The organism is Nitrospirota bacterium (assembly GCA_030645475.1).
Lineage (GTDB): Bacteria > Nitrospirota > Nitrospiria > Nitrospirales > Nitrospiraceae > Palsa-1315.
Genome location: JAUSMA010000021.1, coordinates 57,672 through 115,342, shown reverse-complemented (window position 1 = coordinate 115,342; position 57,671 = coordinate 57,672). Strand labels below are relative to the sequence as shown.

Sequence of the window (57,671 nt, the reverse complement as noted above, 5' to 3'; positions counted from 1 at the left end):
ATGGAAGACCCATCTCCTCCATCTGCATGATTGGCAATCGGCGTTGTGTGCGGTCTACCTCAAGACCATCGACCAAGACCGGCCGGAGGTTCAGGGTGTGCGCACTGTACTGACGCTCCACAATGTAGGGTATCAAGGGGTGTTCCCTGGAGTGAAATTCGAGAAAACCGGGCTACCGCAGTCGCTGTTTACGCCTGCGGGGCTTGAGTACTACGGTTCTATGAATTTGCTCAAGGGGGGAATCGTCTTTGCCGATTATGTGACGACGGTCAGCCCGACCTATGCGCGAGAAATTCTCACGCCCGAATGTGGCTTTGGGCTAGAGGGTGTATTGCGCAACCGTGCGGACCAACTTCTGGGCATTTTGAACGGGATCGACATCGATCGATGGAACCCGGAAACTGATCCCTATCTTCCAGCAAATTACGCAGTGACCGATCGCTCGGGGAAACTGCTCTGTAAGAAGGCGCTCCAACAAGAGTTCCATTTTCCTAAAACATCGATTCCGCTGCTTGGCGTGATTGCACGGCTGACGTCGCAGAAGGGGCTAGATCTTGTGGCGGCCATAATTCCACAATTAATGGCTATGGATTTGCAATTGGTGATCTTGGGAACCGGTGAGCCAGAGCTCGAAGCTACATTTCAGGCGCTTCAGGCGCGCTATCCACATCGCATGGGACTTCGTCTTGGCTTTGACGAAGGTCTTGCGCATCGCATCGAAGGTGGGGCAGATGTATTTGTGATGCCTTCACGCTATGAGCCTTGCGGATTGAGTCAGCTCTATAGCCTTCGTTACGGAACTGTTCCCGTTGTGAGAAAGACGGGTGGGTTGGCAGATACGGTTGTGCCATTGACTCTCCGGGCTCAGCAGGCTGGGCATGCAACAGGGTTCCACGTTGAAGAGGATACGGCAAGCGCTCTTCTGTCAGTATTGAGTCGAGCTGTGGCGATATATCAGGACCGATCGATGTGGGAGCAATTAGTTGAGGTAGGGATGAGTACGGATGTGTCCTGGGCTCGCTCGGCGAATGCCTACGATCGCCTGTTTGTGTCGTTGGTCAGATAGGGCTGACGCACGGGGGCGTAGGGGGAAATAGTTGGGGCAGCGAATGAGCCGATTAGGGAAGGTTGAGTGTAACCTCAACGAGGTTCGTCTCAAGCTCAGAAAGCAGGATCTTCGCCTGTAGGGTGTAGTAGGCGTACTCGGCTTGTGGCTGGTAGTTCAGGACGTTCCTGAGAAGGTCTTTGGCGACATCAAGTTTTCCTGCTTCCACGGCGGCAGAGCCAGCCCGTAAAGAACAGGCTGCAGCCATTGCTTTTACATCTACCGCAAATCTGGCCGCAGGAGCAGAGACGAACTTCTCAAGCTTCCCCGGCAGGGGAAGAACGAAAGACTCTTGAGCCAGCGAGTGGTTCGCCGCGCTTGTTAACGCGAGCGCATCCTCCCTCAATTGGTCGATGCCGGTACTGTTTTGGCAGCGGGAGTAGGTGCCCCAGAGGCTCATGAAGCTTCCGTTATCGATGACGGAAGCTTTTACCGGTTGGCCAGTCTGACAGCCGGCTATTACGATTAAGAGGCTTGCGAGTATTAGCTGAATCGTTTTCATGCTACCCCTGGTGGTTGTCCTAATCTATTCCGCTGCTTTCAACGTTTCACGCTATAGGAACAATGCAATCGATAGGCCAAGGACGTTCACTGCAAGTTATTGATTTTATTTATAAAAATGTGATTCGTGAAACGTTAGTATGTGTTGAAGATAGCGCACTGTGTGATTTTAGTTGCAGGTCACTGTGGCAGATTACGAATTGAAGATATGAACGAGGATGCCTGTCCTAGTCGTGGAGTTCGTTTTTCTCATGATGTGTTTGATGTGTTCTTTCACTGTCTGCTCAGTAATCTGAAGCGCGTTCGCGATTTCTTTATTGGTCCAGCCCTTTGCCAGGTGCTCAATGACAGATTGCTCGCGATTGGTCAATTGAAACTTTTCCTTGGCCTGATCGGTATTGAGCTGTTGCCGCCTTGCTAGCTCCTCTAAGGTGACCACGAGTCTCGCATATTGGACCCCACCTCGATCCGGGAGGCCAAATCCCCGCAACAGAATTGGTTGCTCAGGATTACCTGCAACACGTTTGATCTCGAATTGTTCCCAGTCCTTTGCCTCGGTACGAACATGGAGGGCCTTGATAATTTCCCCGCAGAGTTCTGTCAGTGCCGTAGGCAAGACTCCATGGGCAGACTTCAGGCTCCCTCCACCATGTTCAGCTGCATTGATCTGTTTTGACAATTCCGAGGCTTGCCGATTCATATGGAGGAGTTGCATAGACGCAGAGAGGACAACAATCCCTGCGCCTGCCCGTTGATCGGCAAGAGTGTCTGTCGGGTCTACGGGCAGTGAGGAATCACTCATGGAGGAGGGATGCTTTCGCGGTTATTTCAAGAACAATGCTAGACAATCCAATGCTTTCTGTTAAGGTAGCACACAGACATCAAGAACGTAAGTTTAGAATGGAAATAGTACCTAACCCTTTAGGGGGAGTCAACACCCACCTTTTGAGAGGCGAGTCCTACATCGTCGGTATTGTCCCTCACTCGATGCCTTCCTATACTCTCCCTACAGAGTTAAGGCGTTCGGATAAACCGTGAGGGTATCTGGCGTTGTTCAGTAGAAAGAGCAAGATGAGCAAGGCTCTTTTTTCGAGGAATCTGATTGAGTGTTGGTGTGAGATTTTTTGAATCAATTAATCTCGTAGGGGGGATACTGTGGGACAGAACGAGTGGGAATGGCCAATCGCGACAGATTTTCAGAAACATCACGAACGAGCGGCGCTCTTGCGTCCCATCCCCTACGAGATGACTGCTCCGGTGAACGATCCATTGGCGGTTGCTCACAGGGGGAAAGCGCTGTCGGTCAATATTAGCAGCGGAGGCATGCTGATTTTGATGGATCAAGCCCCAGCGATCGAACAGGTGATGAAGGTCTATGTGCCGACACCGATCACTGCGGCAGAGACTCCGACCCTCGCGGAGGTGCGGTGGACGAGGAAATTACCGTTTGGCCAAAATAGTGGCGTGGGTCCCTATTTCGTCGGTCTCAAGTTCATGTTCTAAGTCCGAGTTTCCGATGTGTGTTTGTTAGGGGAGTTTCTTGCACCTTATGCGCGAAAAGGTATGATTGAGTCGGTTCATCACATGAGGGTTGCCATGAGCATGATGATACGTATTTTTGCGATCACGGGCATTATAGTAGCGATGACTGCGCCAATGGCATGGGCACAATCGAAACCGTCCACAGTGAGCCCGCTCCACGAGTCGGCACAGGAGAAATCGTCTCTTATCGTGACGACAGACTATATTCTTGGACCGGAAGACGTATTGGAAATTACGGTATGGCGAAATGTCGATCTTTCAAAAACCGTGACTGTACGTCCTGACGGAAGAATTTCTCTTCCGCTTATCGGCGATGTATCCGCAGTTGGGAAAACGACAGTCCAATTAGCTGATGAAATTTCTGGGAAGTTGAAGGAATACAAGGAGAACCCGCAAGTAACCATCCTTGTGAAAGAAGTAAATAGCTATGCGATTTATGTTCTCGGAGAAGTGGCACACCCGGGTAAGTTTCCTCTGAAGAGCAAGACCACCTTGCTGCAGGCAGTCACAGTTGCCGGAGGTTTTACGTCTACAGCAGCGAGAAATAAGATCGTCGTATTTCGCTTTGCAAAGGATGGTGCGGGCCAAATTAAGATAAAGGCAAGTTATGATGACATTGTCTTACGAGAAGGTTCTAATCAAAACATTGAGCTGAAACCGGGTGACCAAATCGTCGTGCCCTCGGAAACGATGGTGCTCGTACCATGAATGCGTAGGGGAGAAACGGAATGTTGTCTGTTGGGTGCTTTGATTTTGCGAGAAAGACTTTCTGCATGTATGTGATGGCGGGGATTGCGCTTATGCTTGTGGCTGCATGCGCGGAGGTCCCGCGGGAAGCGTTGGAGGAAATTGGTCGACCTCTTCCAAAGGATTTTCTTCTTGGGCCTGAGGATGTCGTGGAGGTGACGGTCTGGAGAAATCAGGATTTGTCTCGGACGGTAGTGGTACGGCCAGATGGAATGATTTCTCTCCCGCTGATTGGAGATGTGCAGGCAAGTGGTCTGACAGCATCAGGAGTAAGCGAGAAAATATCCAAGCGACTCTCTGAGTACAAAGAAAATCCGTCCGTGTCCGTCAGCGTGAAGGAAATTAACAGCTATTCTATTTTTGTTGTTGGAGAGTTTGTCCGTCCAGGAAAGTATTCGCTGAAGTCCTATACCACCGTCCTCCAGGCCGTATCACTGGCCGGAGGGTTTAATCAATATGCCTCGAAAAATAGGATGGCAGTGATGAGGACCATCCGCCATGGGGCGGCGGACGAGCGCCAAGTGCGTATTCCCGTTCGTTATGACGACCTGGTAATGGGGAAAGGTGAAGTGGGCAATTTCAGGCTGTTGTCAGGGGATACCATTGTCGTGCCCTAGAGTTTTTGTGCATATGGTTGCCCTGTCGCGTTGGTTGGTCGTGGTCTTGGCCATGCTCTTTGTTGTGGTATTGGCGAATACCCTACAGGCACAAACACGAAGTGACGGAAGCGGACAGGCGTCAGGGACGTTACAAGATGCTTTGAGGCCGGCGACCACACCCATAGGTGCACTTTCGAGTGCACCTCCGGGGGGAGTTCCGCAGGGGGTTGTTCCATACGTGTCCGTCGCTGAACGATACGATGATAATATCTTGTTCACCCCGACCAATAAGCAGCAAGATTTTGTGACGAATATTGCTGCCGGTGCTCGCATGAGCTATCGAAATGATATGGTCGATACAACGTTACGCGGAGGTCTTACCTCCGAAGTATATGCGCGTAATCCTGGGCTGAACTATGTCGGGACCAATGCATCTCTCAATGCGGTATTGGATAAAGCTGTAGGGAGAGTAGTCCGAGGCTTGGGACTCAGCATAAGTGATACGGTGATTTATACTCCTAAGCCACAGGCATGGCTTACGCCGGAGGTGACGGAAAGTAGCTTTATCAGTGGAATTCAGGCTTATCGAAACAATACGCTTACAAATGTGACTAATCTACTGAGCACGTATGCGCTCACTCCGTCGGATCTGATTAAGGCTTCCTACTCGTATCAGATGCTCAGGTTTTACAATACCCAAGGCGCAGTTACCGGCGCTGTCGGCGGGCTGTTCAATACGGACGTTCACACTTTCCTGGCAGGGCTGGACCATCAGATCAACCCTTCGAACACGCTAGGGGGTTCCTATCAGCATCAACAGATGTCATTCCAGCTTAATACTGGTGGCCCGTCTTCCGGTGTGGTTGTCGACGGAGCCATGGCAACATGGAAATCATGGATAACTCGTGAGTGGACTGCGACGGTTTCTCCCGGCATTTCTCTTTTGTCCAGCGTTCCAGGAGCGCCTCAATGGACGATGCTGGCAAGCTTGGAATGGCGGACTCCGATGATAACCACTGTAACGTCCTATGCCAGATCCATTCTCCCTGCGTTCTTTCAGACTGGATCAGCCATGATATCCGATAGTGTGGCCCTGTCCATTTTTCATAGTCTTACCAGCCAGTGGAGCGTAGGCGCTCAGGGAAACTATGCGCGTAGTAGCACTCTTGGGGCAGAGAGTGGGAACCTCCAGTTCGATTCTTATGGTGGAAGGAGCTTCGTGAATTACGTTTTCTATCCGGGTTTGATCGCGAGCGGGACCCTTACGTGGGATCGCTTTACCTTCGGCGCAGCAAATTCTGTCAATCAGGTGGTGAGTCGGCAGACAGCCGTGCTGTCTCTTACAGCAGAATGGAATTAACGATGAACTCGTCGACCGAACTTGGCTTTCAAGACTACCTCGGGATAGTCCGTCGCAGGAAATGGCTGATTGCTTCGATTGCAACAGTTTCAATGGTCATTGCCGTAGTCCTCTGTTTTGTCCTTCCCAAGAGTTTCCGCTCGACGACGATGGTTCTCGTTGAGAGCCAGAAAATACCTGAGAGTTATGTGAAGTCTGGGGTCGAGGGTACTCTTGAAGGACGCATGAATTCCATTCAGCAAGTTGTTCTGAGTCGATCGTTATTAAGTCAGATTGCGCAAGAGTTTAACTTGTTCCAGCCCGATGCGTCTCCCGAGCAACGGGAGTCCGTAGTAAGCGGTATGCGAAAAAGTACAAGAGTGATTACGGCTGAGACCGGACACCTGAAGGGGAAAAACACCATAGAGGCGTTTTCTATATCGTTTGCTCACGAAGATCCGAATATTGCGATGAGAGTAACGGAGAGGCTTGCCTCGCAATTCATTGAGCAAAACGTAAAGATTCGCGAGCAAATGCTTGAGGGGGCTTCGGGTTTTCTTGAGCAGGAGTTGCATCTAGCGGAAGCTAAACTTGAAGATCAGGAGCGGCTGATCAGTGATTTTAAGAGCAAGTATATGGGTGAATTGCCTCAACAAATGGAGGCGAATCTCAGAAGCTTAGACCGGCTCCAAATGGACGTGAACTCGACGCGTGAAAATATTCAAACTGCTATCAATCGGATCACGATTCTCGAAAAGCAAGTCAACGAGTCAGCTAGTAGTGCGAGAACTCAGGGGGCGACGGAGGCGGCATCTTCAACTCAGGGGCGAGGTGGCGATCCGCTCATCGCACGACTCGCGGAGTTGGAACGTGCTCTCACTTCGCTTTCGGCCGAGTATCGTGAGACCTATCCGGATATCGTGCAGACCCGTCAAGAAATTGAGGCGGTAAAGGACCAATTGGCCACTAAGTATGGAGTCTCGAAGGACGAAGTTAAGGCTGGGTCGGCCAAGTTGATAGATCCGATGCTTCGAGACCAGATGCGGCAGCGAGATGAAGCGAAAAATGAACTGGAGGTTCTGAAGGAACGGCTCCGCCGTTTAGTCGAGCAGGTCAAGCAGTATGAAGGCCGGGTGGAACGGGTGCCTGCTCGAGAGCAAGAGCTCATGATCTTGATTCGTGACTATGACAATATGCAAAAGAATTATCAATCGTTGCTCGACAAGAGATTGAACGCTCGGCTTGCAGAGAACTTGGAAAAACGCCAAAAGGGAGAACAGTTTCGTATCCTTGATCCCGCCAATCTCCCTGCCACTCCTGAATCACCCAATCCCCTGCTTATCCTTCTCGGCGGGTTGGTTGTTGGGTTTGGGGTTGGTTTTGGATCTGCGTTTGGAGTTGAGGTGCTGCGACCATCATTTAGACGACCGGAGGAAGCGGAAAGTCTATTGGGCCTCCCCATACTCGCGGGGATTCCATCCTTTAGCACATTGCCAGGTGCCAAGTGGAGCATGCCGGTTTCTCCCACACTTTCTGGGCCGATCTCCCAATCTGAGAGAAATAAAAAAACTCCCCTGCTTTCCTATGGGAAGGAAGTTCGAAATGGATCTTCCTCGACCGCATTAACAAAAGGTGTTCCCGCTCAGGAAGAGGCCTCATGGAATCTCATTTCCAAGTGGTGGCCAAACTCTATGATCGCGGAACAATATCGGGTCGCGGCAACACGGTTGGCACTGATGTCAACGGGGCAGAAACAGTCAGTCGCCTTAATTACCAGTTCTGTAATGGGAGAAGGCAAGAGCTCCACAGCCATAAATCTTGGGCATATTTTTGCGCAGGGCTTGGATAAGCGGACGCTTATCATTGACTGTGACCTTAAACGACCTGCGGTGAGCAAGTATTTAGCAATGCCTTCTGGGCCGGGTTTAGCTGACTATTGGGCTGGTACCCACACTATTGACGAATGTCTTCATAAGATGGGAGACATTCCGCTCTGGGTGTTGCCCGCAGGGACTCGGAGTGAAAAAGTCATCGAGTTATCGAAGGTTCGTCAGCTCGAGCAATTGCTCGATGAGATACGCCCTCGGTTTGATCAAATTATTCTTGATGCTCCGCCCGTGTTCCCATTGGCAGATCTCAACTTCCTTTCACGCATGGCTGATGTGATGGTGTTTGTGATTCTAGCGGGTAAAACGAGTCGTGATGTGGTGGAGAAGGCGCTGAAAGCTCTGCGTCCTCAATGCCAGGTTGGGATTATACTTGCCGGGATTGAATCGATGAGCATCCCATCCTACCAATGCCATTACGATGATCAAGTTGGCAGTCGGTATGTCGAGGGAAAGTAGAGATGGAGAAAGTTGCTGCTGTGATCATTCCTAGTTTGAGGGAGATGCCTGGTCCTAAGCGAAGGCCATACAGCCTTAAGCGACGCGTGGTTATCCTTGGTTGTGGCCAGCTCGCATCCGAAGTGTATCATATCCTTGTGACAAAGCGCCGCATGACTATGGAAGTGGTCGGATTCATTGATCGAGAGCCGTCGCAAACAAGTTCTCACTTAGGGAGTCCTCAGATCATTGGTACGTATGAGAACCTCTGTGAGGTAGTTGAGAAATTTCAGGTTCATACTATTGCGGTGTGCGTAGAAGATCGACGGTCGGTTCTTCCTGTTCAAGCCCTGCTCGATTGCAAAACCATCGGTATCAAGGTGATTGACGGGCATCAAATGTATGAGGAGGAGTCAGGGCGTCTATCAATCGACCAGCTTCGACCGAGTGCGCTCATCTTCTCAACAGGATTTCAGCGGCGAGTCTTAACAATGGGGTTGAAGAGGGCTGTAGAGGTGATGCTCTCGGCCATTGGCATGGTGCTACTGCTGCCACTGTGTGTTTTGATTGGCCTTCTTATCAAAATGGATTCGCCTGGCCCTGTTTTTTATAGGCAGATGCGTGTCGGGCTGCGCGGTCAGCCATATATGATTTGGAAATTTCGCTCGATGTATAGCGACGCAGAAAAGAGTGGACCTCGATGGGCGGAAAAACAGGACCCTCGAATATCTCGTGTTGGACGTATACTCAGGAAGCTGAGGATCGATGAGCTGCCACAGCTCTATAACGTGTTAAGGGGAGAGATGAGCTTGGTTGGCCCACGTCCTGAGCGGCCGGTGTTTGTCGATGAACTCAGGAAGAAAATCCCCTACTACGATATTCGGCACACGGTTCGACCTGGGGTGACGGGATGGGCACAGACACAATTTCGCTATGGATCGACTGCTGAGGATGCACATACCAAGCTTCAATACGATTTGTACTATGTGAAGAACATGACCCTAGCCTTGGATTTTCGAATACTGACTGAAACGGCCAGAGTTGTTCTGCTTGGGGAAGGGGCCCGTTAGGAACAATGAAGCCGCAAGCAAGTCGGGTACATGCGCTCTCATTTGATGTAGAAGAGCATTTCCAAGTCGCTGCCTTTTGGTCGACGATGAGGAGACGTCAGTGGGACAGCTATGAGAGCCGGGTGGAGCGGAATGTCGAGAAAATTCTCTCAATCCTCTCGGCTCAGGGGATTCATGCAACATTTTTTGTGCTTGGATGGGTTGCCCAAAAACATCCTGAGCTTGTGAGGACCATCGCGAGTTATGGCCATGAGATAGCCTCACATGGTTTCGGACATGAGTTGATTACCTCCCAGACGCCGGGGCTATTTCGGGAAGATGTCCGAAACAGCAAAGACATTCTCGAGAATATTATTGGTGGGCCGGTCCACGGCTACCGGGCCCCGTCTTTTACCATTACACCGGAAACGAAGTGGGCGTTGCCTATACTGGTTGAGGAAGGGTATGTCTATGACTCAAGTATCTTTCCCATCCAACATGACCGCTATGGGATGCCTGGAGCCAACCCCTGGTGCCATCTCTTAGAGACCCCTGCTGGTGCTCTATGGGAAGTTCCTCCTTCGACATTGCGAATGGGACCAATTCGTCTTCCGATCGCAGGCGGAGGGTATTTTCGGTTGTATCCGTATCAGATTTTGCATAATTTGCTCACGCGTGCTGCAACGGATGGGCAGCCACTCGTCATGTATTTCCACCCGTGGGAGCTTGATCCAGATCAGCCGAGGATGGAAGGGTCTTTGGTGTCGAAGTTTCGGCATTACTTGAATCTTCGAAAAACGGAAGCTCGATTGCAACAATTGGTGAAGGACTTTAGATTCGCGTCGATACGAGAAGCCGTTGACACAGTTGGTGTGGCCTGCGCTGACAGGGAACGAGTTCTTGGGTTCGCGGCAGCTGGTAGCGCCCCTTGCCTTGCGGAGAAGACCCTCAATGGTTGAGCCTGTGCAGGCGCATGGCATATGGTGCGTATGTAACCGCATCAAGAATATGCAGTGGAGTTCAAATCTCTCATAGGCCGAAGTAGAGGCTCTTTGTCCACGGATCAGAGAAAAGAAGCATGTTAGACGAAAGATGCGGTGGTTGTAACGCTGTTATTCCCCGGTTATCTCTTCGTCAGGTTCTGTCTCTCGCGGTCACGCCTCGTCATGTATGCCACAGGTGTGCGGAATCTTGTTGCATTCTGGCATACGCCGGCCACTGTTTAGCGCAATATTATTGACGGCATCCGTGAACAACTGCAGGATGGGGTTGCCGATCTCACGGCTTCCAGCGGCACTGTGGAGAGGTGTGTCGTATTCAAGAAGATCCACTCTCTGGGCTAGAAGCAGTGTTCGAACAGGAGATGAATGGACAGCAACGAGCCATGCTTTTATTGACAATCCTGACTTGCCAAATGTGAATTGTTCTAGATCTGAATTCAGTTATCAATCTGTAATTTTCAGGTAAGATTAACCGGGATGGGCGTTCACCTGGTTCTCCTGGATGGAAGTGTGTATTACCGGAATTCACCGGAGTTCCAGAGCCCATTCCTTTCTAAATCTTCAGGCTTTAAGCCCACGGGCTTGTGGCCAAGAGCCAAGGGGGAAAGGCATAAGTTTTTGAAGAATCGTTCCTGGTCTATGTGCCGGGAATGTGGCAGCTCATCCAGCTTCTCTCATTCCTGCGGTATTGCTGGTTCCAAGAAGAATGCAGGCAAGACTGTAGGGTTCTCGTGGTGAATTTGTCCTTCCGATAAACCTGAGATCTCTCTATGTGTGGCATTGCAGGAATTGTAAAGTACCCCAACGCTGCCGTTGAGAAGCCGTTGCTCCAACGGATGATCGGCTTGGTGAATCATCGGGGGCCGGATGCGGCAGGATTCCACCTGTCTGGACCCGTGGGGCTCGCTCACGCGAGGCTCAGCATTATTGACGTCGGCGGTGGGCATCAGCCGATGCATAACGAGGATAAGACCGTATGGATCACCTTCAACGGTGAAATTTTCAATTATGTCGAATTGCGCGAAGATCTCATCAAAAAGGGGCATCGGTTCCAAACGCAGTCGGATACAGAAGTCATTGTGCATCTGTATGAAGAGAAGGGCGAAGAGTGCGTTCATGATCTGAATGGGCAGTGGGCCTTTGCCATTTGGGACTCCAGACGCGAGCGGTTATTTCTCTCGCGCGATCGGTTGGGGGTTCGTCCGCTCTTCTATGCACAGACTCCTGAAGGGTTTGTGTTTGGATCTGAAATCAAGTCCTTGCTGGTCGTTCCCTCCGTGTCTCGAGCAATTGATCGGCAGGCCTTGGATGAATTGTTCACTTTTTGGGTAACCCTCCCGCCTCGAACAATTTTCGAAGGGGTGTCAGAGCTTCCTCCCGGACATTCAATAATTCTTGAGCATGGCGATCTTCAGATCAAACCGTATTGGACCCTCGACTACAATCCTTCGAAAGAGTTGATGCAGGAAGAAGAAGCGAGAGAGGGTCTGTTTGAGCTGCTTCTCGACGCTGTTCGGATTCGTTTACGGGCGGATGTGCCTGTCGGCGCCTATCTGAGCGGTGGGCTTGATTCAACGGTGATCGCCGCACTGGTGAAGAAGCTTGGGACGACGCATCTAAAAACATTCTCCATCGCATTTGAAGATAAAGAGTTTGACGAAAGTAGTTTTCAAAACGAGGCGAGCCAGTTTCTCGGGACAGATCACCAAGGCGTTCTCTGTTCATCCCAGGATATCGGTCGAGTATTTCCAGAAGTGATTTGGCATACCGAGAAACCTGTCCTGCGGACGGCTCCCGCCCCTCTATTTCTGTTATCTAAGCTGGTGCGAGAGCAGGGGTATAAAGTTGTGCTCACAGGAGAGGGCTCAGATGAAATCCTGGGAGGGTACGACATTTTCAAGGAAGCGAAGATCCGGCGATTCTGGGCGAAATACCCGGACTCAAAGTTTCGGCCGATGCTTCTGAGGCGCCTCTATCCCTATATGAAAAATATCCAGTCCCAGTCCGACGCCTATCTGCGCGCATTCTTCCATGTGAGAAAAGAAGACGTCGAGAGCCCGTTTTTTTCTCACTTGCCTCGTTGGGACATGACCTCGAAGCTCAAAGTTTTCTATTCCAAGGCAACAGCGGACAGCCTCAAGAGCTGTAATGCGATGCATACGATTGAAGGTTTGTTGCCAAGCCGATATGGGCAGTGGGATCATTTTTCGCAATCGCAATATCTGGAAGCGGCCCATCTCCTTCCGGGGTATATTCTCTCTTCTCAAGGAGATCGGATGGCGATGGCCCATTCCATTGAAGGCCGGTTCCCCTTCCTTGACTACCGGGTCGTGGAATTTGCGTCGAGACTTTCTCCGCAGCTCAAGATGAAAGTTTTGAACGAGAAATATCTGTTGAAGGCAGCCATCGGAGACATGATTCCACGTTCGATCAGAAACAGACATAAGCAGCCGTACCGTGCGCCTGATAGCCAGAGTTTTCTTGCCGACGGGAAGGAGGGCAAGCTCTTTGAGTATGTCGAAGAGCTGCTTGCTCCTCGCGCCATTCAGGAGGGAGGTGTGTTTGATGCAGGGGCGGTTGGAAAGCTATTGGAGAAGGCAAGGCAGGGTCAGATTGTAAGCATGAAGGATAATATGGCGTTGGTTGGAGTCCTCTCGACTCAGGTGGTCATAGACCGGTTTATTAAGAACTTTCCAAGGAGTGTGTGACATGTCATCGATTGAGACAGAGCTGCGAAAGTATATTCTTGACAAATTGCTGTTTGGACGGACAGAGGTGGCGCTGAGCGGCGATGCCTCATTCCTAGAGTCCGGTATTATCGATTCGACGGGGGTCTTGGAGTTGGTCTCCTTCTTGGAAGAGCAATTTCAAGTCAAGGTTGAAGACGAAGACCTCATTCCGGCGAATCTAGATTCAATCAATGCCATTACTCGCTACGTAGAGAAGAAGCGGAAATAATCGTCATGCGAGTCGAGGGCTTTCTTCGCATTGGCTCTGGCCGACTTCCTGCACATCGAGCGCTGATTGCAGGCTTGAAGAGTCTCGAAGATGGTGGGGATCGTACCCCAATTGATGCCTATAGCATAAATGCGCGTCGAAGCGTCGTCGCTCGCTCCCAATAGGCCACGCAAGAGCGGAAGATGGTATCGCTGGTTCATTTTGGCCTCTGCAACTTAGTCTGTTGAATAGCATGGGGAGGGTATGCGCGTAGAGACTGTTATTGCTCAAACGATGGATTCCTGGCCTCACAAGGTCGCCGTTGTTTATAAGGGCCGACAATGGACCTATGGCGGATTGCGAGATCTTGTCGCGACGGTGAAGAGCCGGTTGAGCGACGGCGGATTTATAGAAGGAGATCGGGCGATCCTCTGGATGGAGAATTCGCCTGACTATATCGCCGCATATCTTGCTGTGCTTCAGGCCGGTGGTGTTGTGGTAGCGATCCATCCCCAGGTTCCGGTCGCAGAGGTCGCTCGTATTATTCGCCATGTTGGTGCAACAGGGCTGATCGCCTCTTCGGCAGTCAAGCATTGGACCATTGACGATGTGAATTCGGTCGGCCTGCGATTTATTGTGAAGGACGACCAGGTCATTGCCTGTCGTCACGGAGAGTCGACCATCAAGAGTCCGGCGGACCTCGCACAAATTATTTATACATCCGGGTCGACAGGCCAGCCGAAGGGCGTGATGCTAACGCACCGGAATTTGATGGCCAATACGAAGTCGATTCTTGAGTATCTGCAACTTACGTCGGACGACTCGGCGATGGCCGTTCTTCCATTCATGTATGCCTATGGCAATTCAGTCATGCTCACGCACCTCTTTGTCGGTGGAACGCTCGTGATCGAAAACAGCTTTCTCTATCCTCACGTCATTCTGGAAAGTATGATGCGGGAGAAAGTCACCGGGTTTTCCGGTGTGGGCACCACCTATGCCATCATGCTCAACCACTCGAGTCTGAAATCATATTCGTTCCCTGCACTTCGGTATTTGACGCACGCGGGCGGTCCAATGCCGTCAGAACTGTTGATTCGCGTACGATCGGTGTTTTCGGGGGCGCGTTTGTTTATCATGTATGGCCAAACTGAAGCATCTGCACGGTTGACCTATCTCCCTCCCGACCTGTTGGATGTGAAAAAGGGATCAGCCGGCCGCGCAATTCCCGGTGTGACTCTAAAGATCGTCAAAGAGGGAGGCGCGGAGGCACGTGTCGGAGAAGTCGGTGAAGTGTATGCTTCGGGGGATAACATCATGCAAGGGTATTGGCAAGATCCTCATACCACGGCTGATGCGCTCCGAGATGGATGGCTTCGCACAGGTGATCTGGGACGATTAGACGAGGATGGCTATCTGACGATCGAAGGCCGCAATAGCGAGATGATCAAGTCCGGTGCCTATCGGATCAGTCCTGTGGAGATTGAAGAAGTGCTCTTGCAGCATCCTCAAGTTCACGAGGCCGGAGTGGTCGGCGTCGACGATCCGATTTTAGGGCAGAAAATTTGCGCGGTCGTGACACTGAAACCCGCAGGCTGTGCGACCGACCAAGAGCTTCTCGCGCATTGTGCTCAGGGGTTAGTGCAATACAAACGGCCCAAATCGATTATTGTGGTCGATGCGCTGCCCAAGTCTCCTTCCGGTAAGGTGTTGCGGCAGAATCTTCGCGAAATCAGCTTGCGCGCGGTTCAATCATCGGCGCCTGTTACGTCCTAGCTCGTGTCCGTTGCACGAGCCGCGAGCATTTCATGGGACTCTGTGCCGAAAGAGATTTGAGAGGGATTAGAAATGGCATGACGCGGTTACCTGCTGAAGTGGGTAAGTGTCTGCACTGGATGACAACGGAATGTTGGGGGAGGGTTACGATGAAGAAAGAGTCAGGGATATTCTCGGCGGATCAGTTGAAGCTTGATGTCAGCAAAGAGGCGGACCGAATCGGTGTGTTCATGCGGGAGGGCGTGTTCAAACAGCTCAAGCGAAAAGGAGTGGTGGTCGGACTCTCCGGAGGCATCGACAGCAGCGCTGTCGCCGCCCTTTCGGTTCATGCCTTGGGGGCCGATCGAGTTGTGGGAATATTCATGCCGGAATCGGACTCTTCAGACGATAGCCTGCGCTTAGGGCAGCTACTGGCCAAAAAGCTTGGGATTCGAACGTTCAAGGAAGATATCTCCGGCATTCTACAGGGGGCTGAATGTTATCGGCGACGTGACGAGGCAATCAAGGCTGTCGTCCCGCAATACCATGCAGGGTATAAATCCAAGCTGGTGCTCTCCTCTCTCGATAGTTCGGAGTTCAGGATCTCGTACGTGGTGGTCCAGGACCCTGAGGGCAAGCAGACGAAGGTGCGGCTGACGGCCGATGCATTTTTGGCGCTTGTTGCGGCTACGAATTTCAAGCAGCGGACAAGAAAGATGATGGAGTACTACTACGCCGACCGGTTCCTCTATGCGGTTGGAGGAACGCCTAATCGGCTTGAATACGATCAGGGATTTTTCGTGAAAAATGGCGATGGCTCCGCAGATATCAAACCCATCGCGCATTTATATAAGTCGCAGGTGTATCAGATCGCTCGATTCCTTGGGGTCCCAGAAGAAATTCTCAACCGCCCCCCGACAACCGACACCTATTCATTGGCACAGTCCCAAGAGGAATTCTATTTCTCGCTGCCCTACGACAAGATGGATCTCTGTCTCTACGCAAAGGACCGGCAGATTCCGGCAGAGACCGTGGCCGTGGCGGCAGGGTTGACGGCTGCGCAGGTTGATCGGGTCTATCGCGACATCGATGCGAAGCGTGCCGTTGCGCGATATCTACACATGGAGCCGTTATTGATTGAAGCGGTCGGCGACGTTGGAACGCCCTCCTAGGTTTTTTGTGGGACATGGCCTGATCACTGAGGCCGGTGCTTCTCAGGTTTGGGGCCGTTGAAAATTCTGTTTCAGAGTGCACCGCAGCCGCACTCTTGGGGGCAGATGTCACGAGCGTTCGCTCTCGCCTCGATGGCCGGTTAGGGGAAGGGCTGGCTTTGGCGATGATCACAGTGTTTGCGCCAAAGCCCGCGCCCTTGAGGATATCTTTCTGATTCGGCCGACCGAATTGCACAATTTGGAATAGCAGGTGATACCGGAGATGGGGCTGAAGTCCGACCGATCCCTAGCGCCCTCTTGGGATGGGCTCGCACGGATGAGAATTTGTTTCGGCCATCAATCGGTTGGCGCGGACATCATGAAGGCGCTTTCGACGCTGACTGGCAACCATCTTGAGGTGATTGAAGCCAACGATGCAGAGTCGCTACGACGACCCGTGTTTGCCCATTTTCGAGTAGGGCAGAACCGCGACCCGTTCTCAAAACTTCAGGCCTTTGCGCAGGTGATTGAATCAGGGGTGGGGGAGCGTGTGGACGTCGCCTTGTTTAAGCTCTGTTACGTGGATATTACCGCCAATACCGATATCGATACCTTGTTTTTGAATTATCAGAGTACGATGGATTTGCTCGGGGATAAATATCCCAAGATTGTCTTTTTCCATGTCACGGTGCCACTCATATGTATCGGGGGCGGGATCATGGACTGGTTGCGAGAGAAAGCTGGATGCGTCAATCGCCAGCGGGGGGACCAAGCCAGGCGCCATGCATATAATCAGATGCTCCGGGGTGCCTACGGGAGTTCCGGACGCCTGTTCGATCTTGCCGAAATGGAAGCGACGTTTCCTGACGGGACACCGTCATGGTTTCTCCATCACGGCGATCCCGTTCCGATGCTGGTGCCGGAGTATACAAACGATGGGGGCCACTTGACCCACGCAGCTGCTGAACGTACGGCCCGTCGATTGCTGTCATGTCTGACTGCTGTAGAGCGTTGCCAGTCGACCTAACGTAGGGCCTAGAGCGACCGAGAGGGATATTCGTGATGCAAATTATTCAGTGTGATGAGAGTTACGAAAAGGCTTGGGACGAGTTTGTGTGCAGTCAGGAGCATGCGTCGTTCTATCATTTATTCGGCTGGAAAGCGGTGAATGAGTCTTGTTTTGGACATCAGACATTTTATTTGGCAGCGGTCGATGCGGGACGGATTCGTGGCGTGTTTCCCCTCGTCTATTTGAAAGGCCGAGTATTCGGGAAAATTCTCTGTTCGCTTCCGTTTCTGAATTATGGCGGGCCCTGCTCCGACGACCCAGGGGTCGAACTGCGGCTCCTCGATGAAGCAAGAAAGATCGTCGATCAGCACCGAGTCGACTACCTCGAGATCCGTAGTACGAGAAAGCTTGACGGAGACCTTCAGACATCCGAACACAAGGTCAGTATCACGGTGACGCTTGATAACAATCCTGACGTAATCTGGGATGCCTTCAAGACCGGCCATCGCAAGCATATCCGGCAGGCCTACAAGCAAGGTCTGACTGTCCGGTGCGGTGGACCTGAGTTGCTCGATACGTTCTACGATATTCTGAGCGAGAGCTGGAAGAATCTCGGCACTCCCCTCTATCAGAAGCGTTTCTTCGAGTGCGTGATGAAGATCTTTCCCGAACGAGCGAGGATTTTCGTTGTGGACTATGAGGGCGTCCCCGTGTCTGCCGCCTTCAACGGGTATTTTGGCCATACGGTCGAAGGAATGTGGTTGGGGACGCGGCCGGAGTATCGCCAGCTCGAATCGAGCTATGTCCTCTATTGGGAGATGATTAAGGATTCGTGCGAGCGAGGGTATCAACTATTCCACCTTGGACGGTCGACGGTCGATTCGGGAGGGGAGACGTTCAAGAAAAAGTGGAATACGTATCCCACGCAGCTGTACTGGCAGTACATTGTCCGGGACGGTCGTCCGATGCCTCAGCTGAATGTGGGTAATCCAAAGTTTCAATTGGCTATGCGCGTGTGGCGAATGCTCCCCATGCCGATCACCAGCATGCTCGGACCGTTGGTGGCGAGAGAGATTCCGTGAGTGCGGCATTGAATATTTGACGGGGTGTGCGGCGGTTCTTTCCTGGGAAATGGGGTTGAAAGATGCCGGTGTTTCGATTCGTACCGCCAGCGGGAACGCCGATGGGCATTGCCGACATCGCGTGGTGGGCTCGGCATGTGCTGACGGATGACGATACACTCGTACGATTCGAGAAAGAGATTCGCGCGCGCTTCGGGGTCCGGTACTGCGTGTTTGTTTCAACCGGACGAGCCGCGTTGACGCTCGCGCTTCTCGCACTGAAAACGCTGGATGGCGGGCGACGGGATGAAGTGGTTATCCCGTCGTACACCTGTTTCTCGGTCGCATCTTCCGTGGTCAAGGCCGGGTTGAAGGTACGCCTTGCCGATGTCGATCCGGCCACGCTGGATTTTGCTCCTGGTGCACTCGAGACGATCGACGGATCACGGGTGCTGGCGGTCGTCGCCACCAACCTCTATGGCTTGCCAAGCGATCTCCCGGCGATCACACGGTGGGCGAAGGGGCGCGGCGTGTTTGTGGTGGACGATGCGGCTCAGTGTCTCGGGGGATCGATCGACGGTCAAGCATCTGGGACTTGGGGCGACGTGGGCCTTTACAGCCTCGATAAAGGTAAGAATATTACCTCGATCGACGGCGGGATCCTCGTGACGAACTCGGAGAGAATCGCGGCGGCGATTGACGATCAAGTGCGCACCTTGCCGAAGTGTGCGCCGGGTGAATCGCTAATCCATATTGCGAAGCTCCTAGTGTATGCGGCGTTGCTGCACCCTCGGCGATATTGGCTGCCCAATATGCTTCCGTTTCTGGGCCTGGGGACCACTGCCTGTCGCATCGATTATCCTCTAGCGCAGTACGATGGATGGATGGCACCGATGGGCCGCCGTTTCTTCGCTCGCCTGGATGCGATCAACGCCCGGCGCATCGAGAATGCCGGTCGATTGATGAGTGATCTCCCCTGGGGGCCGTACCTCGATCCGATTGTGCCCAACCCACGGGCCGTTCCTGCCTGTCTCCGTTTTCCAATGCTGATTCATCCTCGATATCGAGATGCGGTGGTGGCAGCTCTTTGCGCAAATGGAATCGGCGCGACGGCTTCGTATCCGACTGCGATCAGCGATGTGCTGGAATTACGAGACCATATTCGAGATGGTGAACGGGAAGTCGTGGGAGGACGAGAGGTTGCCCGTCGTATCGTGACCCTCCCGACACATGGATATGTGACGTTGCAGGACCACGAACGGATGGTGCGAAGCGTGACCGCTGTGCTGGGGCCTGGCCGGGGTAAGCACAAGGCACCGTCACCGGAGTTGGAGGCTCGTCTCCTGCCAGGGATTGATTCTGCCGGGCTTGATGAAAAACAGTGGAATGCCCTGATTGCTGGGAGTGAAACGAACACAATATTTCAGACGCATCAATGGACAAAGAGCTGGCTTAAGGCGTTTGGGGACCAGTATGAGCAGATGCTCGTGGCGGTGTCTAATACCGCAGGAGTGGTGGGAGTAGCCCCCTTAGTGGTTCAACGAGGGCTAATCGGGGAACGGCTGGTTCGGTTTATGGGAGATGGCAAGGCGGACTATTGTGACTTTCTTGCGGTGAGTGACAAACCAAGGGTTTTAGAAAAAATTTTCGACGGGATCTTTGCGATGCGTGAACGCTGGGATGTGATCGAGCTGAATAACATCCCAAGCGAATCGTCAACCATCGAGCTGGTTCGGGCCATTTGTCAGCGCACGGGCCAGCGCATCTTGGTGCAAGACCATTTTCAATGCCATAGGTTGCTGATTAGAGGGCACGAGGATGAAGCGCTTAAGATATTCAACAAGGCGGGGTTGCGTAGGCGGCAACACTATTTTGAGCGTAATGGGTCCCTTGCGTTCAAGGACCTGACTGGAACGGCAGTCATTCCGTATCTAGCTGGGTTCTTTGAGCAGCACGTCGCTCGATGGGCAGGCAGCAAGAGTCCTAGTTTATTCCTCAAGGAGCGTAACCGAATATTTTACCGGGATCTCGCCGTTGCCATGGCTGACAAGGAGTGGCTTCTGCTTTCAGTTGTCGAGTTTAATGAGAAGCCCATGGCTATCCATTATGGATTTAATTACAACGGCACGTTGTTGTGGTACAAGCCCTCGTTTGATGTAACGTATGCGAAACATTCGCCCGGCCTTGTCCTGCTTCGGCATTTGCTCGGATATGCGATCGAGCAGCAACGACGGGAATTTGATTTCACGATCGGAGACGAGCCGTTCAAGAGCCGCTTTACCAACAGCACGCGAAAGACGGTGAGCCTGAAGATTTTTCGAGGTTCAGGCCGGTTCCTCCTGGAATCGTTGAAGCAAAAACTGCTATCCGTGGTGAGGGGAATGCCGTGAGTATCAACCGGTCTGCCGAGACCACACCACAAGTGGATGTGAGTGTGATCATCCCGACATACAACCGTGGCCCGCTCCTCATTGAGGCCATTGAAAGTGTGCTTGCCCAGACCTGCCAGAGCGTCGAAGTGATCGTCGTCGATGATGGATCAAGTGATGACACGCTTGAACGTCTTGAGCCGTATCGGCCGAAAATCTCGATTGTCACAACAAATCACGGTGGGGCGCCGCATGCAAGAAATGCGGGGATGAAAGTCGCCAAGGGGAGATATGTGGCGTTCCTGGATTCCGACGATCGGTATCTTCCTCACAAGCTTGCGTTGCAGGTGCAGGTTCTGGATCAGTTCCCCGATGTCGGCTTGGTGTATTCGGAGTTCTCGGGATTCGGTGACGGCATCGCGGAGGAGTATCATCTGAAAACGTATCACGCTCCTGCATTTCGAAACGGCGAAACCTACGACCGGTACTTCGATACATCGTTGTCATTGAAGGAGGCCGGGATCGACTGTCTTTCGTGGTCGGACCGGAGGATCCATTTCGGACATATCTTCAATCAATACCTCAGAGTTCTGTTCGTGTTCACCAATTCGGTACTGGTGCGTCGAAGCGTGCTTGATTCGGTCGGATATCACGATGAAGGCCTGTCCCTATTTGACGGGTACGATTTGGTGCTTCGAATTGCCAAACACAATCGAATCGCATTCGTCGATGTCCCGACCTATCAGCTTCGATATCATGATGGACAAATCTCCACGACAAAGCGGGCAGATGGGCCTGTCGTCTTCATCAGCAAACAGCGGCAATTGCTCCAGATCGTGGAGCGGCATGCGGTTCAGGACGCTGCCTATTATCGAGAGAATAAGATCATGGTTGATGCCACAATGGGAAAGCTTCATCGCGCGCTTGGCGTCGCGCTCATGTGTTATCCCGGACATGAAACGGAAGCGCGAAAAATTTTCGTCGAGGGCCGGCGATATGGTCTGTCAGTGCCGGGGTTCTGGTTCCTGACGTTTTTGCCGAGTTTTTTTCGTCGAGTGGCCATGAAGCTGCAGGAGGTCATCTTGCGAATCGGGAAGAGGGCCTGAATGGTCCTGGCAGAAATTCATCGCGGCCGAGCCATGCTCCGCCAGTTGAAGGAGGATTGGGATCGTCTCGTCGAGCATGGAAATAATCAGCCATCGACCTCCTTCGAATGGACGGCGGCACTCATGGAGTCTCACGTTCAAGAAAGCGATGATCTGGTATTTATCGTCTTGAGGCGTCGCAACACCGTTATCGGAATTGTTCCGTTGGTGTTGCGGCCGATGAAACAGCTGGGGCAGACATTTATCACGGCTTTTCCCGTTTCTGAGCTGTCAAATACGCATAGTGATTTGCTGATCGAAGAGGTGTCAGAACCAGTTTTAACCGCTTTCGTTGATGCGCTCTATTGTCTGGATCTTCGTTGGGACGTGTTTAATATGACACGGCTTTTGGAGGGGGAACCGCTTGGCGAGTTATGGTGCAGAATTTTGCGCCAACGTCGGAAAGCCTTCGAGCTCACGAACGAGCAACCGTCTTTTTTTTTAAGGCTGGATCAAACGTTCGAAGGATACCTCCGGCGGCGATCGAGCAGCTTCCGGAATGCCCTGAAACGAACCGAGCGAAAGCTGATGAGTCATGGGCGTCTAGAAATTCGGAATCAGGGAGATTTTACTGGCATCGATGAAGCCTATCAGGTGCTCCTTTCCATCGAGCAGCGATCGTGGAAACAGACCCATGGCACTTCCATTGCCGCTGTGTCTCGCCAAACGGTCTTCTATCGGTATCTCTGCGAACGGACATTCCAACGGAACTGGCTTCATCTAAGGTTTCTCTTTCTCGACGATCGGCCGATTGCCTACAATCTTGGGCTCATCGTGAACGACACATACTTTTATTTAAAGACGAGTTATGACTACGCAGAGCGGCCGCTGAGTCCTTCTACGTTTCTTCGGGCCAAACTTGTAGAGGAGCTTATCGGGCGGGGAGTAAGGCAGTTCGACTTTCCTGCTGAGCCGTATGAATGGGAGAGTCAGTGGACCGACGAGATGCGCTGGCATCGGTCGCTTACCCTATTTGCCCCTTCTGCCAAGGGTTTTGCGTGCCGTGTGTATCGAAGGGCCAGAGCGTTTCTTCGAGCGAGTGATTGTCATCAGGTGGAGTACGTCAATCCCCGGGACACCAAGTCTCAGATTTCATAGAATTGGGCGGCTCCGTCAGTATGGATTGGTATGGTTACGAAGTGGATGTGCTCACTCGGGTTGACGACATGCGAAGCATGGCGGCTGCCTGGGATGTCCTTGCCGAGCGATTTGGCAGTCCTCTCCTGGGCGCGGACTGGTTTCTCGCCTGTGCGATGACTCTGTGCGCCGAATCCGATCTTCGAATCGTGGTGGTGCGCTCGAAGGATGCGATATGTGCTGTGGCGCCACTTGTCGTCGTCAGACGCGGTGGGGTTGAGTGGTTGGAATTGCTCGGGGTGTCGGTGCTCTACGAACCTGGCGGATTTCTCTATGACGGGGTAGAGTCGCTTCAGCATTTAGTCCGAAAAATAATCAGTCTTCGAATGCCGACGGTACTTGCCAGGATTCCCGCTGAGTCTCCGATTGAAGCCACGTTTCGTGAGCTGACTCGCTATCGCGGAGTGGTTCTCAGTCGAAAGACCGCGGATGCTGCGTACGTCTGCATCACGGGAGGCTGGGAGGACTATTTTCGATCGATTTCAGGGCAACGCCGCTACGACTATCAGCGAAAGCGCAAGCGAATGGAGCGGCTAGGCCAGGTGGTTGTCAGGGTCGAGTGTCCGAGCTCCCGAGCTGACCTTCCGCATTTGCTTGAGGAAGCCTTTAGAATTGAAGGGGCCGGTTGGAAAGCACGATCAGGTTCTGCGCTTCTTGCCAACGAGCGCGTGCGAACGTTCATTGCCGCGTACAGTGAGATGGCCTGTGATCGCGGGGCGCTTCGTGTCTGTTTCCTGGAGGTGCAGGGGGAGGCGATCGCCACGATCCTCGGTATTCAAGACGCACAAAGGTTTTGGGTGCTCAAAATTGGGTATGACGAGGAATGGGCTCGATGTTCTCCCGGGATTCAGCTGACGATGGAGACTATCCGTTACGCATTCGAGCAAGGACTTGAGGCCTATGAGTTTCTCGGGTCCGAGGAGCTATGGCAGGCTATGTGGCCACGCCATCGCCATATCTTGACCTCATTGGCGCTGTACCCGACGTCCCTCCATGGGTTCCTGAGCCTCAGTGGAGATTTTCATCAATTCGCTATGAGGCGTGCACAGCAGATGTTCAGGAGTTTCGTAAAGGGGACGGATAGGCATGTCGCTGAGTAAGAAAACCAGACTGTGGATCGAGTTCCACCTCGGGTCAGGAGGCGGTTCTCCCGGGCTAGGTATAGGGGCGATCGCTGCTCGCCTGAGAAGGGGAATCCCGTGGTGGATGGGTCTCCTGATGCTGTCCGTGTTGTTGATATTGCCGAACGTTGTGGCGGGAACGCTCTCGAAGGTATGGCTCCAGTTTCCTGGCCTGGATAAACCGACTCATTTTTTTGCATTCATGGCGGTGTTCTTGATGGCATATGGTGTGATGCGCGGTCGCGCGTGGCCAGATCAAGAATGGGAGAAGTTGTGTGTCGCGGTAGGTCTTTCCCTTCTCATCTCAGTAGCGGATGAGGCGCAACAGGCTCTGCTTGGTATGGGGCGGACGGCAGAATACGGCGATCTGGTGGCAGATGCTGCTGGCGTATTGGTCGGGCTGACGTTGGTCACGGCAGGGCGATTGGGCATGGGCCGTACTATTGCGATTGTGGTGCTCCTTCTTTTGCCGGTCGCCGCAGTGACCTCGCAGACGTACCATGATCTCAAACACTTCAATCGTGGAATGGTGTATGAACGGGAGCACGACTACCAGCGAGCCAGGGCGGAATACATGCTGGCAGTAGAAAGCGGTTTTCAGTCCCCGGAGCTGTACAATACGATCGCATGGTTGGACATTGAGTTTCTGGGGGCGGATCCGGTCCAGGCGGAACGGTATGCCGAACAGGCTATCCGGATGGATCCGGACAATCCAGACATTCTCGACACCTACGGGTGGGTTTTAGTCCGGGCAGGCCGAGTTCATGATGGGCTAGTGTTCCTTGAACGGGCCAAAACATTGAACCCGCATATTTACTGCATCGATCTCCACCTGGGCGAGGCCTATCGCGAGATGGGTGACGAGGTTCGAGCGATGGAGTATCTTAAGCGCCAAATTGAACGGAATCCAACGGATCGCTTTGGGCGCTCCGCTCGTGTGGCGTTAGACAAACTGGAAGGGAATGCCGGATGACGGCGAGCGAGCGAGTCAAGTTCACGATTAAAGTGGTCATCTCCCACATCTTATATGCCCTGGGTCTATTACAGCTGTGGCAGTCGATAACGCTTAAGCGCCGTGCAGTGATTCTCATGTATCACCGCGTCTTGACTCTGGAGGAACGTGCCCGTAGCGGTTCGCATCCTGCCATCATGGTTGATCGGGAGACATTTTCCGAGCAGATGGCTGTAGTGAAGCGCCGGTTCAAGGTGCTCTCGCTCGAAGAATTTGCGGATCGAATGAGCCGCAAAATTCCATTTGATGATTCGTCCTGCTTGATCACGTTCGACGACGGATGGACGGATAACTTTACCAATGCGCTGCCGATTCTTCGAAAGTATGAGCTGCCGGCGGTGGTGTTTCTCCCCGTCAACTTCATCGGTAGGAACCGGCTTTTTTGGCAAGAAGCGCTTGTGCATCTTCTTGTACTGGCTGTGATGACGGCGAGAAAGGATCCCGCCAGGGAGACGAGGCTCCGCGACCTGATCGATCCCATCGGTCTCGGAGAGATATTCGATGTGTGCCATGACGATCCAAGGCCTCACGTTATTGAGGCAACCAGTAAGAATAGAAAAGGGTTGACTCCTTCTGTGGTAGAGGCAACATTAAAAAAACTGAGAATTGAGCTGCGTGTCGAGAACGGAGATAGCACGGGGATAGACAGTTTTATGAATTGGGAGCAGGTCGATACGATGTCGCGGCAAGGGATCGAGTTTGGGGGGCATGGCGCCGAACATCGTCTGCTTAGCCAGATGCCGATTGCGGAGGCTCGTGAAGATATTCAGCTTTCGAAGGAGGTTATTGACCTGAGGCTCAAATGTGGTACTCCTACCTTCAGTTACCCGAGGGGCTATTGGAATCCCGAGGTGGCGGGATTAGTCAAGGCATCTGGTTTCCGTCTGGCCTTTCTCGCCCAAGGGAGAAGTGTCAGCTGTGACGACAATCCCTTTGCTCTTCAGCGGATCAATATTTGTCAAGCCGCAACTGAAAGTATGCCGATGTTTCTCGCTCGTGTGGTGGGGTTATTTTGAAGATTCTCGTGACCGACGGTGACAATCGCGCTGCCTTGGCGATTACCCGTTCCCTGGGGAGCAAGGGGCACTCGATTGTTGTCGGAGAAAAGGTTCAGCCGTCGTTGGCTCAGACCTCGCGGTACTGTGTCGAGAGCGTGACCTATCCTGACCCCGTGCTGGACAGTGTGGGGTTTGTCCAGACGCTTCTACGGACGGTGAAGGAGTTGCAGATCGATGTGGTGTTGCCGGTCGCTGAGATTACGACGGCATTGGTGGCCGAGCATAAGTCCGCATTCGAGCAGCACAGTCGAGTGCCGTTTCCGGACGTTGCCACGTTCGATAGAGCGGCAAACAAGGTTGATGTGTTGGCGCTTGCGGAGAAGCTGTCGATACCCATTCCGACCGGCGTGGTCTTGACGAGACCCGGTGATCGCCCTCAGTGGCCAGAGGGGCTGTCTTTCCCGATCGTCGTCAAGCCCCACCGGTCACGCATTCTTGTGAATGGCACGTGGCAATCGACATCTGTGACCTACGCAGAAAACGCGAACGATCTCACAGAGATTCTCGCCGCGAAGCACCCTAGTGAATATCCAATTCTTCTTCAGCAGCGGATCGTTGGCCCCGGTGTCGGCGTGTTCATGTGTTATCAGCGTGGCAAGCTGGTGGCTCAGTTCAGCCATCGGCGACTCCGTGAAAAGCCTCCGTCTGGCGGGGTGAGCGTGCTCCGTGAGAGTGTGCCGGTTTCTCCTCAAGCCAAGCGCTACGCCCAGGCACTGCTCGATGAATTGAGATGGCAAGGGGTGGCGATGGTTGAGTTCAAGATGGATCTGGCTGATCAGACCTTGAAGTTGATGGAAATCAACGGCCGCTTTTGGGGGTCATTGCAACTGGCGATTGATGCCGGCGTTGATTTTCCAGCTCTCTTGCTTCAGACGATGGCGGATGAGCCGGTCAAACCGGTCGATACCTATCGAGTCGGGGTTAAAAGTCGGTGGTTTTTAGGCGATCTCGACGCGTTGATGATGCGGCTCTTTAAGCGCCGGGACGTGCTTCATCTTCCTCCTGGACATGACGGAAGATTTCGCTCAATCATCCGTTTTATGAGACTGTGGCAGAAGGATATGTACAATGAGATCTTTCGGCTTTCGGACATGAAACCGGGAATCCACGAAGCCAAGCGATGGCTTTCGAATCATGATTGACGGGAGTACGACAGTGCGAGTGATAGAAGTTCTGTTTTGGCTCTCCGCGTTCGGTGTCGTCTACCCCTATCTCGGCTATCCGGTCGTGCTGTGGGCGCTGGGCCGTTTTTTGGGACGGCAGGGGCGGCGGGAGAACGGAGACGCCCCCTTTTATCCCTCAGTATCGATGATTATTCCGGTCTGTAATGAAGAGGCAAGGATCGAGCGGAAGATCGTCAATACGGCGACCCTTCGTTATCCGGCTGATCGGCTCCAGGTATTGTTCGTGTCGGATGGGTCCACCGACCGAACGGTGGAGCTCATCAAGATGCGAGCGTCTGGGACGATGACCCTGATCGAGCTTCCAGTACGGCAGGGTAAGGGGGCTGCGTTGAATGCGGGTCTCGATCATGCAAAACATGACATCCTCGTCTTTTCGGATGCGGCGATTGAATTAGAGCCCGATGCGTTGCGCCATATCGTTCGGGGATTTTGCGATCCGGAAGTCGGGTGTATTTCCGGAGAAGACAAGATTGCTGAGTCAGGAGGGGAAGCCTGGTATGGGCGGTACGAATTACTGGTCCGGCGTCTCGAGTCGAAGGTGCATTCCATCGTGGGAGCGAGCGGATCGTTCTACGCACAACGGCGCGAACTCTGCGGGCCGTTCCTAGAAGGTCTGGCGCCTGATTTTCTTTCTGTACTCAGGACCGTGGAACAAGGATTTCGCGCAGTCAGCGAGCCGGAAGCGGTGGGCGCCATGACCAGCGTAAAGGACTCCAAACAGGAGTTCGAACGGAAGGTCCGCACGTTGATTCGAGGGATGACCACATTGTTTGCCTATGTTCGAGTGCTGAACCCCATTCGTTTTGGAATGTTTGCCTTTGAGGTGCTGTCACATAAGGCCTTGCGGTGGTCGGTGCCATTTTTCCTGGTTATGGCGCTGGCCAGTTCGATCACGCTACTCGGCTCGCCATGGTTTAATCTCGTGGTGATCGTCCAGGTCGCGTTCTATGGAGCGGCCCTCTTAGCGTTTTCAGGATGGAGCTACATCCGGCACTCGCTTTTTGGCAAGATCGCACTCTATTTTTCGATGGTCAATGCGGCGATTCTCGTGGCCTGGTTTAAATACGGGAAAGGAGTGCGGCAGGAACTGTGGACACCCTCCCAGAGATAAAGACCTCAGCGATTGAAACTCCGATGTTTTTCGAGAATGGATCGTATCGGCTCTTTGGCGTCTTGCATGAGCCGGCTGCAGCCCCGTCGGGATGGGGTTGGGTGTTTTGCCATCCGTTTGCCGAAGAGAAGTTATGGGCGCAACGGGTGTACGTGTCGTTTGCGAGAATGCTGGCTGCTCGCGGCGCATGGGTGCTTCGTTTCGACGCAATGGGAAATGGTGATAGCCAGGGACAATTTTCAGACTCATCAGTGGACACGATGCTCTCCGATATCGGGTGTGCCATCAGGCTGCTAGAGCGGTCGAGCGGGACGGCGCTGAGCGTGGGATTGCTGGGGCTGCGTTTTGGTGCGACCCTCGCCGCGCTTGCGGCTGAGCGGTGCCCGACTGTCGGCAAGCTCGTCTTATGGGAGCCGATTGTTGATGGCGGGAAGTATATGCAGGAGTTGCTCCGCGTGAATCTGACGACCCAAACGGCGATATATAAGGAGATTCGTCACAACCGCGAGGCTTTGGTCAGGATGATGCGGGAGGAGGGGCGTACGGTGAACGTCGATGGGTATGAGATCGCCTATCCCTGCTACGAGCAAGCCTCGGCCGTGAAGCTCAACGAAGGGGGGAAGCGGTTTGCGGGACCCTGCTTGATCGTCCAGATGGGAAGAGCAGGGCAACCCATTCGCTCTGAGGTGAAGGCGTTACAAGAGACGTATCCGTCTGCCGATATTCGTGAAGTGGTGGAGGAGCCGTTTTGGAAAGAAATTAAACAGTGGTACCGGACAGCACCGAATCTGTTTGAGACAACATCAGCGTGGGTGGAGGGACGATGATCAGTGACGTAACTCCGGTGACCTTCTGTAATAAGGCGGGTGCCCGCCTGTTCGGGATGTTTCACCAGCCTGCGGACCCCTGCAAGTCCGGCGTCGCAATTATTCTCTTATCGCCGGGGGTGAAGATGCGGGTCGCTCCCCACCGGCTATACGTGAAGATGACGGAGCGGTTCGTGTCGCTCGGGTACCCGGTCCTACGATTCGACTTCTACGGCCTGGGCGATTCAGAAGGGGAAGTGCACGAGGAGTATTTAGCCGATCTCTATGGGGCGATCCAGGTGGGCCGCTACATCGATGATACGATTGCCGCAATGGATTGGATGCAGCAGACCTATGGAACATCGCAGTTTATCGTTTCAGGATTGTGCGGTGGTGCGATCACTGGGCTCTTTGCCGGGGCACGAGATCCGCGAGTCATCTGTCTGCTTGGGCTGGCAATCCCGGTCATCATTGATGGGTCCCGCATCGATTTCACAAAATATATGACCGACGTACAGTCGAAGGGTATGCGTGACGATTACCTCAGAAAGTTGTGGACTCTCGGATCCTGGCGCTCGTGGGCCCGTTTTGTGACCTTTCAAAGTGACTACAAGCTGATCGCGCGGTTGTTGCTCAAGCCGGTTCTGGCACGACTCAAGCCTGCAAGGCAGGCCTCTCCTTCGTCCAGCCCAAGCGAAGAGGCGGACAATACGAATCCCTATTTTGCTCCTGCTTTTCGCCAGATGGTTTCCACGTCGCGGTACGTGTATCTGGTGTTTGCCGGAATGGATCGACTCTACTACGAGTTTGAGAAGAAATTCGTGGAGCGGAATCGTGCCGAATTAGAATCGTACACCTCCTGGTATGAGATCCATGTGACACAAGATGCAAACCATATCTTTTCATTCCGTGAGTGGGAAGAGGACATGCTGGACCAGTGCAGCATGTGGCTTCGTCGCCTTAGTGGCCTGGCAGAGGCGTCTGTTCGCTCTGAGTTGGAGGGGCGTCGATGAGATCAGCCGCAAGATTGCTGAAGCGAGGGTTGGTTGATCTCTATTGGACGCTTCGTGGCCCACGTATCTATGTGCCTGCTATCCCTGCCAATCCTCGGTCCATGCTGTTCGTCTGCAAAGGGAACATCTGTCGAAGTCCTTTCGCTGAGCATATTGCCTTAAAGATGCAGGGTGAAGGTCTAGTTTCGGGAATGAAGTTCGGGTCAGCCGGGTTAGATGTCCCTAAGTCCATATCGTCTCCGAACGATGCGATCCACGGTGCGAAACTATACGGCATTCACCTTGAAAAGCATCGTTCACAATCGATTTCACTGGATCTTGTGGAGTCCTACGATATGATCATTGCCATGGAAGCTTGGCAATATGCAGCGCTCCAATCATCCTTTCAGCACCATCACGAGAAGCTGTTTCTTCTCCCGTTGTTGGATCCGAAAGAGTCGGCGAAGTACCGTGGCTACGCTGCCTTCAATATTCAAGACCCCTACGGAGGCCCTCCCAGCGTTTTTGAAGAGTGTTTTGATCGAGTGAGCCTGTGTCTCAAGAGTCTGTTTGCCACGGTAGGATCAAAACCAGAGTCTGTCTAATCCAACACCTGTCCTCAAAATGCGATAGGTTACATGCTCCAATGCCGAACCGACTATGGACGATCTAACTAGTGGAGTCTCCTCCCCTAGTCAGCTCTTGTGAGTTTTTGTCGCATTATTGATTTGATGATTTAGGCAGGGATGTTTTTCTTGGTAGCGGCTTACTCGGACATCTGTGGGCGCGGGAAAGGTAATTTGTAGTGGTGGACTTGTTTAAGAGACTCAGCCGATTCCTGGATCGGTCAGATGGATCGCTGCAACACAAGGCGATCAGGTCTGGCGTGTGGGTTACCTTGTCGAGTGTCCTTGGTGCGGGACTCTCCTTCCTCCGTTCGATAATTATGGCCCGACTCCTGACGCCGGAAATCTTCGGGCTCATGGCGATCTGCTCGATGGTGATTCGGGGGATCGAGATCTTTACCGAAACGGGATTCGGTGCCGCGCTGATTCATCGACAGGAGCGTTTCGAAGACGCCAGGGATACGGCGTTTACGCTTTGGGTGCTACGTGGTGTCGGGCTGGCAGTGATTGCGTTCCTCGTCTCGCCCTTGGTTGCAGCGTTTTATAATGAAGCGGTGTTGCAACCGATTGTCGCAGTGATTGGGATCAGTTTTATCTTAACGGGCTTCAATAATATTAATACAATTGCGCTGCAGAAAGAGTTGGATTTTAAACGTCTGACCTATCTGGATCAAGTTGGTGGGGTGCTCAGTACAATAATAGGGTTAGGATTAGCGTATTGGCTGCGGGATGTTTGGGCGCTCGTCTATTCCCAGCTCATCTCTTCTGTTATTTCGGTGGTATTGTCGTACGTGATGGTGCCTGGACGACCGCGTTTCCGTTTCGATCCCGTGATTGCCAGAGAGTTGTTTTCATATGGGAAATTCATGACGGGGTTAGCAGTTGTTGTTTTCTTGACCAATCAGCTTGACAGCGCGATGATCGGGAAGCTCTTGGGCATGGAGGCGCTGGGGTTTTACACGGTGGCCTATACCTTGGCCAATATCCCCTCGACAAATTTATCGAAGGTGATCGCGAAGGTGCTTTTCCCTATGTTCAGCAAGCTCCAAGCCGATTTGGTGCAGTTGCGGGTAGAGTATGTGCGGGGGGTCCGCTTGGTTGTCGCTGTGGTTGTGCCGATCTCGGTTGGAATTGTGGTGCTTGCCCACGACATTGTGACTGCGTTGTATGGAGCCAAATGGGCTGCCGCCGCGGTACCACTGCAGATTTTGGCAATTTTCGGATGCTTCCAGGCGTTGTGGATGCTGAATGGCTATCTCTATAACGCGATTGGTAAACCTCACATCGATTTCTATATGAACACCTCGCGGCTTGTTCTCGTGCTGGGTTTGCTGTACCCACTGACCATTTCCTACGGCCTTGCCGGTGCGAGTGCGGCAGTGGCCTTGCCGATGGCGGCTCAGTTTGTAGTTGGCGTCTTTTTATCCCGTAGAGTGATCGGGGTTCCCGTCATTGCCACAGTTCAACCGTTGGGAGTCGCCATCGTGCAGGGTGCGGTGTTGGCCGCAGTTCTTATCGCTGTCAAATCATTTGTTGTAAGTGACTCCGTGCCAGGCCTGGTATTGGTGACAGTAGTCGGCGCTTCGCTGTGCCTCCTCTTCAATCTGCGAGATATCCAGACGCAGTTGGCGAGTCACAGATTGTCAATTTTCCCGGTTCGCGAAGCCCCATGAGCGAAGTCCCTGCTAAAGTCTTATATTGTGAGGGTAACGCCGATGGCACTGTCGGCGGGTCGTATTTTTGTCTTCTGTATCTTGTGAAGGGGCTAGATCGTAGTCGCTTTGAGCCTATGGTTGTGTTTCAGAATACGCATTCGCTTCTTCCGGAGTTTCATGAAGCCGGAATACGGACGTTCATATGGCCTAAGCCAACATCGTTTACGTTTGGGGATAGTCTTTCTGCTCGGCCTGGAGTGCCTCGCTTTATTCAGACAGCGGGATTGGCGATCCAGAGAGTGCTCAATTTTTTTCGAAAATTCGTGTTTACTGCGATGACTCGTACGTGGTTCCTGAGACGGGAAGGGGTGCAGATCGTTCATCTGAATAATACGATTCAGTATAACCATGATTGGATGTTGGCTGCGAGGCTTGCTCGGATCAAATGTGTCGTGCATGAACGTGGAATTAACGCAAGCTTTTCAAGGGCAGCTAAGTATTTTGCGAAACGATTGGACGCCGTCATCTGCATTTCTAATGCGGTTCGCCAAAATATGCGCGAGCGAGGAATCGACTATGGAAATTTGCTGACAATTTATGACGGAATGGATCCCGATGCAAAACAGCGCCACACGACACCTGATGCGCTGCGCGGTGCCTATGGGATCGAATCGGGTGCGGCCATCGTGGGTATGGTTGGAAATATCAAGGAGTGGAAGGGACAACACACAGTCATTCGCGCAATCGATTTAGTTCGAAGAACGTTCCCTTCAGTCCGATGTGTATTAGTTGGAGATACTGGTCCAGAGCATCTGGAATACGAACGTGGTCTTCGGGAACTAGTCCGTTCCCTCGATCTTGACCAGCATGTCATCTTCGCAGGGTTTCAAAAACATGTGGCAGATCACCTCATGATGTTCGATGTGGTGATTCATGCTTCGGTGTTGCCTGAGCCGTTTGGAATGGTCCTCCTTGAGGCGATGGCATGCAGTAAACCGGTCATTGGAGCAAGCGCTGGTGCAGTCCGGGAGATCATCGAAGAGGGCCGCACTGGTCTTACTTTTCCTCCTGGCGATTGGGAACGGCTTGCGGATGCGATCGTCACATTGTTGGGTGACCCCACATTGGCCCAGTCTATGGGGCGAAATGGATTGGACCGTTTGATAAAGAATTTTCACGTTTCAAGGAATATTGAGTCGGTTCAACAATTGTATCAAAGGGTTCTCTGTGAGGCCTCTTAATGTCCTTCATTTGCGAGATACCCACGAAATTGGTGGGCCTGGTAAGACTATTCTGGAGACCCATCGAGCCATAGCGCGTGAGCGATTCCGGCTCCATCTCGGGGTGTTTCTGATCCGTGGCGAGTCGGGTGAATCCCCCTTTACGGCTGAAGCCAGACGTCTTGAGATGCCAGTCCATTTTCTTCGGGGGTTCAATCAATATGATCCTCGTTTGATCGGGCGGGTCATCGACCTCGTGAAAACGCTCCCGGTCGATATTGTGCATGCACATGAGGTGAAATCGGACGTCATTACGTATTTGGCTTCGCAGCTCCATTCCGTCCCAATCGTGACGACCCTGCATGGTTGGATCGGGAATGGGTTTAAGCAGCGAGTGCTTACCGCGATAGACAAACGCCTCGTGGGCAGATTCGATCGAGTGATCGCAGTTTCGAAACAAATCGAGCGCGACCTTGTAGGCTCGGGGGTGCCGCCCGAGAAAATCCGCTTGTTACACAATGCCATCGTGATTGAGCGCTATCGTCGAACCGGTCGACGAGGCGTTCTCACCGAGGTGGTTGGGCGTTCGGTTTCCAGTCCGGTGATTGCAAGCATCGGACGGTTGAGTGCTGAGAAGGGCCATGCGGACCTCATCGACGCTATTGGTATCGTGAGCAGCAGGGGCCATAAAGTTTCTCTGGTTCTGATTGGGGATGGACCAGAGCGGCCCAAGTTGTGCGAACAGATCAGAGCCCTCGGCCTCGAACATTCTGTTCACTTACCTGGATACATCAGAGACCCGCAGCGAATGCTTGAAGACATCGACCTCATGGTGCTTCCGTCCCATACTGAGGGACTCCCCAATGCGGCGTTAGAGGCGTTGCTCATGGAAGTGCCTGTATTGGCGACCAGGGTAGGCGGTACGCCGGAGGTCATCACGGACGGAGAAACCGGACGGTTGGTTCCGGCACATTCACCTGCCGCGCTCGCAGCGGGTATTCTCGAGTTCCTTGCCGCACCAGAGGTGTGGAAGCGCATGGCTGGTCGAGGGCAAGACATGGTGAAGAAGAACTTTGATTTCCAGGTGAGGACCCGCAAGTTGGAAGCGATCTACGTTGAGATGATGATGGGACAGGCGTAGAAAATGGTGTACTACGGGCTGCTGCTATTTTTCGCATTAGAGTATATCCGGCCATCGAGTTACTTTCCGGCCCTCAACGCGTTTCACCTAAACTCGCTCGTTCCCCTCGCTGTCCTGTTCGGGTCGGTATTTACTAAGAAAGTGAAAATGCCCGATGTCTTGGGAAGCCCAAGCGCCCATTGGATCATGTTCCTTCTCTTTCTGCTGGTCATTTCAGGTCTTATCTGTGACGTGAAAATGTATGCAATTACCGTATTCGAAATGGTGCTCGGATACTTTTTCATGTTTATCGTCCTCAAAAAAGAAATCTATGACCTTGATAGGGTTAAGGGATTATTCACGACATTGATCCTGGTCCATCTTGCTGTCGGAGCTTTGACGCCAGAGATGTTTTCGGGCGATGGCGAAAGGCACTATATTGCCACTGGTGCATTCCTGGGCGATGGCAACGATTTCGCACTGTCGGTGAATATTGCTATTCCCCTTTGTCTGTTCATGATTTCAGAATCCCAAGGAGTTATCAGGAAGCTGTTCTATACAGGTATGCTGGCTGTTTTGATCATTGCAGTCGTGCAAACCCAGTCAAGGGGAGGGATCGTTGCGTTAGCCTGCGTGGCGCTCTTTTACTGGGCAAAAAACGACCGTAAGATTATCGGGGTCATCGGGATGGTGCTCGTGCTATTTCTCATTGTGGCGGTTGCACCGCCGCAATTCTATGAGCGGATGCAAACGATGACTAAGACCGGCGATGAGATGGAGGGGTCGGCTGCGGGCCGGATCGCAGTATGGGGAGCTTCGCTCAGAATGGTGGCGGACCATCCTATTACAGGCGTTGGGGCGGGGCATTTCCCCGTCAAGTATGGGGTGGAATATAGGCCGGAGGGAGTGGGGAGTAGCGACATTCCTTGGCAGACTGCCCATTCCTCTTACTTCCTTATCCTTGGGGAGTTGGGCATTCCCGGCATTATCTTCTTATTTGGGATCATGTTATCAAATTTCATTGCGGGCGAACGGATGTCGCGCGAAATGAAAGCGCGCCGGACCGAGCGGGACGTCACCTGTCGAAATTTGGTAATTGCTCTCAATGCGAGCATGGTTGCCTTTGCAATTGGCGGAGCCTTTCTCTCGGCGCCGTATTATCCGCACATCTATATGCTGGCGGCGCTTCTGGAGTGTGGGCGACAACTCTGTAAGGAGGCGATCGCGTCAGAAGCGGTCGTTCGAAGCCCGCAGGAAGGTCGTCCTCTGGTCTTTCGGGGAGCGTCTGTGCAATGAAGAAGACCCGTGACATCCCATCTTAACGAAAGAAGTTCGCTCGTGAAAATTAGTGAAAATCGTCCAGGCCAGAGCTCTCGGGAGGCTAATATTAAACGCAAGTATAATCTCTTGATCGTAGTTTCTAACCTTTGGATCGGAGGGACCGAGGTCGTCATTCAAAACCTCTGCCACACACTCGATCGCCGTCTATTCAACGTCAGTGTGTGTCACCTCAAAGAGCGCGGGAACATTGGCGACGACCTCCATCGTGCCGGTGTGGACATTGTCGGGCTTCCTCCATCGAAGGTTTTCAAGAGAGCCAACTATCTTTCTTTCTTGGAGCTTTTGAAGGTCATCCGCAGTAAGAAGATCGACATCGTCCATTCCCACACGACCTATTCCCTCACCGACTCCGCACTCTGTAAGATATTTTGTCCGAGCGTCAAATTGGTGCATACGTTTCACTTTGGAAATTACCCCCATGATGACAAGCGACGGATGTTGATGGAGCGGGTTTTTTCCAGGGTTGCGGATTGTTTAGTTGCAGTCGGTGATCATCAGCGGAAAACGATCGAGCAGGCCTACGGAGTGTCTTCGACCAAGATGAGGAAAATATGGAATGGTGTCACCCTGTCAGATAGGGGAGAAGAGTTTGATCTCCAGTCCGTCATCGGGACGGAGAAGCGGTTGGTGGTTGGAACGATTGCCACGCTGTATGAACAAAAAGGCATTACATTTTTGTTGGATGTAGCGGCCCGGCTGAAGAGTCAGGGGGAGAAGGTGGCGTTTATTGTGGCCGGTGAAGGGCCCCTTCGAAAAGAGCTTGAGCAAAAGTGCGAACGGCTTGGTTTAGCCGATACCGTCTATTTGATCGGCTGGGTCAAAGACGCGGCAGCGCGGTTAATTCCCAAACTTGACGTTTTCTTTCAGCCCTCTCTTTGGGAGGCCATGTCTGTGGTTGTGCTGGAAGCAATGGCCGCAGGGAAGCCGATTGTCGTCACTCGTGTCGGGGAGAACCCACTGGTGATTGGCCATGATCGAGACGGTCTTCTTGTCGATCCCAGAAATATTGATCAGATGGTAAGTGCCCTATCGCGGTTGATTCATGAGCCAGAGTTGGGAGCTCGGCTCGGGAACGAAGCCAAGAAAACATTTTATCAGTCATTTACGGCGGACCGGATGGCACGGGATTATGAACGGCTCTATTTGGAGGTCTTGGGGTGATCAACCGAACGCCTGGCTTCACACCGCTGAGAGTGTTGTTTCTCTCCCAAATTGTCCCATATCCTCCTCACGGTGGTGTACTTCAGCGTGGCTATAATCTGTTGCGTGAGCTAGGGCGTAACGCGCAGGTACATTTGCTGGCGTTTGTACATCCTGATGTGCTTCCTACGGAGGCGTCGATTCAGGAGAGTCGGGCAGCTCTTCTCAAGTGTTGTGAGGCGGTGGAGTATTTTCCGCTCTGGCCCAAGGCTTCCCCGATTCATCGGTTCGCAGGGCTGGCTGCGAGCGCATTCTCTTCGAGCCCCTTCAGCGTGTTGGCACACCGATCAGCAGCGTTCCAGCGGCGAGTCTCTGAATTGATCGACACACAGAAATTTGATCTCATTCATGTCGATACCATTGCGCTGGCTCGGTTTCTAGGCAAGAAGCGGCCGATTGCCACGGTTGTCACTCATCACAATATTGAGTCGCAGCTGATGGAGCGCCGGGCCGGTGCCGAAACAGGACCGCTTGCGAGGCGATTTTTGCAGCGAGAAACCCGGAAGTTACGCGCGTATGAGGCGGAGAAGGTCGGGGCGTTTGATGTCAATATTTTCGTCTCACAGCCGGACGAGAAGACCCTTCTTGAAAAGGTTCCGGGCCTTCGCACGGCAATTGTGCCCAATGGTGTCGATGTTGAGTACTTCTCGCCGAGTCAAGGGAGCGATCTTCCGGCGCTTATCTATACGGGCGGCATGAATATGTTTGCGAATCGCGATGCCGTCATGTTCTTCCTGAAGGACATTTGGCCCTTGATCAAGCAGCGGGTGCCGGACGTGCGGTTCTTTGCCGTCGGGCAAGATCCGCCGAAGGATCTCGTCGCGCTGGCGGCAATTGATCCTCAAATAGTGGTGACGGGATATGTGTCAGATATTCGTCCGCTGGTGCGAGATGCATCAGTCTATGTCGTGCCTCTGCGCGTAGGCGGCGGGACTCGCTTGAAGGTATTAGATGCGATGGCCATGGGCAAAGCGATGGTATCGACCTCGATCGGTTGCGAAGGCCTCGACGTTCGCCCAGACGAGCATCTGTTGGTGGGGGATACCCCTAAACAGTTTGCGGAAAAGACGGTTATGTTGCTGGGAGATCGAAATCGCCGACTTGAGTTGGGACGCGCCGCTCGCGAATTGGTCGAGCGCCGGTACTCCTGGCGCACGATCGGTGGACAGCTCCTGGATGCGTATCGTCGCGCAATGGAGAGCGGAGGGAAGGCGCGATGAATCGCTATTTAGCCGCTCTCTATAGTTTGGCCCCTGTTTGGGGGCAGAACCTGATCTTGACGGGGTACAGCACCTTACTCGATCGTGAACGGTATGCCGGACGATTTAGCGAGTTCCGAGATCTGTTGGCCAAGGCTGAGTGGTTTTCGCGTAGCGAGCTGGAAGCCTATCAGGATGAGCGGCTGCGCGCCATTGTGAAGCATGCCTATGAGACGGTTCCGTTCTACCGTCGCCGGTTCGATGAGTGTAAGTTGAAACCGTCCGATATTCGAGGCCAGGGCGATTTGCCCAAGGTGCCGCTGCTGACTCGCGACGATGTCCGAGCACACTTTGATGATTTACGTTCCAGGAGTGTGTCGCGTGGGTCGATGCGGACTGGTCATACGAGTGGGACGACCGGCACTCCGCTGACCGTCGGGTATGATGCCGATAATGTGTGGATGGCCTATGCGGCACTCGATCGGCATTATCGATGGGCAGGGTGCCGTCTGGCTCGGGATGGAGATCGAATCGGGGTGGCTCGCGGCAATGTTATCGTGCCGCTGGAACAGAAGGGGCCGCCATTTTGGCGGATGAATCGGCGCCACAATCAGATGTTGCTATCGTCGTTTCACTTCTCGAAACAGAATCTCCCGGCCTACTTTGATGCGTTAACCCGTTTCCAGCCTGCGCTGCTCGACGGGTATCCCTCGACGCTGTATGTGCTGGCCAAGTTTCTGCAAAGCCGGGGCGAGACCTTTCCCCTCCGAGCCGTGATTACGTCGTCCGAAACGCTCTACGATTTTCAGCGTCAGGTGATAGAGGAACGGTTTGCCTGCCGCGTGTTCGATTACTACGCGTTGGCCGAGCGGGTGGTCTTTTCCAGCGAGTGCGAGCGGCATGAAGGACATCACTTGGCGATGGAATACGGGGTCTCGGAGATCGTTGACAAGCAAGGGCATCCCGTTCCGCTCGGTACCGTGGGTAAACTGGTCGGGACGAGCTTGCATAACATGGCCATGCCGCTGATCCGTTACGTGACGAATGACATGACGAGCCTGAGAGAGAAGCCCTGTTCCTGTGGACGTGGCTTGAACATCATGGATGACGTGACGACGAAGGCCGAAGATGTGCTCACCTTGAAAGACGGTCGGCTAATCTCTCCCTCTGTGCTGACGCATCCGTTTAAACCGCTTGATTGCATCGAGGGATCGCAGATCGTGCAAACGGATTGTCAGACCGTGATCGTGAAACTCATTCCTGGTCCGACCTATACACCGGAACATACGCTCCATCTGATCACTGAGTTGAAGGCCCGTTTGGGGCAGGATGTCCGGGTTGAGGTGCAGATGGTGGACCGGCTGGAACCAGCGGCAAACGGAAAGTTCAAATGGGTGACTTCCCACGTTCCACTAGGTATCTGACCGGGCCAGTTCTTCCATTGGTTTGAAGAGAAGGGAACAAGACGTATGTGTGGCATAGTCGGCTTGGTCTATGCTGATCCTGCAAGGCGATGTGAGCAGGACCTGATCACGAAGATGCGAGACATCTTTGCTTACAGGGGGCCTGATGACGCGGGGCTGTATCTCGATGGCCCTGTTGGGCTCGGACAGCGCCGACTGAGCATCATCGACCTCGGTGGCGGGCACCAGCCGATGTCGAATGAAGAGGGGTCGCTCTGTATCGTATTTAACGGTGAGATCTATAACTACCGCGTATTGAGACAAGAGTTGATCGCGAAGGGGTACCGCTTTCGGACCGAGAGCGACACCGAAGTGATTCTCCATCTCTATGCCGAGCGTGGAGAGGCCTGCGTCCATGCGTTGAACGGTATGTTCGCGTTTGCGATCTGGGACAAAAAACGCCGCCAACTATTTCTTGCCAGGGATCGCATGGGTGTGAAGCCTCTGTATTATGCCTCTGCGCCGGGTGGCTTCATTTTCGGTTCAGAAATCAAGGCGGTCCTTGCGAGCGGGATGATTTCTGCTCGTTGCCGGGAAGAGGCCGTGGCCGAGTACATGCTCTTCCGTCAGGTCGCCGGTCCAGAGAGCCTGTTCCGCGACGTCATGAGTCTTCCCCCTGGCTGCACCCTGACGCTTCGCGACGGCCATCTGCGGATTGCGCAGTATTGGTCTCCGAGGCCTTCCGGCGACCGGCAGCAGATGACCTATGAGGACGCACGACAGGCCTTTGCGGATTTGCTTGAAGATTCCGTGAAGCTACGTCTGATCAGCGATGTGCCGGTCGGGACGTTTTGCAGCGGCGGGGTCGATTCCAGTCTCGTGACCGCGATAGCCTCGAAACTCAAGGGAGGTCCGGTCAACACCTTTTCGATCGGATTCGACGAGCCCGAATATGATGAGAGTGCCTATGCGGCAATAGTTTCAAAAAAGTATGGAACCATTCATCACCCCCTGACTCTGAGCCATGTCGAGTTTAGTGAGCTCTTCCCCCGGATGGTATGGCATAACGACGAACCCCTGAACTTTGCCAATTCGATTCAAATCTTTGCGTTAAGCCGTCTGGCCAAGCAGCACGTCACGGTGGTCCTGACCGGAGAGGGATCGGACGAGTTGTTCTCCGGGTATCCCCGTTATCGAATTCCAGGGATCGCATCCTTGTACCGGCGTATTCCGAGCGCGATACGAAGCTTGTTGAAGATGTGGGGCCGTGCAACTCGTGACCATCGAGTGGAGAAGCTCGATCGCTACGTCGGCTGCTCTCCCGAGGAGACGTTGATGTACAACACGAGTGTCCTGCGTCCAGAGGTCGTGGCGTCCGCTTGTCCGCGGATACTCGGCGCAAATCTCGATTATCGACAGGCCTGTCTCAAGGGGACGGACAATTTAGGGTTGGATGCGGTCGCCCGTTTGTCGCTCCTCGATCAGGAATGTTTCCTCGTTTCCATTCTCAATCGACAGGATAAGATGAGCATGGCGGCGAGTATCGAGTCGCGCGTTCCCTTTATGGACTATCGGATTGTTGAGTTTGCGAATCGGCTGCCGACTGCGTACAAGCTGAGAGGCGGTGTCGGCAAGGCTATAGTCAAGGATGAGGCGCGCCTGTTGTTGCCAGCAGAAATCGTCGATCGGCGAAAGTCTGGTTTCGGCGTTCCACTGGAGCGTTGGTTCCGGTCGAACGAGGGGATGGGAGCGAGGATTGTGGCATTTCCAGACCAGGCCGACCCTGATTTGTTCGATCGTGTGGCGCTGCGTCGAATCGTGACGGAGCATCGGTCAAGTACGCATGACCATTCAGAGTTGTTGTGGACGGCGTTGAATCTTCATGTCTGGCGTGAAACGTTTCATTGCTAGAGTCATGTGCGGAAATGCATTAGAGTAAAGCCGCGGTTAACAATAGAAGGGACGATTGGATTTATTTCGAGCTGTTGAGGACAATTCCTCAAGAAAGAATTGCGCAATAGTCCGTGATAAACCGAGAATCGACTGACATGGGACAACAAGGTCACGCACAGATACCAGTAGATGTCGCTCTTATTGGTTGTGGCAAGATGGGCGTGCATCACGCCAAAGCTATCAAGGCGCATGGCGCCGGACGCATCATCGCATTGGCCGATCCCTCCGGTGATCGGTCAAAATTGGATGGGCTGGTGCCCCAGGATGTGCCATTTTTTACATCCGTTTCCGACTTGCTCAAGTCTGTCAAGCCGACAGTCGTTCACATCGCGACGCCACCTGCAACTCATGCCGAGTTGGCGATGTTGTGCCTCTCACACTGTGCGCATGTCTACGTCGAAAAACCGTTTACTCTTCGACTGGCCGATACGGAGGCGGTGCTCGATGCCGCACGGCGCGCAGGGCGATCGGTCTGTGCCGGTCACCAGTTGTTGTACGAGTCGCCGGCGCGGGCCTTGGCGGCGGCCCTTCCACTCATCGGTCGTGTGGTCCATGTGGAGAGTTATTTTTCGTTTAAAACGGTACGGAAGTCCAACGACGGGCGATCCTTGATGTCTCCGATCGATCAACTGCTCGATATTTTGCCGCATCCTGTCTACACCCTCCTCGACGCCTTAGGGGGAGCCGCCGGGACGGCACCGCAGCTGCAGTCGATGCTGGTCAGGCCTGAAGGGGAAGTGCATGCCATTCTGCAGGCCGGCGAGACCACGGGGGTATTGGTCGTTACGCTGCGAGGACGTCCGATCGATTCGTATCTTCGTGTGGTGGGGACCAGCGGATCACTTCGTGCGGATTTTGTCAGGGGGGCGCTCACGAAGTTGCCAGGACCTGGCACGTCAGCCGTGTCGATTCTTTCCAACCCCTATCGGGAGGGGTTGCAGATTCTGATCGGATCGACTCGGGGGTTTGCCTCGCGTATCCTTCATAAAGGAAAGGGCTATCCCGGTCTGGCCGAGTTGATCGAAGCTTTTTATGACAGCGTTCGCCAAGGCACTCCGCCGCCGCTGTCTCCCTCTTCCATCCGTGAGACGGTTCGTTTGTGTGAACAGGTCGGGGAAAAGCTGCGTAGCGCCAAGGCAGAATATGAGGTACGAGCGGAGGCGGACCTATCCGCTCGCGAGCGACAGCTTTCGCCGACCGATGTGAAGAAGGGCCGCGTCTTGGTTACAGGAGGAACGGGGCTGCTTGGCCGTGCAGTCGTCGCCGAGCTTCGTCAATGCGGATGGCCGGTACGCGCGCTTGGGCGGCGTGTGCCTCCTCCGTCTGAGCGACAGGCGGGGGTTGAGTATGTTGGCGCAGATCTTGGCGGAGATTTCGACGGGGCTGTCTTATCAGGAGTGGAGACGGTTGTGCATTGTGCGGCTGAGACCGCAGGGGGCAAAGAGGCTCATGAGCGGAACTCGGTCCTGGCGACAAAGAACCTTCTCCGTAGCGCGGCGAAGGCCTCGGTCAAGCGGTTTATCCATATCAGTAGCCTCGGCATCTTGAAGACCGGTAAAGAGATGGGTGGGCCGCTCGATGAGCGGACGCCGGTGGATGCCGGCAATCTGGCTCGGGGGCCCTATGTCTGGGGCAAGGCCGAATCGGAACGTGAGGTGATGGAGCAGGGGCCTCTACTTGGGTTGACGGTAAAGGTCATAAGGCCTGGCCCGCTGGTCGACTTTTCAGACTTTGAACCACCCGGACGACTCGGGCGTGAGCTGGGACCCGTCTATGTCGCGGTGGGGCCTCGGTCTAGCCGGCTGAGTCTGTGCGACGTGGGGACTGCTGCGAAAGTGATTCGGTCAACAGTGCAGGATATCGATGCCGCACCATCTGTCGTCAATCTTGTGGAGCCAGCTGCCCCCACACGAGAGGAATTGCTCGCACTGTTGCTGAAGAAGCGTCCGGATCTTAAGTCGATCTGGCTGCCGGCGGTCATCCTGTCGCTCCTTTCGCCGCTCCTGATTCTTCTTCAACAGATCATTCTTCGCGGCAAGACCCCCATCGATATCGCGGCTGCATTTTCCTCGGAACGCTATAACACAACAATCGCCGCTCAAGTAATTCAACGAGCCGGACAGACAACTAAGTCGAGGTTGACATGAACGAGTTGACCGAGAAAGCGGATGATGCGCACTCAGACTCAGCCATCCATCAGAAATGGGTCGCGAATTATCGTACAGCAGAGATGCAAGCGTTTTACGAAATGGCATTTGACTTGATTGCCAAGCGCTTGAATGCTCCCACCGACTCAATGATCCTGGACGCAGGTTGTGGAAGCTGTGCCAAATCGGTGCTCTTGGCGGCCAGAGGGTTCCGAGTGACTGCCAGCGACTACGCGGCCAACGCGTTGGAACTTGCTGCGAAGACAGTTCGCGAACGGGGATTTCAGAATCGGATTACGTTACAGCGAGAAGATATATTAGGACTTTCGTTTCCCGACAGGTCATTTCCCTATGTCATCTGCTGGGGCGTGTTGATGCATATTCCAGATCTGCAACGAGCATTGGCAGAACTGGCACGGGTCGTAGCACCGGGGGGCATGCTGGTCTTAAGCGAAGGGAATATGTACTCTATTCAGGCGGTGATAATGCGATGGCTCAAGAAGCTCCTCGGTCGTGAACGGGCCACGGTCGACAGGGTTGCGGGAGGAATTGAGTATACTGAAAAGACGAGCCAGGGTACGCTCTTAACACGGCAAACAGATATTCCATGGCTCATTGCCGAATGTGAACGGCTGGGTTTACGTCTGAAGGCACGGGAATGTGGTCAATTTACAGAGTTGTATGTGGCTGTGCCATGGCGGCCATTGAAGCGGCTTATCCATGGCTTCAACAAGGTATGGTTTCGATACATTAGGCTCGCCGGACCAGCGTTTGGGACTATTCTTGTCTTTGAAAAACCAAAATAGGTCTCAGAATATAGATTGGTTGATATGAAGAGCCGAATTCATCTATTGGTTCCGCTACAGCGATATGCACGGGCTGTGGCTGTTATTGCGATGAGTTCGTTGATCCCAATAGCGGTGAGCGGGGTTGAGTTGGGTAGCCTAGGGGGGCGCGCGGGGATGGATAAGGCAGAGGTGGGTTCAAAAACTCTTGTGGTTTTTGGGGCTTCATATGCCGGAGGCTGGGATCCAAAGCGACCGGTTGCCGGTTACAGTATGGTGAACAAGGGTGTGAGTGGGCAACAGTCGTTTGAGATGTTGGCTCGCTTCGAGGGAGACCTGTCAGGGTTAAAGCCTGATGCGGTGATCATTTGGGGGTTTATCAATGACGTGTTTCGATCTGATCGAGCACAGATTGACCAGACATTGCGGCGGACTAGGGAAAGCATGCTGGCCATGGTGGAGCTGGCCAAGAAATCGGGGATCAGTCCTATCCTCGCGACAGAGGTGACCATCCGGACCAAGGATGGGTGGCTAGAAGCATTGGAGTCAATGATTGGAAGGATCCTCGGGAAGTCAAGTTATCAGGATTACATCAACGGTCATGTAATAGAGACAAATCGTTGGATTAAAGAGACGGCGACTCGTCAGGGAATATTGCTGCTTGATCTGGAAGCGGTGCTTGCGGATTCACAGGGTACACGGCGCAAGGAGTTTGCCCAGTCAGACGGGAGCCATATTTCCGAGCGCGGGTATGAAGCGGTCACTCTATATACCGAAGATCGGTTGAGAACGTGGGGGGGCTCCCACTAGGAGATTGACTCAGGAGGAATATGGATGGCCAGCCGCTTTAATGAAGATCGGCCCATGCCGTATATTAATTTGACCATGTTCAACAATTGAGAGGTCGCCGAGCGCGCCTTTCCATTGTTTAGAGAATGCAGCGACGAAAGTTAACGGACATAGCGTAAAAGAGAGGGGAAGCGCGTGAGCATTCTAGTGACCGGTGGTGCCGGATTCATCGGCGCTAATTTTGTGTTGGACTGGTTCCGCCAGCATGATGAAGCGATCATCAACCTCGACAAACTGACCTATGCCGGCAATCTTGAGAGCCTTGCTCCACTGCAAGGAGATGCGCGATATCAGTTTGTTCGAGGAGATATAGGTGACAGCGCGCTGATGGCCCAGCTACTTACCCGGCACAGTCCACGCGCCATCATCAACTTTGCGGCGGAGAGTCACGTGGACCGCTCCATCCATGGGCCGGAAGAATTCATTCAGACCAACATCGTGGGCACGTTCCGTTTGCTCGAAGCGGTGCGTCAGTACTGGGGTGGCCTCTCGATGGAAGATCGGGCGCTGTTCCGGTTCCTCCATGTGTCGACCGACGAAGTCTATGGTTCGCTCGATCGTGATGAGCCAGCCTTTACGGAAGATCGTCGATACGAACCCAATAGTCCCTATTCGGCAAGCAAGGCAGCATCCGATCACCTGGTCCGTGCCTATCACCATACCTATGGAGTGCCGGTTTTAACGACGAACTGCTCGAATAATTACGGTCCATTTCAATTCCCTGAAAAGCTGATTCCTCTGGTCATTCACAACGCGCTGGCGGGGAAACCATTGCCGGTGTATGGCGATGGTCAGCAGGTTAGGGATTGGCTTTTTGTTGAGGATCATTGTAGCGCAATTCGACGGGTGTTGGAGGAGGGACGCCTAGGAGAGACTTACAATATTGGGGGAGCAAGCGAAAGGGTCAATCTGGAAGTGGTGCATACTCTCTGCAGAACATTGGATGAGCTTAGACCTAGGAGTGATGGGAAAAGCTATCAGGCGCAGATTACTTTCGTGAAGGATCGTCCTGGTCATGACCGTCGCTATGCGATCGATGCCAAGAAAATCGATCGGGAACTGGGCTGGAAGCCTGCTGAAACGTTCGAGACCGGTATGCGAAGAACCGTGCGCTGGTATCTGGATAACCAGCCGTGGGTTCAGAATGTGACAAGCGGGACGTATCGCTCATGGGTGGAGAAGCACTACAGCGCATGAAGATTCTATTATTTGGAAAAGAGGGGCAAGTCGGTTGGGAGTTGCAGCGTTCGTTGCTGACTGTGGGCGACATCGTCGCATCTGAACAACATGAGCTGGACTTGGAAGACTCGGAGGCTGTGCGTGGGTGGGTCCGCCGTCACGAGCCGGATGTCATCGTGAACGCAGCAGCGTATACGGCCGTGGATCAGGCAGAGTCAGACCCGGAGAAGGCATATCGGATTAATGCTGAAGCCGTTGGTGTGCTTGCTGAAGAGGCTAGCCGGCTCAATGCCTGGATGGTGCATTATTCGACAGACTATGTCTTTGACGGTACGAAAAATGGGCCATATGAGGAGGGCGATCTTCCCAACCCGCTTTCAGTCTATGGACGGACCAAGTTGGCAGGAGAAGAACGTATCAGGAATTGCCATGCGAAGCACATGATTTTTCGCACCAGCTGGGTCTTTGCCGCCCGTGGGAAAAACTTTGCGAAGACGATGTTGCGCCTTGCCAAGGAACGGGAGAAGCTCAACGTGATTGCCGATCAGCATGGCGCGCCGACTAGTGCAGAGCTGATCGCCGATGTCACGGCTCTTGCACTTCATCGGGCTGTGCACAGCAAGAACCATACAGATGTGGCGGGCACCTATAATTTGGTGGCGCAAGGTGAAACGAGTTGGCACGGCTATGCGCAATACGTGATCTCCGTGGCACGAGAGAGGGGGATCATTCTGAAAACCATCCCCGAAGAGATCTATCCGATCCAAACGGAGGCCTATCCCTTGCCTGCAAAGCGGCCGCACAACTCACGACTTAGCGTGTCAAAACTCACCAGTATGTTCGATGTGCATCTGCCTGACTGGCATATCCAGGTCAGGAGACTCATCGAAGAGCTGGCCCTACAAGGTGATCTATGAAACGTAGAGGCATTATATTGGCCGGTGGTACGGGATCCAGGCTCCATCCTGCAACTTTGGCCGTGTCCAAACAACTTCTCCCGATCTTCGACAAGCCAATGATCTATTACCCGCTCAGTACGCTGATGCTTGCGGGGATTCGTGACATCCTCATTATCTCAACACCGCAAGATACGCCTCGGTTTCAACAACTCCTGGGAAGCGGTGAGCAATGGGGCGTGAATCTCAATTATGCCGTGCAACCTTCCCCTGATGGTTTGGCGCAAGCCTTCATTATCGGCGAATCGTTTCTTGCCGGCGAGCCGTCCGTCCTTGTGCTTGGAGACAACATATTCTACGGGCATGATTTTCCTCAGCTATTGGGTCGTGCGATGCAGCGGAGCGGCGGGGCTACCGTGTTTGCCTACCATGTGCACGATCCTGAGCGGTATGGCGTGGTTGAATTTGACAGCAAAGGGCATGCGATCAATCTTGAAGAGAAGCCAGCCGTTCCCAAGTCAAACTATGCGGTTACAGGTCTCTACTTTTATGATAACCATGTCGTCGAATTGGCTAAACACCTGAAGCCTTCGGCAAGGGGAGAGCTAGAGATCACCCATCTCAACCAATTGTATCTGGAGCAAGGTAATCTCCACGTCGAAATCATGGGTCGCGGCTACGCATGGTTGGACACCGGCACTCACGAGTCGGTGCTTGAGGCCAGTCAGTTTATTGCGACGATTGAACGGAGGCAGGGGCTCAAGGTGGCGTGCCCCGAAGAAATCGCCTATCGGAGCAGATGGATAGATGCGTCTCAATTGGAAAAGCTCGCGCAGGCTCTCGTGAAAAACGAGTATGGCCGCTATTTGTTGCAGGTATTAAAAGAGCCGCTATTCTGACGCGCCGGCTTGGACTGTCGTTAGTATTAGGATTTGTCTGATCTTGCCTTGAATGGGAGATGAAAGGTGCGGGTTTAGTTATGCACATCACTCCGCTCGCCATACCGGAAGTATTGGTGGTCGAGCCTCGTGTCTTCGAGGACGACCGTGGCTTCTTTTTTGAAAGTTTTAACGGTAGAGCATTTGAAAAGGCTATTGGTAGACCGGTTGCGTTTGCTCAGGATAACCATTCCTATTCCTCAAAGAACGTGCTACGAGGTCTGCACTATCAAATACGACAGCCACAGGGAAAGTTGGTTCGAGCCATATCTGGGGTCATTTTCGATGTGGCGGTGGATCTTCGCAAGGGGTCTCCAACGTTCGGGCATTGGGTTGGAGATATCCTGAGTGCCGAGAATAGGAAGCAGATATGGGTCCCTGAGGGTTTTGCCCATGGATTCGCCGTAATGTCGGACCATGCCGAGGTTCTGTATAAAACTACGGACTATTGGTCGCCGGAAAATGAACGGTGCATTGTCTGGAACGACAAAATGTTAGGGATCAAGTGGCCGATCGATGGGCCACCTATCGTATCCTCCAAGGACGCAGGTGGTGCGACATTTCAGGCCGCGGACGTCTTTGTCTGACCTTCGCAGAGGACCTTCCGCTCATAGAGATAGTCGCTGTGGTTGCAGAGAGCATGATCGGTCTCAGCCCATCCCATCATGCAACGCCATTTTATAACGTCGCGAAATGTGGAGTCACGTTAGTAAAGGTTGACGATAATGAGGGAAGCTTTGCTGCTTAGGTGAGAGGAATGGTTGTACTTGAGGGTATTGTCAAGTATGTGGTCATGCCCTCGAGTATCGTTACGATAGGCTTGATTGCTGGCTTCGTTCTAGCCTGTATTCGTCCGGCACGGCGGTGGGGTGTTTCAGTTGGGGCTGTCGCGCTGGCGACATACGCTATTTTTGGGGCAGGCCCAGTTTCATTCTTCTTGCTTGGTTCTCTTGAATACCAGATTCCCCCAGCGACGATATTGGAGCAGAAAGAGACAGACACGATTGCGGTGCTCACCGGGTATGCCGAGTATGACTCCGACCATCCCTTGAGCAGCCAAGTTAATAGTGCCTCCGCATTTCGCTTGCTCGAAGTGCTGAAACTGTTTCGATCCGCGCCGAGTTCAACGGTGATCATTAGCGGGGCAGGGGAAGTGGCTACGATCATGCGTGACGTGCTCGTGTCATCTGGAATCCCTGTTGGGCAGGTTCGCGTCGACTCCGACTCGTTCAGTACCTTTGAAAGCGCGCGGCACCTTGCTCCTGTTCTCGGGAAGAAGCCATTTCTGCTCGTCACCTCGGCGGGGCATATGCCAAGGGCGATAGGGGCATTCCGGAAGGTTGGAGCAGCTCCTCTGCCTATGCCGACGCATTTTCTGACTCGGCGCAATTCGCTGGCCACTCAATATTTTCCGTCGCCGGTGCATTTAGAGTGTTCCGATCTGGCCTTTTCTGAATATGCCGCGCTGATTTGGTACTACTTGAATGGATGGATTTGATCCAGGAGCAAGCTGCCGCATGGTTGTGCCTTGAGAAACTCAGGATTCGGGGATGGGAGCGTCAGGTGATTAGGCGCTCTGTCTCGATGAGAGTTTGCGATGCTGGTTACGGTGAGGTCTTCATCGTGCGAGATAAAATTAAGAGTTGGTGAGAAAGCTGAATGATCTGGAATAAACGATTGAGCCGTCAGATGATAGGGGCACGATGACCTCTCCTTTTCGCACACTCGTGCTCACAAGCGGTCTCGACGATAAGAAGCCATGGTGGTGGGAGCACATTGAACATGATCCAGCCAGGTGTCAGCTCGACCACAAGAAGATATTGCTCAAGGGTGGAAGGTTAACCAGTGTATTTTCCTTTCGGTTCGTTGTATTTGTGGCTCAGGTCTTCTCCGTCGTGCTGGGCTCAAGGCATCGGTATCGCAATATTCTCACATTTGAGTGCGGATTTGAGTCGTTTCTCGTTGCATTTATTCAAACGTTAACCTGTTCCCGTCGGCCTAGGCACGTCATTCTGCAATTCATCATGAGAGAGAAAGATGAGAGTGTATTCTCAAGGTTGAAGTACGTCTTCATGCGGTGGTGTTTTTCCTCTGTGTATCTGTGTGTATGTTCCTCTCGTGCTGAAAGCTATTATTACCAGAAGGTGTTCGGGTGGCCCAGTACTAAGCTTCACTACATACCGCTTCATACCGATCCTCGTCTGTTAGAGCAGGGAAGTGGTAAAAACGATGGTGTTGTCCTCTCCGCCGGGCGGACGTTTCGTGATTATGGTACGCTTCTCGGCGCGTTCAGGCAGTTGGACGTGCCATTGCTCATCGTGGCTTCTCGATGGAGCCTCGATCCGAACGGCCTTCCTTCAAACGTGAAGATCCAGTATGACATGCCTGGCAGTGAGCTGATGTCGTTAATGGCTCAGTGTCTGGCTGTCGTCGTTCCGCTTGAGGAGCGAATGATTTCGATAGGTCAGAGCGTTGTGCTTCAGGCCATGACGCTTGGGAAGGCAGTTATCGCCACAAGGGTGAACGGAACCGAGGATTACATCGAACATATGGAAACAGGGATTTTAGTCCCACCAAAGGATCCTGGGGCGATTAGAGACGCAGTCGCGCTGCTCATTAGCAATGAAGATATTCGGCTGAAGTTGGGGCGTGCGGCTCAAGATCGCGTCAGGCAAATGTACCTGCCGGATCATTACGCAAAAGCTGTTTCAGCTCGGTTGCAGTTAGTTTCATAGGTTCTTCGACGCCCTGTAAATGGACGATAGCCAGAGGAGAAAGAACTGTGCTGGGTAGCCCTGGATTTACAGCAATAGCCGACTTGCAGAAAAAGCTTTTCCAGCTATGGCTAGTCAGAGCCGTGGTCGGATCATTTTTCCTTGTGCGTGGCTTGTGCCTCTTGGCTTTCGATCAATATAAGGGCATCTCCAATTTATGCTGGGTGTATAGAGTTTCCGGAGTAGGTCTGTTGTGCTCCATCGCATATCGAATCGTGACCGGTTTTATCTCGCGGAGAAGCGGGAGTGAAAGTCGACTCGTCAAGGCTTTCCTGGATAGCGAGGCCCCTGCCTTGTGTAAAAAACGGTTTTTAGGCGAGGCGTTTAATCTCGACTCAATGTTTCGTGATTTCATTGTACTCAAGCCGTCGTCTGAGGGTGAGAAGGGTGTTTTAGTGCTGGAGTATAGCCAGAAGTTTGATTTGTTCATTGCCCTCTTTGACCTTAACCGGATCATGAAAGACTATTACGTGGTTTTGGAGCCCTGCTGGGCGGGATATTGTGACCCCAGTATCCTTATGTTCGTCTCTTTCCTAAATGAAGTGATCGTTCAGTGTCCTGAGAACAATGATTTAGATTTCATTTCTGGCTTGAAGAGTAATCTCATTCCGATTGGTTTAGGCTCATCCGACTGGATCGACTCGGAACTGTTTGCCCCAAGGCAAGAGAAGCCCTTGAAGGAATATGATTTGGTTATGGTCGCCAATTGGGCGAAGCATAAAAATCACCGGCAGCTATTTAAAGCGTTGTGCCGCGTGAGGCATCGTCCGCTTTCTCTTTTGCTGATCGGAGTCGATTGGGGCGGTCGAACCGACAAGGACATCGTTTCAGAGATGAGTGAGTATGACCTCTCGCATGTAAAGCTGGAGATTAAGAAAAACATACCAGCCCGTGAAGTCGCCGACTGTCTCGAAAAATCAAAAGTTTTCTTGTTGCTGTCTGAAAAGGAGGGGAGTAATAGGGCGATCGTTGAAGCCTTATTCTCAGATGTTCCCGCAATCCTGTATGAGAAATTCATTGGTGGAGCTAGAGGGAAAATCAATGAGCGGACAGGAGTCTTGTCGTCGTTCCAGGACCTTCACGCAAAGATCGACTACATGCTGGAAGGGTATCGGCGTTTCACGCCGCGAGCGTGGGCGTTGGAGCATACTGGGTCAAAGAACGCTACAAGGAAACTGAATAGTTTACTCAAGACCATTGCTGAGTCGAAGGGCGAGAAATGGACTTCGGATATAGTGGAGAAAGTCAATAATCCAAACTTCTCTTATAAAGTTAAGGATTCGATTCCTCGAAGCCGACAAGCGAAGGCAATCGCAGAAGTTTATTATCGATGATGCTGTAAGGGCGAATTTCTTGATCGGCTGATCTCGCCCGGGTTGGATTCCCGTGAGAGTCCACAACTCTGAAGGGCTGACTCGGAAATTGTCCGTTGCTGGGTCTTAGTTGCGATGAAGCGGGTGAGTTCAGTTGTTTCAGGCGGCGGGAAGATTGGTCTCAGGGGAAAGTATATGAGCAGAGTAGCAGTCATTGTCGTCAACTACAATGCCGGCGATATGCTGCATGAGTGCTTGGCAGGGCTTGAAGCGCAATCTGTGAGGCCAGCGCGTGTGTTGGTGATGGACAATGGCAGTCACGACGGCTCACTCGATCGTTGCCAAGTCGATTTCCCATGGATGGAATTTCACCGGCTCAATGCGAATCTTGGTTTCGCCAGGGCAAATAACCTAGCAGTCGAGCTAGTTCCCGACTGCGAATGGATTGCCTTGCTCAACCCCGATGCGTTTCCCGATCGCTGCTGGCTCCAAGTGTTTGACGAAAGTGCAAGGCAAAACCCTGAAATTGACACGTTCGCGTCATGTATGGTTCGGGCCGACGGATCCGGCATCGTCGACGGGGCGGGAGATTGCTATCGCGTTGATGGGGTTGCATGGCCACGATATCAGGGTGAGTTAGTCTCTCGACTCCCACCAGATATTCAAGATGTTTTTGCCCCATGCGGTGGCGCCGGATTCTACAGGCGCACGGTCTTCGTAGAGGCTGGCGGTTTTAGCGAGCGGTATTTTTGCTACCATGAGGATGTCGATCTCGGTTTTCGTTTGCGATTGCAGGGTTGTCGCTGCCGATTCCTCCGTGATGCAATAGTTCGCCATGTCGGTTCTGCCATTGCAGGCAAAGGCAGTGACTTTTCTGTTTATCACGCACAACGAAACATGGTCTGGACCTATTTTAAGAATATGCCTTCTCCTTATTTTTGGATCTATTTGCCCGCCCATTTTCTTGTAAACATTGGTTCGGTTCTCTGGTTCGCGCTATACTGGCGCCGTTGGATCGTGTGGCATGCTAAGAGAGATGCGTTAAAGGCGCTTCCTTCCATATGGCGCGAGCGGCGAAAGATTCAGGCTGGTCGTCGTGTGTCGGCGCGTTTCGTGCTAGGGCCTATGGAGCATGGCACGGTGTTATCTTCAATCTTCCCCAAGCTAGTTAAACGCTTTCGGTATAGTTGAAAAAAGACGAGTTGAGCTTTTTCGTGGGCGTACCTAGCGCTATCTAGGGAGACCTGTGCCAGTCGGAGAAGGTGCTCACTTTAGTAACCTCTGATCTGGTAACGTATCTTCCTCATGCGCTGATGTCCTGGAGAGTTTGAAGTATAAAGCTCATTCTGGTGTTGGTCTCACCTGTTCTAATAAGAGGCGGTATTATGCAAAGTGTCCATATCCTAGGAATCTCAGCCTTCTATCATGACAGCGCAGCTTGTCTCATTCGAGATGGGGAAATTATCGCGGCTGCGCAAGAAGAACGGTTTACGCGGAAGAAGCACGATCCTGGTTTCCCTCATGAAGCCGTCCAATATTGTCTCAAGGCGGGTAATATCTCACTGACGGATCTTAAGTATATCGTTTTCTACGATAAACCGTTGGTGAAGTTTGAGCGCCTGCTCGAAACCTATCTGGCTTTTGCGCCGAAGGGGCTACAGTCCTTTGTCGCTGCTATGCCCGTATGGCTGAAAGAAAAGCTTTTCCTGAGGAACCTTCTTGAGAAGGAGTTTCTTGCCTTGTCGCCTGAAGGAAAGAAGTCTGACTTGCCGCCGGTGTTATTTTCGGAGCATCACGAATCACATGCCGCGTCGGCATTCTATCCGTCTCCGTTTGATACGGCGGTTGTCCTTTGCATGGATGGAGTGGGGGAGTGGGCGACAACATCGGCTTGGCTCGGCGAAGGGCGTTCGTTGAAGCCCTTGTGGGAGCTTCCGTTTCCGCATTCGCTGGGTCTGTTGTACTCCGCATTTACCTACTACACAGGATTCAAGGTCAATTCAGGTGAATATAAGGTCATGGGGTTGGCTCCTTACGGCGAGCCCAAATATGTAAAGGCTATCTACGAACATTTGATTGACCTGAAGCCAGACGGCACCTTCAGGCTCAATATGGACTACTTCAACTACTGCACAGGTCTTACGATGACGGGGGGGAAGTTCGATGACGTCTTTGGAGGGCCGCCTCGAAAACCAGAAAGTAAACTGGGACAGCGAGAGATGGATCTTGCCCGATCGGTTCAGGAAGTCACAGAAGAAGTCATGCTCCGCGTGAGTCGTACGTTGCATCGTGAAACAGGTGTCGAGAATCTCTGCCTCGCAGGCGGTGTGGCGCTGAACTGTGTTGGTAATGGCCGTATTCTGCGGGAGGGGCCATTCAAGAGTCTATGGATTCAGCCTGCCGCTGGAGATGCCGGTGGGGCGCTTGGCGCCGCCCTCACGGCGTGGCATCAATACGATGAGCAGCCACGGCCTAGCCGTAACGGTAGTGACAGGATGAAGGGGAGTTATTTGGGCCCTTCATTTACAAACGAGGAAGTGGAAGAGTTTTTGAAGAAGCAGGCCGCTCCATATGTTCGGCTCAATGGCGATGAGTTGTTTAAGCGTGTTGCTGAGGAGCTTTCGGCTGAAAAAGTGGTTGGCTGGCTTCAGGGCAGAATGGAGTTTGGGCCTCGGTCACTTGGGGGACGAAGCATTCTTGGAGATGCCCGGAGCCCCAAGATGCAATCGGTGATGAACCTGAAGATCAAGTATCGAGAGTCTTTCAGGCCGTTTGCCCCTTCCGTTCTAAGAGAGCGGGTTTCGGAGTATTTTGATTTAAGCTCGGACAGTCCCTATATGCTGATTGTCGCTCCTGTTCTTGAGAAGAGGAGGATTCCTCTTCGGACAGAGGACAAATCATTGTGGGGTATCGACTTGCTCAATGTTCCGCGTTCCGACATGCCCGCCATCACCCATATCGATTATTCGGCCCGCATACAGACGGTCCATCATGAGACGAATCCGAGCTATTACAACTTGTTGAAAGCTTTTGAAGCGAAGACCGGCTACAGTGTACTTGTGAATACTTCTTTTAATGTGCGGGGCGAGCCGATTGTCTGTACGCCTGAAGATGCCTACCGCTGTTTTATGCGAACAGAAATGGATGTGCTCGTCCTGGAGAATTGTGTACTGCTGAAGACGGAGCAAAAGCCATTGGAGGGGGATACGGATTGGAAGAGGGAGTTTGAGTTAGATTAGGAAGGAAGCGATTTCATGATCCAGCAAGATAATACTAAAGAGCTTCGTATATTTGGACTAATGGTCGGAGGAATTTTCTCGATCATCGGATTGTGGCCAATCTTTGTCAGAGGAGATTCTCCAAGGATATGGGCGGTATCCGTCGGGGGGGTACTTGTCGGACTTGGGCTGGCTCTTCCGTCGAGTCTTAAGCACATCCATCGTATCTGGATGAAAATCGGGCATGTCCTTGGGTTTGTCAACACCAGGATCATTTTGGGAGTGATCTACTATGGGCTGATTACTCCCATGGGCGTGATCATGCGACTTTCCGGGAAGGATCCCATGCACCGGGTGCTAGTACCAGATGCCGATACCTATCGAGTAATACGTCCACCACGGTCTCGGTTTCACATGAAGAATCAGTTTTAGCCGAAGGAGGAATTGTGATGGGCGAGTTTGTGTTAGAGTTGTGGGCCTTCATGAAAGAGCGAAAGAAGTTCTGGTTGCTTCCGATCATTATGGTGCTGCTTCTTTTAGGCGCATTGATCGTTCTCACCCAGGGCTCTGCTGTCGCCCCATTCATCTATACCCTGTTCTAAAGGGATTTCTTCCCATGGGTAATCCCTTGCCGCGACGGTCTTTACAGGCATTTAGTTTGGTATTATTGATCGCCTCCACTTCTCTGTCAGTGGCTGTGGCCGAAGGCATCGCTCGTTTTTTCATTCAGTTACCTCAAGAGAGAATTTATCCGCAAGTCCGCTATCAGGCGCATGCGGTGCGTGGATTTACATTGCGTCCGAACCAAGTGGCCTATACTAAAGATCAGGCGGCAACTATAGACACGCTTGGTTTTCGCACGAGCAGTATGCCTGTGACCACTGGCATGGCATCGTTCCGGATTCTTGCCCTCGGTGATTCTTTTACGTTCGGTTATGGAGTGGCCGACCATGAAACATGGCCGTCTGTGCTTGAGCGACGACTTGGCTCAACATTTCAGGTCATTAATGCAGGGACAACCAGTTACAGCGTGTTTCATGAGCTCGATCTTCTGAAAGAGAAGGGGCTAGGGCTGAAGCCTCGAGTGGTCATTCATGGGCTGTACTGGAATGATCATATGATGAACCATCCACCTCGCCCAACCGATCCCCCACTCTTAACTGCCGATGGACATTTTGCTTGGGATGGAGATGATAATCCGGCAAGCGACGCTCCCTGGCTTCGTGCAGTTCGCTGGCTGAGGAATCATTCTGTGCTTGCCAATTCTGCGCTGACACAGGCCCGTCGCTATTTCACCCCGCCAGATTCTGGCGTTCATCTATACGATGTTGAATATCAAAAATTCTTAGCGGGGCAGTTAGTGCCGGAAGCGTGGCAAGCTGTCGATGATTTCTATCGGGATATAAAACAGTTGGGTGAAGAGTCTGGATTTAATGTCTACGTGGTCATTTTCCCGGTCCGTGATATCATCGCGATGCCGGACCCCGCCAACCATGTGTATCCTCGATTCATTCGTGAACTGCTGGATCGGCATGGCATTCCATACTTCGATGGTTTTGCTCTCTGGCAACAGGCACACCTAGGAGTAGATCTATTCCTCCCGTACGACGAACACCTTACGGCCGAAGGGTATCGCATCATTTCGGATGGAGTCGCAGCTAATTTATGTTCGGGTGCGTTACGGGAACGATTTCGGGAACCGTTGCCATGCTGATTTTTCAGGAAGTTATTGATTTCGGTGGGAAGAGCCGACACCAGTCGAGCTGTTCTCGCTTTACGGTCCGATGTTGTATGTCAGGCGTC

The 57,671-nt window shown here is 52.9% G+C and carries 50 protein-coding genes (1 of these 50 only partly in view); 48 read left to right on the top strand and 2 right to left on the bottom strand.

The window, feature by feature from the left end:
- On the top strand, positions 1-1,066 hold the 3' portion of the coding sequence (gene glgA / locus Q7U76_06465; GenBank protein MDO8356016.1) for a glycogen synthase GlgA. It extends 398 nt beyond the left edge of the window; 1,066 of the gene's 1,464 nt are visible here — the last part of the coding sequence; its start codon lies beyond the left edge, outside the window; it ends in the stop codon at positions 1,064-1,066.
- A 52-nt stretch (positions 1,067-1,118) separates the two neighbouring features.
- Here glgA and Q7U76_06460 read toward each other — a convergent pair whose 3' ends face one another.
- Both Q7U76_06460 and Q7U76_06455 read right to left on the bottom strand, forming a co-directional pair.
- Positions 1,119-1,607, bottom strand: a complete 489-nt coding sequence (locus Q7U76_06460) for a hypothetical protein (GenBank protein ID MDO8356015.1) — start codon at positions 1,605-1,607, stop codon at positions 1,119-1,121.
- A gap of 192 nt (positions 1,608-1,799) precedes the next feature.
- The gene (locus tag Q7U76_06455) at positions 1,800-2,408 is read right to left on the bottom strand and encodes a LuxR C-terminal-related transcriptional regulator (protein ID MDO8356014.1); all 609 of its coding nucleotides are present in this window, start codon (positions 2,406-2,408) and stop codon (positions 1,800-1,802) included.
- A gap of 353 nt (positions 2,409-2,761) precedes the next feature.
- On the opposite strand from Q7U76_06455, the gene Q7U76_06450 reads away from it, so the two are divergent.
- The 47 genes from Q7U76_06450 (at position 2,762) to Q7U76_06220 (ending at position 57,582) form a co-directional block, all read left to right on the top strand.
- Entirely contained in the window at positions 2,762-3,109 is a 348-nt protein-coding gene (locus tag Q7U76_06450; GenBank protein ID MDO8356013.1) for a PilZ domain-containing protein, read from the top strand.
- Between the two features lie 93 nt (positions 3,110-3,202).
- Positions 3,203-3,856 (top strand): polysaccharide biosynthesis/export family protein, encoded by a 654-nt coding sequence (locus Q7U76_06445; GenBank protein ID MDO8356012.1) that lies wholly within the window; start codon positions 3,203-3,205, stop codon positions 3,854-3,856.
- A gap of 20 nt (positions 3,857-3,876) precedes the next feature.
- Positions 3,877-4,512: a polysaccharide biosynthesis/export family protein gene (locus Q7U76_06440; protein ID MDO8356011.1), complete on the top strand. Its 636-nt coding sequence runs from the start codon at positions 3,877-3,879 to the stop codon at positions 4,510-4,512.
- Positions 4,513-4,732: 220 nt separating this feature from the next.
- Complete coding sequence (locus Q7U76_06435) at positions 4,733-5,854, top strand: hypothetical protein (protein MDO8356010.1); 1,122 nt, start codon at positions 4,733-4,735, stop codon at positions 5,852-5,854.
- Positions 5,845-8,178 carry a Wzz/FepE/Etk N-terminal domain-containing protein gene (locus Q7U76_06430; protein ID MDO8356009.1) on the top strand — a complete coding sequence of 778 codons (2,334 nt, stop codon included), beginning with the start codon at positions 5,845-5,847 and terminating at the stop codon, positions 8,176-8,178. The genes Q7U76_06435 and Q7U76_06430 overlap by 10 nt, the downstream gene beginning before the upstream one ends.
- A gap of 44 nt (positions 8,179-8,222) precedes the next feature.
- On the top strand, positions 8,223-9,227 hold the full coding sequence (locus tag Q7U76_06425) for a TIGR03013 family PEP-CTERM/XrtA system glycosyltransferase (GenBank protein MDO8356008.1): 1,005 nt from the start codon (positions 8,223-8,225) through the stop codon (positions 9,225-9,227).
- 5 nt (positions 9,228-9,232) lie between these two features.
- On the top strand, positions 9,233-10,165 hold the full coding sequence (locus tag Q7U76_06420; protein ID MDO8356007.1) for a DUF3473 domain-containing protein: 933 nt from the start codon (positions 9,233-9,235) through the stop codon (positions 10,163-10,165).
- 812 nt (positions 10,166-10,977) lie between these two features.
- Positions 10,978-12,915 (top strand): asparagine synthase (glutamine-hydrolyzing), encoded by a 1,938-nt coding sequence (gene asnB / locus Q7U76_06415; GenBank protein ID MDO8356006.1) that lies wholly within the window; start codon positions 10,978-10,980, stop codon positions 12,913-12,915.
- Between the two features lies 1 nt (position 12,916).
- On the top strand, positions 12,917-13,165 hold the full coding sequence (locus Q7U76_06410) for an acyl carrier protein (protein MDO8356005.1): 249 nt from the start codon (positions 12,917-12,919) through the stop codon (positions 13,163-13,165).
- A 243-nt stretch (positions 13,166-13,408) separates the two neighbouring features.
- The gene (locus Q7U76_06405) at positions 13,409-14,917 is read left to right on the top strand and encodes a class I adenylate-forming enzyme family protein (protein ID MDO8356004.1); all 1,509 of its coding nucleotides are present in this window, start codon (positions 13,409-13,411) and stop codon (positions 14,915-14,917) included.
- Between the two features lie 149 nt (positions 14,918-15,066).
- The gene (gene nadE / locus Q7U76_06400) at positions 15,067-16,068 is read left to right on the top strand and encodes an NAD(+) synthase (protein MDO8356003.1); all 1,002 of its coding nucleotides are present in this window, start codon (positions 15,067-15,069) and stop codon (positions 16,066-16,068) included.
- A 316-nt stretch (positions 16,069-16,384) separates the two neighbouring features.
- Positions 16,385-17,074 carry a hypothetical protein gene (locus Q7U76_06395; GenBank protein ID MDO8356002.1) on the top strand — a complete coding sequence of 230 codons (690 nt, stop codon included), beginning with the start codon at positions 16,385-16,387 and terminating at the stop codon, positions 17,072-17,074.
- 35 nt (positions 17,075-17,109) lie between these two features.
- Positions 17,110-18,138 (top strand): FemAB family PEP-CTERM system-associated protein, encoded by a 1,029-nt coding sequence (locus Q7U76_06390; GenBank protein ID MDO8356001.1) that lies wholly within the window; start codon positions 17,110-17,112, stop codon positions 18,136-18,138.
- A gap of 62 nt (positions 18,139-18,200) precedes the next feature.
- Complete coding sequence (locus tag Q7U76_06385) at positions 18,201-20,507, top strand: GNAT family N-acetyltransferase (GenBank protein MDO8356000.1); 2,307 nt, start codon at positions 18,201-18,203, stop codon at positions 20,505-20,507.
- Positions 20,504-21,592, top strand: a complete 1,089-nt coding sequence (locus tag Q7U76_06380; protein ID MDO8355999.1) for a glycosyltransferase family 2 protein — start codon at positions 20,504-20,506, stop codon at positions 21,590-21,592. The genes Q7U76_06385 and Q7U76_06380 overlap by 4 nt, the downstream gene beginning before the upstream one ends.
- Entirely contained in the window at positions 21,593-22,729 is a 1,137-nt protein-coding gene (locus Q7U76_06375; protein MDO8355998.1) for a GNAT family N-acetyltransferase, read from the top strand.
- A gap of 20 nt (positions 22,730-22,749) precedes the next feature.
- Positions 22,750-23,868 (top strand): GNAT family N-acetyltransferase, encoded by a 1,119-nt coding sequence (locus Q7U76_06370; GenBank protein ID MDO8355997.1) that lies wholly within the window; start codon positions 22,750-22,752, stop codon positions 23,866-23,868.
- A gap of 118 nt (positions 23,869-23,986) precedes the next feature.
- The gene (locus Q7U76_06365; GenBank protein ID MDO8355996.1) at positions 23,987-24,862 is read left to right on the top strand and encodes a VanZ family protein; all 876 of its coding nucleotides are present in this window, start codon (positions 23,987-23,989) and stop codon (positions 24,860-24,862) included.
- On the top strand, positions 24,859-25,917 hold the full coding sequence (locus Q7U76_06360; GenBank protein MDO8355995.1) for a polysaccharide deacetylase family protein: 1,059 nt from the start codon (positions 24,859-24,861) through the stop codon (positions 25,915-25,917). Before Q7U76_06365 ends, Q7U76_06360 begins: the two co-directional genes overlap by 4 nt.
- Entirely contained in the window at positions 25,914-27,101 is a 1,188-nt protein-coding gene (locus tag Q7U76_06355) for an ATP-grasp domain-containing protein (GenBank protein ID MDO8355994.1), read from the top strand. The genes Q7U76_06360 and Q7U76_06355 overlap by 4 nt, the downstream gene beginning before the upstream one ends.
- Before the next feature lie 19 nt (positions 27,102-27,120).
- A complete protein-coding gene (locus tag Q7U76_06350; protein ID MDO8355993.1) occupies positions 27,121-28,254 on the top strand; it encodes a glycosyltransferase family 2 protein in 1,134 nt (377 codons plus the stop codon).
- Complete coding sequence (locus tag Q7U76_06345) at positions 28,233-29,081, top strand: alpha/beta hydrolase (GenBank protein ID MDO8355992.1); 849 nt, start codon at positions 28,233-28,235, stop codon at positions 29,079-29,081. Before Q7U76_06350 ends, Q7U76_06345 begins: the two co-directional genes overlap by 22 nt.
- Complete coding sequence (locus Q7U76_06340; GenBank protein MDO8355991.1) at positions 29,078-30,073, top strand: hypothetical protein; 996 nt, start codon at positions 29,078-29,080, stop codon at positions 30,071-30,073. Before Q7U76_06345 ends, Q7U76_06340 begins: the two co-directional genes overlap by 4 nt.
- Positions 30,070-30,657: a hypothetical protein gene (locus Q7U76_06335; protein ID MDO8355990.1), complete on the top strand. Its 588-nt coding sequence runs from the start codon at positions 30,070-30,072 to the stop codon at positions 30,655-30,657. The genes Q7U76_06340 and Q7U76_06335 overlap by 4 nt, the downstream gene beginning before the upstream one ends.
- Before the next feature lie 281 nt (positions 30,658-30,938).
- Positions 30,939-32,351 (top strand): lipopolysaccharide biosynthesis protein, encoded by a 1,413-nt coding sequence (locus Q7U76_06330; GenBank protein ID MDO8355989.1) that lies wholly within the window; start codon positions 30,939-30,941, stop codon positions 32,349-32,351.
- Positions 32,348-33,574, top strand: a complete 1,227-nt coding sequence (locus Q7U76_06325) for a glycosyltransferase family 4 protein (GenBank protein MDO8355988.1) — start codon at positions 32,348-32,350, stop codon at positions 33,572-33,574. Before Q7U76_06330 ends, Q7U76_06325 begins: the two co-directional genes overlap by 4 nt.
- Positions 33,561-34,694 (top strand): glycosyltransferase family 4 protein, encoded by a 1,134-nt coding sequence (locus tag Q7U76_06320; GenBank protein ID MDO8355987.1) that lies wholly within the window; start codon positions 33,561-33,563, stop codon positions 34,692-34,694. The genes Q7U76_06325 and Q7U76_06320 overlap by 14 nt, the downstream gene beginning before the upstream one ends.
- A gap of 3 nt (positions 34,695-34,697) precedes the next feature.
- Positions 34,698-35,969 carry an O-antigen ligase family protein gene (locus Q7U76_06315; GenBank protein MDO8355986.1) on the top strand — a complete coding sequence of 424 codons (1,272 nt, stop codon included), beginning with the start codon at positions 34,698-34,700 and terminating at the stop codon, positions 35,967-35,969.
- A 42-nt stretch (positions 35,970-36,011) separates the two neighbouring features.
- Positions 36,012-37,175: a glycosyltransferase family 4 protein gene (locus Q7U76_06310; protein ID MDO8355985.1), complete on the top strand. Its 1,164-nt coding sequence runs from the start codon at positions 36,012-36,014 to the stop codon at positions 37,173-37,175.
- Positions 37,172-38,434, top strand: coding sequence for a glycosyltransferase (locus tag Q7U76_06305; GenBank protein ID MDO8355984.1), 1,263 nt, complete (start codon positions 37,172-37,174; stop codon positions 38,432-38,434). Before Q7U76_06310 ends, Q7U76_06305 begins: the two co-directional genes overlap by 4 nt.
- Positions 38,431-39,837 (top strand): hypothetical protein, encoded by a 1,407-nt coding sequence (locus Q7U76_06300; protein MDO8355983.1) that lies wholly within the window; start codon positions 38,431-38,433, stop codon positions 39,835-39,837. Before Q7U76_06305 ends, Q7U76_06300 begins: the two co-directional genes overlap by 4 nt.
- A gap of 45 nt (positions 39,838-39,882) precedes the next feature.
- A complete protein-coding gene (gene asnB, locus Q7U76_06295) occupies positions 39,883-41,727 on the top strand; it encodes an asparagine synthase (glutamine-hydrolyzing) (protein MDO8355982.1) in 1,845 nt (614 codons plus the stop codon).
- A gap of 137 nt (positions 41,728-41,864) precedes the next feature.
- Entirely contained in the window at positions 41,865-43,916 is a 2,052-nt protein-coding gene (locus tag Q7U76_06290) for a Gfo/Idh/MocA family oxidoreductase (protein ID MDO8355981.1), read from the top strand.
- Positions 43,913-44,722, top strand: a complete 810-nt coding sequence (locus Q7U76_06285) for a class I SAM-dependent methyltransferase (GenBank protein MDO8355980.1) — start codon at positions 43,913-43,915, stop codon at positions 44,720-44,722. Before Q7U76_06290 ends, Q7U76_06285 begins: the two co-directional genes overlap by 4 nt.
- Before the next feature lie 24 nt (positions 44,723-44,746).
- On the top strand, positions 44,747-45,511 hold the full coding sequence (locus Q7U76_06280; GenBank protein MDO8355979.1) for a GDSL-type esterase/lipase family protein: 765 nt from the start codon (positions 44,747-44,749) through the stop codon (positions 45,509-45,511).
- A gap of 174 nt (positions 45,512-45,685) precedes the next feature.
- Positions 45,686-46,747 carry a dTDP-glucose 4,6-dehydratase gene (rfbB, locus tag Q7U76_06275; GenBank protein MDO8355978.1) on the top strand — a complete coding sequence of 354 codons (1,062 nt, stop codon included), beginning with the start codon at positions 45,686-45,688 and terminating at the stop codon, positions 46,745-46,747.
- Positions 46,744-47,646, top strand: a complete 903-nt coding sequence (gene rfbD, locus Q7U76_06270; GenBank protein MDO8355977.1) for a dTDP-4-dehydrorhamnose reductase — start codon at positions 46,744-46,746, stop codon at positions 47,644-47,646. Before rfbB ends, rfbD begins: the two co-directional genes overlap by 4 nt.
- Positions 47,643-48,524: a glucose-1-phosphate thymidylyltransferase RfbA gene (gene rfbA / locus Q7U76_06265; protein ID MDO8355976.1), complete on the top strand. Its 882-nt coding sequence runs from the start codon at positions 47,643-47,645 to the stop codon at positions 48,522-48,524. The genes rfbD and rfbA overlap by 4 nt, the downstream gene beginning before the upstream one ends.
- Before the next feature lie 80 nt (positions 48,525-48,604).
- Positions 48,605-49,150 (top strand): dTDP-4-dehydrorhamnose 3,5-epimerase, encoded by a 546-nt coding sequence (gene rfbC / locus Q7U76_06260; protein ID MDO8355975.1) that lies wholly within the window; start codon positions 48,605-48,607, stop codon positions 49,148-49,150.
- Between the two features lie 170 nt (positions 49,151-49,320).
- The gene (locus tag Q7U76_06255; protein MDO8355974.1) at positions 49,321-50,061 is read left to right on the top strand and encodes an ElyC/SanA/YdcF family protein; all 741 of its coding nucleotides are present in this window, start codon (positions 49,321-49,323) and stop codon (positions 50,059-50,061) included.
- Between the two features lie 526 nt (positions 50,062-50,587).
- Positions 50,588-51,298 carry a glycosyltransferase family 4 protein gene (locus Q7U76_06250; GenBank protein ID MDO8355973.1) on the top strand — a complete coding sequence of 237 codons (711 nt, stop codon included), beginning with the start codon at positions 50,588-50,590 and terminating at the stop codon, positions 51,296-51,298.
- 47 nt (positions 51,299-51,345) lie between these two features.
- Complete coding sequence (locus tag Q7U76_06245; GenBank protein MDO8355972.1) at positions 51,346-52,671, top strand: glycosyltransferase; 1,326 nt, start codon at positions 51,346-51,348, stop codon at positions 52,669-52,671.
- 174 nt (positions 52,672-52,845) lie between these two features.
- Entirely contained in the window at positions 52,846-53,841 is a 996-nt protein-coding gene (locus tag Q7U76_06240; protein MDO8355971.1) for a glycosyltransferase family 2 protein, read from the top strand.
- Between the two features lie 194 nt (positions 53,842-54,035).
- A complete protein-coding gene (locus tag Q7U76_06235; GenBank protein MDO8355970.1) occupies positions 54,036-55,889 on the top strand; it encodes a carbamoyltransferase in 1,854 nt (617 codons plus the stop codon).
- A 15-nt stretch (positions 55,890-55,904) separates the two neighbouring features.
- Complete coding sequence (locus Q7U76_06230) at positions 55,905-56,300, top strand: SxtJ family membrane protein (protein MDO8355969.1); 396 nt, start codon at positions 55,905-55,907, stop codon at positions 56,298-56,300.
- Positions 56,301-56,317: 17 nt separating this feature from the next.
- Positions 56,318-56,470 (top strand): DUF5989 family protein, encoded by a 153-nt coding sequence (locus Q7U76_06225; GenBank protein ID MDO8355968.1) that lies wholly within the window; start codon positions 56,318-56,320, stop codon positions 56,468-56,470.
- Positions 56,471-56,484: 14 nt separating this feature from the next.
- Complete coding sequence (locus Q7U76_06220; protein ID MDO8355967.1) at positions 56,485-57,582, top strand: GDSL-type esterase/lipase family protein; 1,098 nt, start codon at positions 56,485-56,487, stop codon at positions 57,580-57,582.
- Positions 57,583-57,671: the final 89 nt, after the last annotated feature.

Coding starts and splice junctions, on each gene's coding strand:
- Q7U76_06460 (MDO8356015.1), bottom strand. CDS start 1,607: ATGAAAACGATTCAGCTAATACTCGCAAGCCTCTTAATCGTAATAGCC.
- Q7U76_06455 (MDO8356014.1), bottom strand. CDS start 2,408: ATGAGTGATTCCTCACTGCCCGTAGACCCGACAGACACTCTTGCCGAT.
- Q7U76_06445 (MDO8356012.1), top strand. CDS start 3,203: ATGAGCATGATGATACGTATTTTTGCGATCACGGGCATTATAGTAGCG.
- Q7U76_06440 (MDO8356011.1), top strand. CDS start 3,877: ATGTTGTCTGTTGGGTGCTTTGATTTTGCGAGAAAGACTTTCTGCATG.
- Q7U76_06430 (MDO8356009.1), top strand. CDS start 5,845: ATGGAATTAACGATGAACTCGTCGACCGAACTTGGCTTTCAAGACTAC.
- Q7U76_06425 (MDO8356008.1), top strand. CDS start 8,223: ATGCCTGGTCCTAAGCGAAGGCCATACAGCCTTAAGCGACGCGTGGTT.
- Q7U76_06420 (MDO8356007.1), top strand. CDS start 9,233: ATGAAGCCGCAAGCAAGTCGGGTACATGCGCTCTCATTTGATGTAGAA.
- asnB (MDO8356006.1), top strand. CDS start 10,978: ATGTGTGGCATTGCAGGAATTGTAAAGTACCCCAACGCTGCCGTTGAG.
- Q7U76_06410 (MDO8356005.1), top strand. CDS start 12,917: ATGTCATCGATTGAGACAGAGCTGCGAAAGTATATTCTTGACAAATTG.
- Q7U76_06405 (MDO8356004.1), top strand. CDS start 13,409: ATGCGCGTAGAGACTGTTATTGCTCAAACGATGGATTCCTGGCCTCAC.
- nadE (MDO8356003.1), top strand. CDS start 15,067: ATGAAGAAAGAGTCAGGGATATTCTCGGCGGATCAGTTGAAGCTTGAT.
- Q7U76_06395 (MDO8356002.1), top strand. CDS start 16,385: ATGAGAATTTGTTTCGGCCATCAATCGGTTGGCGCGGACATCATGAAG.
- Q7U76_06390 (MDO8356001.1), top strand. CDS start 17,110: ATGCAAATTATTCAGTGTGATGAGAGTTACGAAAAGGCTTGGGACGAG.
- Q7U76_06385 (MDO8356000.1), top strand. CDS start 18,201: ATGCCGGTGTTTCGATTCGTACCGCCAGCGGGAACGCCGATGGGCATT.
- Q7U76_06375 (MDO8355998.1), top strand. CDS start 21,593: ATGGTCCTGGCAGAAATTCATCGCGGCCGAGCCATGCTCCGCCAGTTG.
- Q7U76_06370 (MDO8355997.1), top strand. CDS start 22,750: ATGGATTGGTATGGTTACGAAGTGGATGTGCTCACTCGGGTTGACGAC.
- Q7U76_06365 (MDO8355996.1), top strand. CDS start 23,987: ATGCTGTCCGTGTTGTTGATATTGCCGAACGTTGTGGCGGGAACGCTC.
- Q7U76_06360 (MDO8355995.1), top strand. CDS start 24,859: ATGACGGCGAGCGAGCGAGTCAAGTTCACGATTAAAGTGGTCATCTCC.
- Q7U76_06340 (MDO8355991.1), top strand. CDS start 29,078: ATGATCAGTGACGTAACTCCGGTGACCTTCTGTAATAAGGCGGGTGCC.
- Q7U76_06335 (MDO8355990.1), top strand. CDS start 30,070: ATGAGATCAGCCGCAAGATTGCTGAAGCGAGGGTTGGTTGATCTCTAT.
- Q7U76_06325 (MDO8355988.1), top strand. CDS start 32,348: ATGAGCGAAGTCCCTGCTAAAGTCTTATATTGTGAGGGTAACGCCGAT.
- Q7U76_06315 (MDO8355986.1), top strand. CDS start 34,698: ATGGTGTACTACGGGCTGCTGCTATTTTTCGCATTAGAGTATATCCGG.
- Q7U76_06300 (MDO8355983.1), top strand. CDS start 38,431: ATGAATCGCTATTTAGCCGCTCTCTATAGTTTGGCCCCTGTTTGGGGG.
- asnB (MDO8355982.1), top strand. CDS start 39,883: ATGTGTGGCATAGTCGGCTTGGTCTATGCTGATCCTGCAAGGCGATGT.
- Q7U76_06290 (MDO8355981.1), top strand. CDS start 41,865: ATGGGACAACAAGGTCACGCACAGATACCAGTAGATGTCGCTCTTATT.
- Q7U76_06285 (MDO8355980.1), top strand. CDS start 43,913: ATGAACGAGTTGACCGAGAAAGCGGATGATGCGCACTCAGACTCAGCC.
- Q7U76_06280 (MDO8355979.1), top strand. CDS start 44,747: ATGAAGAGCCGAATTCATCTATTGGTTCCGCTACAGCGATATGCACGG.
- rfbD (MDO8355977.1), top strand. CDS start 46,744: ATGAAGATTCTATTATTTGGAAAAGAGGGGCAAGTCGGTTGGGAGTTG.
- rfbA (MDO8355976.1), top strand. CDS start 47,643: ATGAAACGTAGAGGCATTATATTGGCCGGTGGTACGGGATCCAGGCTC.
- rfbC (MDO8355975.1), top strand. CDS start 48,605: ATGCACATCACTCCGCTCGCCATACCGGAAGTATTGGTGGTCGAGCCT.
- Q7U76_06255 (MDO8355974.1), top strand. CDS start 49,321: ATGGTTGTACTTGAGGGTATTGTCAAGTATGTGGTCATGCCCTCGAGT.
- Q7U76_06250 (MDO8355973.1), top strand. CDS start 50,588: ATGAGAGAGAAAGATGAGAGTGTATTCTCAAGGTTGAAGTACGTCTTC.
- Q7U76_06240 (MDO8355971.1), top strand. CDS start 52,846: ATGAGCAGAGTAGCAGTCATTGTCGTCAACTACAATGCCGGCGATATG.
- Q7U76_06235 (MDO8355970.1), top strand. CDS start 54,036: ATGCAAAGTGTCCATATCCTAGGAATCTCAGCCTTCTATCATGACAGC.
- Q7U76_06230 (MDO8355969.1), top strand. CDS start 55,905: ATGATCCAGCAAGATAATACTAAAGAGCTTCGTATATTTGGACTAATG.
- Q7U76_06225 (MDO8355968.1), top strand. CDS start 56,318: ATGGGCGAGTTTGTGTTAGAGTTGTGGGCCTTCATGAAAGAGCGAAAG.
- Q7U76_06220 (MDO8355967.1), top strand. CDS start 56,485: ATGGGTAATCCCTTGCCGCGACGGTCTTTACAGGCATTTAGTTTGGTA.